Origin of the sequence: uncultured Phascolarctobacterium sp., from assembly GCF_937920985.1 — a bacterium.
Lineage (GTDB): Bacteria > Bacillota > Negativicutes > Acidaminococcales > Acidaminococcaceae > Phascolarctobacterium_A.
Window position 1 is genome coordinate 1 of record NZ_CALDXR010000030.1, and the last position, 57,671, is coordinate 57,671.

51 protein-coding genes, 1 tRNA gene and 1 pseudogene (1 of these 53 running past the window's edge) are annotated in these 57,671 nt (G+C 49.2%); 37 read left to right on the forward strand and 16 right to left on the reverse strand.

The window, feature by feature from the left end; all coding sequences use genetic code 11:
- Window positions 1-154: 154 nt before the first annotated feature.
- Window positions 155-230, reverse strand: a tRNA-Asn gene (locus Q0612_RS05180).
- A 341-nt stretch (window positions 231-571) separates the two neighbouring features.
- Here Q0612_RS05180 and Q0612_RS05185 point away from each other — a divergent pair.
- From Q0612_RS05185 to Q0612_RS05305, 25 genes are all read left to right on the forward strand, one after another.
- On the forward strand, window positions 572-1,348 hold the full coding sequence (locus tag Q0612_RS05185; RefSeq protein WP_298881649.1) for an enoyl-CoA hydratase/isomerase family protein: 777 nt from the start codon (window positions 572-574) through the stop codon (window positions 1,346-1,348).
- 137 nt (window positions 1,349-1,485) lie between these two features.
- The gene (locus Q0612_RS05190) at window positions 1,486-2,106 is read left to right on the forward strand and encodes a site-2 protease family protein (RefSeq protein ID WP_293812356.1); all 621 of its coding nucleotides are present in this window, start codon (window positions 1,486-1,488) and stop codon (window positions 2,104-2,106) included.
- 3 nt (window positions 2,107-2,109) lie between these two features.
- Complete coding sequence (locus Q0612_RS05195) at window positions 2,110-2,841, forward strand: ScpA family protein (RefSeq protein ID WP_298881658.1); 732 nt, start codon at window positions 2,110-2,112, stop codon at window positions 2,839-2,841.
- Window positions 2,831-3,409 carry an SMC-Scp complex subunit ScpB gene (gene scpB / locus Q0612_RS05200; protein WP_298881661.1) on the forward strand — a complete coding sequence of 193 codons (579 nt, stop codon included), beginning with the start codon at window positions 2,831-2,833 and terminating at the stop codon, window positions 3,407-3,409. The genes Q0612_RS05195 and scpB overlap by 11 nt, the downstream gene beginning before the upstream one ends.
- Before the next feature lie 5 nt (window positions 3,410-3,414).
- Window positions 3,415-4,140: a pseudouridine synthase gene (locus Q0612_RS05205; RefSeq protein WP_298881664.1), complete on the forward strand. Its 726-nt coding sequence runs from the start codon at window positions 3,415-3,417 to the stop codon at window positions 4,138-4,140.
- A complete protein-coding gene (locus Q0612_RS05210) occupies window positions 4,137-5,375 on the forward strand; it encodes an NAD(P)/FAD-dependent oxidoreductase (protein ID WP_298881667.1) in 1,239 nt (412 codons plus the stop codon). Before Q0612_RS05205 ends, Q0612_RS05210 begins: the two co-directional genes overlap by 4 nt.
- Before the next feature lie 93 nt (window positions 5,376-5,468).
- Window positions 5,469-6,137, forward strand: coding sequence for a (d)CMP kinase (gene cmk / locus Q0612_RS05215; protein ID WP_298881669.1), 669 nt, complete (start codon window positions 5,469-5,471; stop codon window positions 6,135-6,137).
- Entirely contained in the window at window positions 6,134-6,730 is a 597-nt protein-coding gene (locus Q0612_RS05220; protein WP_298881672.1) for a 1-acyl-sn-glycerol-3-phosphate acyltransferase, read from the forward strand. The genes cmk and Q0612_RS05220 overlap by 4 nt, the downstream gene beginning before the upstream one ends.
- Window positions 6,730-8,799: a 4-hydroxy-3-methylbut-2-enyl diphosphate reductase gene (ispH, locus tag Q0612_RS05225; RefSeq protein ID WP_298881675.1), complete on the forward strand. Its 2,070-nt coding sequence runs from the start codon at window positions 6,730-6,732 to the stop codon at window positions 8,797-8,799. The genes Q0612_RS05220 and ispH overlap by 1 nt, the downstream gene beginning before the upstream one ends.
- A gap of 12 nt (window positions 8,800-8,811) precedes the next feature.
- Window positions 8,812-9,876: a type 2 isopentenyl-diphosphate Delta-isomerase gene (gene fni, locus Q0612_RS05230; protein ID WP_298881678.1), complete on the forward strand. Its 1,065-nt coding sequence runs from the start codon at window positions 8,812-8,814 to the stop codon at window positions 9,874-9,876.
- Between the two features lie 358 nt (window positions 9,877-10,234).
- On the forward strand, window positions 10,235-11,455 hold the full coding sequence (locus tag Q0612_RS05235; RefSeq protein WP_298881680.1) for an ATP-binding protein: 1,221 nt from the start codon (window positions 10,235-10,237) through the stop codon (window positions 11,453-11,455).
- A 205-nt stretch (window positions 11,456-11,660) separates the two neighbouring features.
- Complete coding sequence (locus tag Q0612_RS05240; protein WP_298881683.1) at window positions 11,661-12,944, forward strand: DUF512 domain-containing protein; 1,284 nt, start codon at window positions 11,661-11,663, stop codon at window positions 12,942-12,944.
- A 9-nt stretch (window positions 12,945-12,953) separates the two neighbouring features.
- Complete coding sequence (locus Q0612_RS05245; protein ID WP_293692197.1) at window positions 12,954-13,463, forward strand: cob(I)yrinic acid a,c-diamide adenosyltransferase; 510 nt, start codon at window positions 12,954-12,956, stop codon at window positions 13,461-13,463.
- 558 nt (window positions 13,464-14,021) lie between these two features.
- Window positions 14,022-15,350 carry a ribosome biogenesis GTPase Der gene (gene der / locus Q0612_RS05250; protein WP_298881686.1) on the forward strand — a complete coding sequence of 443 codons (1,329 nt, stop codon included), beginning with the start codon at window positions 14,022-14,024 and terminating at the stop codon, window positions 15,348-15,350.
- 21 nt (window positions 15,351-15,371) lie between these two features.
- Window positions 15,372-16,001 (forward strand): glycerol-3-phosphate 1-O-acyltransferase PlsY, encoded by a 630-nt coding sequence (plsY, locus tag Q0612_RS05255; protein WP_210684437.1) that lies wholly within the window; start codon window positions 15,372-15,374, stop codon window positions 15,999-16,001.
- Window positions 16,002-16,153: 152 nt separating this feature from the next.
- The gene (locus Q0612_RS05260) at window positions 16,154-17,446 is read left to right on the forward strand and encodes an SH3 domain-containing protein (RefSeq protein ID WP_298881691.1); all 1,293 of its coding nucleotides are present in this window, start codon (window positions 16,154-16,156) and stop codon (window positions 17,444-17,446) included.
- Between the two features lie 18 nt (window positions 17,447-17,464).
- Window positions 17,465-18,949, forward strand: a complete 1,485-nt coding sequence (locus Q0612_RS05265) for a leucyl aminopeptidase (protein WP_298881694.1) — start codon at window positions 17,465-17,467, stop codon at window positions 18,947-18,949.
- Window positions 18,949-19,773: a PHP domain-containing protein gene (locus tag Q0612_RS05270; protein ID WP_298881697.1), complete on the forward strand. Its 825-nt coding sequence runs from the start codon at window positions 18,949-18,951 to the stop codon at window positions 19,771-19,773. The genes Q0612_RS05265 and Q0612_RS05270 overlap by 1 nt, the downstream gene beginning before the upstream one ends.
- On the forward strand, window positions 19,764-20,588 hold the full coding sequence (locus Q0612_RS05275; RefSeq protein ID WP_298881699.1) for an Asp23/Gls24 family envelope stress response protein: 825 nt from the start codon (window positions 19,764-19,766) through the stop codon (window positions 20,586-20,588). Before Q0612_RS05270 ends, Q0612_RS05275 begins: the two co-directional genes overlap by 10 nt.
- A 303-nt stretch (window positions 20,589-20,891) precedes the next feature.
- Window positions 20,892-21,719: an Rpn family recombination-promoting nuclease/putative transposase gene (locus Q0612_RS05280; RefSeq protein WP_298881702.1), complete on the forward strand. Its 828-nt coding sequence runs from the start codon at window positions 20,892-20,894 to the stop codon at window positions 21,717-21,719.
- Window positions 21,720-21,923: 204 nt separating this feature from the next.
- Window positions 21,924-22,883, forward strand: a complete 960-nt coding sequence (locus Q0612_RS05285; RefSeq protein WP_298881705.1) for a ketopantoate reductase family protein — start codon at window positions 21,924-21,926, stop codon at window positions 22,881-22,883.
- A gap of 26 nt (window positions 22,884-22,909) precedes the next feature.
- On the forward strand, window positions 22,910-23,713 hold the full coding sequence (gene thiD / locus Q0612_RS05290) for a bifunctional hydroxymethylpyrimidine kinase/phosphomethylpyrimidine kinase (RefSeq protein ID WP_298881708.1): 804 nt from the start codon (window positions 22,910-22,912) through the stop codon (window positions 23,711-23,713).
- A complete protein-coding gene (gene thiM / locus Q0612_RS05295; protein WP_210684429.1) occupies window positions 23,713-24,540 on the forward strand; it encodes a hydroxyethylthiazole kinase in 828 nt (275 codons plus the stop codon). The genes thiD and thiM overlap by 1 nt, the downstream gene beginning before the upstream one ends.
- On the forward strand, window positions 24,540-25,229 hold the full coding sequence (gene thiE / locus Q0612_RS05300) for a thiamine phosphate synthase (RefSeq protein WP_298881715.1): 690 nt from the start codon (window positions 24,540-24,542) through the stop codon (window positions 25,227-25,229). Before thiM ends, thiE begins: the two co-directional genes overlap by 1 nt.
- A gap of 231 nt (window positions 25,230-25,460) precedes the next feature.
- A complete protein-coding gene (locus Q0612_RS05305; RefSeq protein ID WP_298881718.1) occupies window positions 25,461-29,237 on the forward strand; it encodes a phosphoribosylformylglycinamidine synthase in 3,777 nt (1,258 codons plus the stop codon).
- Between the two features lie 181 nt (window positions 29,238-29,418).
- Here the strand turns inward: Q0612_RS05305 and Q0612_RS05310 are convergent, their stop codons facing one another.
- On the reverse strand, window positions 29,419-29,805 hold the full coding sequence (locus Q0612_RS05310) for a type II toxin-antitoxin system HicB family antitoxin (protein ID WP_298881721.1): 387 nt from the start codon (window positions 29,803-29,805) through the stop codon (window positions 29,419-29,421).
- Window positions 29,806-29,821: 16 nt separating this feature from the next.
- Entirely contained in the window at window positions 29,822-30,010 is a 189-nt protein-coding gene (locus Q0612_RS05315; protein ID WP_293829280.1) for a type II toxin-antitoxin system HicA family toxin, read from the reverse strand.
- A gap of 287 nt (window positions 30,011-30,297) precedes the next feature.
- Between Q0612_RS05315 and Q0612_RS05320 the strand changes: the two genes are divergently transcribed.
- Together Q0612_RS05320 and Q0612_RS05325 are read left to right on the forward strand one after the other, a co-directional pair.
- Window positions 30,298-31,677, forward strand: a complete 1,380-nt coding sequence (locus tag Q0612_RS05320) for a hypothetical protein (protein WP_298881726.1) — start codon at window positions 30,298-30,300, stop codon at window positions 31,675-31,677.
- An 83-nt stretch (window positions 31,678-31,760) separates the two neighbouring features.
- Window positions 31,761-32,783, forward strand: coding sequence for a hypothetical protein (locus Q0612_RS05325; RefSeq protein WP_298881729.1), 1,023 nt, complete (start codon window positions 31,761-31,763; stop codon window positions 32,781-32,783).
- 196 nt (window positions 32,784-32,979) lie between these two features.
- Here Q0612_RS05325 and Q0612_RS05330 read toward each other — a convergent pair whose 3' ends face one another.
- On the reverse strand, window positions 32,980-34,275 hold the full coding sequence (locus Q0612_RS05330; protein WP_298881732.1) for an ATP-binding protein: 1,296 nt from the start codon (window positions 34,273-34,275) through the stop codon (window positions 32,980-32,982).
- Between the two features lie 263 nt (window positions 34,276-34,538).
- Between Q0612_RS05330 and Q0612_RS05335 the strand changes: the two genes are divergently transcribed.
- Window positions 34,539-35,216 carry a DUF3990 domain-containing protein gene (locus Q0612_RS05335; RefSeq protein WP_298881734.1) on the forward strand — a complete coding sequence of 226 codons (678 nt, stop codon included), beginning with the start codon at window positions 34,539-34,541 and terminating at the stop codon, window positions 35,214-35,216.
- Complete coding sequence (locus Q0612_RS05340; protein WP_298881736.1) at window positions 35,197-35,838, forward strand: helix-turn-helix domain-containing protein; 642 nt, start codon at window positions 35,197-35,199, stop codon at window positions 35,836-35,838. The genes Q0612_RS05335 and Q0612_RS05340 overlap by 20 nt, the downstream gene beginning before the upstream one ends.
- A gap of 103 nt (window positions 35,839-35,941) precedes the next feature.
- Here Q0612_RS05340 and Q0612_RS05345 read toward each other — a convergent pair whose 3' ends face one another.
- The 3 genes from Q0612_RS05345 to Q0612_RS05355 form a co-directional block, all read right to left on the reverse strand.
- On the reverse strand, window positions 35,942-36,211 hold the full coding sequence (locus Q0612_RS05345) for a DUF1294 domain-containing protein (protein WP_298881738.1): 270 nt from the start codon (window positions 36,209-36,211) through the stop codon (window positions 35,942-35,944).
- 34 nt (window positions 36,212-36,245) lie between these two features.
- Window positions 36,246-37,472: a [FeFe] hydrogenase H-cluster maturation GTPase HydF gene (hydF, locus tag Q0612_RS05350; RefSeq protein WP_298881740.1), complete on the reverse strand. Its 1,227-nt coding sequence runs from the start codon at window positions 37,470-37,472 to the stop codon at window positions 36,246-36,248.
- Window positions 37,473-37,853: 381 nt separating this feature from the next.
- Window positions 37,854-38,906, reverse strand: a complete 1,053-nt coding sequence (locus tag Q0612_RS05355) for a nicotinate phosphoribosyltransferase (RefSeq protein ID WP_298881742.1) — start codon at window positions 38,904-38,906, stop codon at window positions 37,854-37,856.
- A gap of 166 nt (window positions 38,907-39,072) precedes the next feature.
- Between Q0612_RS05355 and Q0612_RS05360 the strand changes: the two genes are divergently transcribed.
- From Q0612_RS05360 to Q0612_RS05390, 7 genes are all read left to right on the forward strand, one after another.
- Window positions 39,073-40,173 carry an MGDG synthase family glycosyltransferase gene (locus Q0612_RS05360; RefSeq protein WP_298881744.1) on the forward strand — a complete coding sequence of 367 codons (1,101 nt, stop codon included), beginning with the start codon at window positions 39,073-39,075 and terminating at the stop codon, window positions 40,171-40,173.
- A gap of 249 nt (window positions 40,174-40,422) precedes the next feature.
- Window positions 40,423-41,547, forward strand: a complete 1,125-nt coding sequence (gene dprA / locus Q0612_RS05365) for a DNA-processing protein DprA (protein ID WP_298881745.1) — start codon at window positions 40,423-40,425, stop codon at window positions 41,545-41,547.
- A gap of 11 nt (window positions 41,548-41,558) precedes the next feature.
- On the forward strand, window positions 41,559-43,877 hold the full coding sequence (topA, locus tag Q0612_RS05370; protein WP_298881750.1) for a type I DNA topoisomerase: 2,319 nt from the start codon (window positions 41,559-41,561) through the stop codon (window positions 43,875-43,877).
- The gene (gene trmFO, locus Q0612_RS05375; RefSeq protein WP_298881752.1) at window positions 43,878-45,206 is read left to right on the forward strand and encodes a methylenetetrahydrofolate--tRNA-(uracil(54)-C(5))-methyltransferase (FADH(2)-oxidizing) TrmFO; all 1,329 of its coding nucleotides are present in this window, start codon (window positions 43,878-43,880) and stop codon (window positions 45,204-45,206) included. It abuts the gene before it with no gap.
- Between the two features lie 203 nt (window positions 45,207-45,409).
- Window positions 45,410-46,381 carry a YafY family protein gene (locus tag Q0612_RS05380; protein WP_293829299.1) on the forward strand — a complete coding sequence of 324 codons (972 nt, stop codon included), beginning with the start codon at window positions 45,410-45,412 and terminating at the stop codon, window positions 46,379-46,381.
- 303 nt (window positions 46,382-46,684) lie between these two features.
- Window positions 46,685-46,900, forward strand: a complete 216-nt coding sequence (locus tag Q0612_RS05385; RefSeq protein ID WP_298881753.1) for a helix-turn-helix domain-containing protein — start codon at window positions 46,685-46,687, stop codon at window positions 46,898-46,900.
- Window positions 46,901-47,012: 112 nt separating this feature from the next.
- Window positions 47,013-48,008 carry a bile acid:sodium symporter family protein gene (locus tag Q0612_RS05390; RefSeq protein WP_298881754.1) on the forward strand — a complete coding sequence of 332 codons (996 nt, stop codon included), beginning with the start codon at window positions 47,013-47,015 and terminating at the stop codon, window positions 48,006-48,008.
- Window positions 48,009-48,087: 79 nt separating this feature from the next.
- On the opposite strand, the gene Q0612_RS05395 is transcribed toward Q0612_RS05390, so the two are convergent.
- Complete coding sequence (locus Q0612_RS05395) at window positions 48,088-48,351, reverse strand: Arc family DNA-binding protein (RefSeq protein ID WP_293829302.1); 264 nt, start codon at window positions 48,349-48,351, stop codon at window positions 48,088-48,090.
- Between the two features lie 173 nt (window positions 48,352-48,524).
- On the opposite strand from Q0612_RS05395, the gene Q0612_RS05400 reads away from it, so the two are divergent.
- Window positions 48,525-51,446 carry an insulinase family protein gene (locus tag Q0612_RS05400; protein WP_298881758.1) on the forward strand — a complete coding sequence of 974 codons (2,922 nt, stop codon included), beginning with the start codon at window positions 48,525-48,527 and terminating at the stop codon, window positions 51,444-51,446.
- A 94-nt stretch (window positions 51,447-51,540) separates the two neighbouring features.
- Here the strand turns inward: Q0612_RS05400 and Q0612_RS11920 are convergent, their stop codons facing one another.
- From Q0612_RS11920 to Q0612_RS05435, 8 genes and pseudogenes are all read right to left on the reverse strand, one after another.
- Complete coding sequence (locus Q0612_RS11920) at window positions 51,541-52,110, reverse strand: O-acetyl-ADP-ribose deacetylase (protein ID WP_367181695.1); 570 nt, start codon at window positions 52,108-52,110, stop codon at window positions 51,541-51,543.
- 3 nt (window positions 52,111-52,113) lie between these two features.
- Window positions 52,114-52,512: pseudogene (locus Q0612_RS11925) on the reverse strand (SseB family protein); the annotation flags it as partial.
- 102 nt (window positions 52,513-52,614) lie between these two features.
- On the reverse strand, window positions 52,615-53,280 hold the full coding sequence (lexA, locus tag Q0612_RS05410) for a transcriptional repressor LexA (protein ID WP_366517751.1): 666 nt from the start codon (window positions 53,278-53,280) through the stop codon (window positions 52,615-52,617).
- 90 nt (window positions 53,281-53,370) lie between these two features.
- Complete coding sequence (locus tag Q0612_RS05415; protein WP_298881763.1) at window positions 53,371-53,496, reverse strand: hypothetical protein; 126 nt, start codon at window positions 53,494-53,496, stop codon at window positions 53,371-53,373.
- A 125-nt stretch (window positions 53,497-53,621) separates the two neighbouring features.
- Complete coding sequence (locus tag Q0612_RS05420) at window positions 53,622-55,124, reverse strand: hypothetical protein (protein WP_298881767.1); 1,503 nt, start codon at window positions 55,122-55,124, stop codon at window positions 53,622-53,624.
- Window positions 55,125-55,157: 33 nt separating this feature from the next.
- The gene (gene pduL / locus Q0612_RS05425; RefSeq protein ID WP_277248473.1) at window positions 55,158-55,730 is read right to left on the reverse strand and encodes a phosphate propanoyltransferase; all 573 of its coding nucleotides are present in this window, start codon (window positions 55,728-55,730) and stop codon (window positions 55,158-55,160) included.
- A 194-nt stretch (window positions 55,731-55,924) separates the two neighbouring features.
- Window positions 55,925-57,595, reverse strand: a complete 1,671-nt coding sequence (locus Q0612_RS05430; protein ID WP_298881784.1) for a ShlB/FhaC/HecB family hemolysin secretion/activation protein — start codon at window positions 57,593-57,595, stop codon at window positions 55,925-55,927.
- A gap of 45 nt (window positions 57,596-57,640) precedes the next feature.
- Window positions 57,641-57,671, reverse strand: partial view of a YbjN domain-containing protein gene (locus Q0612_RS05435; RefSeq protein WP_021720812.1) — the 3' portion only. The gene runs 407 nt beyond the window's last position; 31 of the gene's 438 nt are visible here — the last part of the coding sequence; the start codon falls outside the window, past its right edge — the gene reads right to left on this strand; it ends in the stop codon at window positions 57,641-57,643.

Genomic DNA, 57,671 nt, shown 5'->3' on the forward strand with positions numbered 1-57,671 from the left:
CGCCAAAAATCAATCTACGACAATGTACGCAGCTAAAGATGTTGTTTCACACTATGTACCTCGTTGGTTATAGTGGTATATTTATTATATCATAAATCAATTTCGGGAAAAACAAAAAGCTCCGAACTCCTAAAAGTTCGAAGCTTTAACTTCTTGGCTCCCCGAGTAGGACTCGAACCTACGACGCCCTGATTAACAGTCAGGTGTTCTACCGGCTGAACTATCGGGGAATTAAGGTTGGTAAGTCAACCAACGAATATCATTATACTCGCATGGCAATTATTTGTCAACAGTTTTTTTAGAAAAATTTATAAGTATTTTGGGAAGGCGATAAATGCGCGGAATTTAGGAGATGAAATGCCTATATAGAATTAAGGCAAGTGATATGAAAGGCGAGGGAAAGAAGGTCTTGATGTGTTGCCTTAAAGGCACCGCTCTTCATCTTTACTTAATGCAGAAAGTGAAGAAACCAGTAAAAGATAAAATCTTTAGATAAATAGTAGGGGCATTTAAGGTTTTATGCTATAATATCCTTAATGATATAAACTACATGTGTAAAGGAGTGTTCCCCATGGAAGAAGCTGTATTATACGCTGTGGAAAACAATATTGCGACGATTACTATGAACCGTCCGAAGAGCCTGAATTCAATGAATGATGCGCTGATTGACGGTTTGCATGCTGCCATTACCAAGGCTGCTGCTGACGCTGAGGTGCGTGCTATCGTACTTACCGGCAACGGCAAAGCATTTTGTGCCGGAGGCGACCTGAGCTATCTGAACGGCTTGGAGGACGTTGCTGCCAAGAAGGACTTTATCGCTAAGGTTGGCGACGTTGCCAAACGCCTGACTACAATTCCTAAACCTGTTATTGCTTATATCAACGGCGTTACTGCCGGTGCAGGCGTTAACCTGATGCTGGCCTGCGATCTGGTGTATGCATCTGCCAAGGCACGCTTTGGCGAGAGCTTTGCCAAGGTTGGCCTGATTCCCGACTGCGGCGGCTTGTACTTCCTGCCGAAGGCTATCGGTGTGCTGAAGGCTAAAGAGCTGATGTTTACCGGTGACCTGATTGACGCTGCAACTGCCAAGGAGCTTGGCATGCTGAACGATGTATATGAGGACGAAGAGCTGAAGGACAAGGTTTACGCTATGGCTGCACGTCTGGCAGCAAGCGCTCCGCTGTCTATCAGCCTGACAAAAAAATATCTCAATGACCACGACCTGACTCTGGACGAGGTGCTGGCAATCGAAGAAACTACCCAGGCGCTGCTGATGGGTACCGACGACTGCAAGGAAGGCATTGCTGCTTTCTATGAAAAACGCGCACCGCAATTTACAGGCAAATAAGAAAAAAATTAGCAGAAAAAAGCAAATGTTTACGGAACTGTCACACAAATTATACTGATGGTTCCGTTTTCTTTTTGACGTAGGAATATAAGATGTTGTATAATAAATCTATTGATAAATTTTTCTCGGAGGAAAGTATGCTCGATTTCAGTACGATGATCTATCGCATTCCTGCACTGCTGTTTGCGATTACGATACACGAATATGCCCATGCGCAATGTGCGGACAGCATGGGTGACCCGACTGCGCGCTACATGGGACGCATGACCTTCAACCCGATGGCGCATCTGGACCCGTTGGGCGCAATTCTGCTGGTGGTAGCAGGCTTCGGCTGGGCAAGACCTGTAGAAATTAACCCCAGCAATTTCCGCAACCGCCGCGAAGGTATTCTGAAGGTTTCCTTTGCCGGCCCCGCAGCCAATCTGTTTTTGTGCTTTCTCGCAGCATTTTTCATGACTTTTTTAAATCGCTTCGGTCTTTTGAGTGATGGCGTTTACCGCTTTTTGCTGTGGATGCAGTTATATAATGTATGGTTTGCTTTCTTCAACCTGATTCCGGTTCCGCCGCTGGACGGCTCCAAGATTCTTTCGGAGCTGCTGCCGCCGTCTATGGCCTGGAAGTTTGACAATCTTGTTGGACGCTACGGCTTTTATATTCTGATTGCTTTGGTGTTCACCGGTATTACAGGTGCGATTATCAGACCGCTTGCCGCCGGCTACATGCTGCTGGTAAACGGTATCTTGGGTTTAGTGTTCTAGGCCATGGCTGATTTATCGTTGAAGCTGACTGCGTTCGAGGGTCCGCTGGATTTGCTTTTGCATCTCATCGAACGTGATAAAGTTGATATTTATGATATTCCCATCGCTGCGGTTACGGAGCAGTATATGAGCTATCTGCGCAGCATGAGTGAATTTGATATGGAGGTTGCCAGTGATTTTCTGGTGATGGCCGCAACGCTGTTGCAGATTAAATCGCGCATGCTGCTGCCCAAGCAGTCCGTTGAGGGCGAGGAGGAGGAAGCAGACCCGCGCCAGCAGCTGGTGGAGATGCTGGTGGAATACCGCCGCATTAAGCGTGCCGCTGCTGCCTTGGCTGATATGAAGCAGAGCGCTGACCTGTACTGGCAGCGTGAGCCGATGTTCGGCAATCTGGTGGAGCGCACTGTTGCTCCCTGTACGGTGCAGCAGTTATTGAAGGCATTGGCAGGCATGACAACTGCGCCCGATGGCAAGCCGGCAGCCTTTATTGAGCCGCAGGCCTACAGTGTGCAGGATAAAATGGCAGATATTCTGCAAAGACTGCAGCGTCAGCCGCAGGGCTTTATACTGAATGAGATTTTTACCGCAGGCAGCCCTGCCGAGAAGGTGGCCTGCTTTTTGGGTGTACTGGAGCTGCTGAAGCTGGGGTTGATTACTATCAGCCAGGCACAGCGCTTTGCACCGATTTATATCTTCGGCAAGCAGGGACAGGAGGAAGCAAACGATGTATATTGATAAAATGACAGGAGCACTGGAAGCGGTGCTGTTTGCTGCAGGTGAGCCTGTTTCTGTGGCGGAGCTTGCGGACCTTCTGCAGCTGGAAAAGCCGCAGGTGTGGGAGCTTGTTTCGGAGCTGAAGCATTCCTACGAGGCGGAAAGCAGGGGATTGATGCTGCGTGAAACAGCAGGCTGCTTTCAGCTGGTGACCAAGCCTGTTTACTACAATGTACTGCTGGGCTTGGGACGCAAAAAGGAAGTAAAGCTGACGAATGCGTCCTTGGAAACCTTGGCGATTGTCGCTTTTAAACAGCCGGTGACGCGCGCAGAGATGGAAGCCATCCGCGGCGTGAAGGTTGACGGCGTACTCAATACACTGCTGGACCTTGGCCTGGTAGTGGAGGCAGGACGCAAGAAGGCCTTGGGCAACCCGATTTTATATGCAACGACAGAAAAATTTCTGACGGTGTTCGGCCTGAACTCATTGGAGGAGCTGCCGCCGCTGGAAACGAAGCCTGAGGATGAGGCAGAGGCTGCGCAGCAGGTGCTGCAGCTTGATAATACATTAGAAGCAAAGGAAAACTGAGATAGATGGAAGAACGTTTACAAAAAATCCTGGCGGCAGCAGGCGTTGCCTCCCGCCGCGAAGCAGAAAAAATTATTACGGCAGGTCGCGTCCGCGTGAACGGTAAAGTTGTTACCGAGCTGGGCTGCAAGTTTGATGCGTCAAAGGTACGCATCAGCGTTGACGGCAAACCGATTGCCCAAGAGGCCAAGGCATATTACATATTCTATAAGCCGAGGGGAGTAGTAACCACGATGTCCGACCCGCAGAACCGCCGCAGCATTGCCGATTTCGTGCAGAACCTGCCGGAACGAGTTTTTCCGGTTGGCCGCCTGGACTTCAATACCGAAGGACTGCTGCTGCTGACGAATGACGGGGCGCTGGCACAGGCGCTGATGCATCCGAGCCATGAAGTTAACAAGACCTACCTCGTTAAGGTTCCGGGTATTGTGCCGCAGGAAAAGCTGGACCAGCTGCGTTTGGGCGTAAAGCTGGAGGACGGCCCGACCGCTCCGGCGATTGTCAACCTGCGTGATTATGATCATGAGCGTGGCTTTACGCTTTTTGATATCACCATACATGAAGGACGTAACCGCCAGATTCGCCGCATGTGTGACGCAATCGGCTTCCCCGTGCGCGACTTGAAGCGCATCAAGCTGGGACCGCTGCAGCTGAGCAATCTGGGACGCGGCAAGTTCCGCAGCCTGAGCGAGCAGGAATTATCTCAGCTCAGAAAGGCGGCTAAGCTATGACGCGAGTTGCGATTGTCGGCGGCGGCGCGGCAGGCCTGTTGGCAGGTATTGCTGCAGTCTGGGGCGGAGCGCAGGTAACGATTTATGAAAAAATGCGTGTGCCGGGAAAGAAAATGCTCATTACCGGCAAGGGACGCTGCAACATTACCAACGCTTGTGAAATCCCCGATTTCATAAAAAATCTGCCCGGAAACGGAAGATTTTTAAATAGTGCTTTACATAGGTTCACAAATGATGATATAGTATTGCTATTGGAGAGTAACGGATTGCCGACGAAGGTTGAACGCGGCGGCCGTATTTTTCCGGTAAGCGACAAGGCGAAGGATGTAGTTGATACGCTGGTAAGGATTTATACCGAGGCCGGCGGCAAGCTGCAGACCGACACCAAGGTTATTGATATCATGGTCAAAGAAGGCCATGTGTACGGCGTGCGCACGGTCAACGGCGTGTACGAGGCAGACAGAGTTATTCTGGCTGCAGGCGGTGCCTCCTATCCGGGCACAGGCAGCGACGGCGGCGGCGCTAAGCTGGCGAAGAAGCTGGGGCACACGATTGTGCCGCTGAAGCCTTCTCTGATTCCGCTGGAAAGCGATTATCCTTATGTTGACGATCTGCATGGCTTATCTTTGCGCAACGTGCAGGCAACACTTTTGGCCGACGGCGTAAAGCTGGGCAGTGAATTCGGCGAGATGCTGTTTACGCATTTCGGTGTTTCCGGTCCCATTGTGCTTTCGCTGAGCAATCTTGCTGCAGACGCTTTGGCTGCAGGCAAGGATGTTGAGCTGGAGGTTGACCTGAAGCCTGCATTGAGCGAAGAAAAGCTTGATGCACGTATCCAACGCGATTTTCTGCAGTACAGCCGTAAGCAGGTGCTAAACGGCATGAAGGATTTGCTGCCGCAGCGACTGATTCCCGTTGTGTTGGATATGTCCTATGTTGATGAAAACAAATTCATCAACCAGGTTTCGCGCGAGGAGCGTCACAGACTGCTGCAGACGTTGAAGCATTTTGTCATCACCATTTCCGCAACACGCCCGATTGCCGAGGCCATTGTTACCGCAGGCGGCGTAAGCGTGAAGGAGATTGACCCCAAGACCATGGAATCCAAGCGCATCAAGGGCCTGTACTTTGCAGGCGAGGTTATGGATGTCGACGGTTATACCGGCGGTTATAATCTGCAGGCGGCCTTCAGCAGCGGTCATGCTGCAGGCGAAGCGGCGGCTGCGGAAGAATAATTCATAAATTTGACTTATTTTAGGCTATCCATATACATGTAAAACATGGTATTATATAGATAGCTAATACATTATAAAGTGTGGTTATGTAGAATGAAGAAAATTGTTGTGGCAATTGATGGTCCCGCAGGTGCAGGCAAAAGCACTATTGCGAAGCTGGCTGCCGAAAAATTAGGCTATGCTTATATTGATACCGGTGCCATGTACAGAAGCGTAGCCTGGAAGTTTTTGCAGACAGGCAAAGCTTTTGACGAGGACTTTATCAGCGGCTTATCCAAGACTATGCTGATTGACTTCAAGCCGGAGGCAAAAATCAACCGTGTTTTTGTGGACGGTACCGAGGTTACCGATGCTATCCGTACTCCCGAAGTGACGGCGATTGTGTCGCGTGTTGCTGCTATCGGAGCAGTGCGTGAGGCGATGGTAGACCAACAGCGCCGTATGGGCGAGGCTGGTGGTGTCCTGATGGACGGTCGTGATATCGGTACGGTGGTATTTCCAAACGCACAGCTGAAAATTTTTCTTACTGCTTCGGTTGAGGAAAGAGCGCGCCGCCGCTATGCGGAAATGGTGGCCAAAGGTCAGCAGGTTGATCTGCAGCAGCTGCAGGCGGATATTGCCGAGCGCGACAAGCAGGACAGCGAGCGTGCTATCAGTCCGCTGCGTCAGGCAGAGGATGCCTTGCTTCTGGATACATCCGATATGGGCATCAGCGAGGTTACCGAGAGAATTTTACAGCTGGTGCAGGAGCGCGCACAATGATTTATACCTTAGTGAAGAATCTCTTTAAAATTCTTTTTACCATCTTTTTGCGATTGAAGGTAGAAGGAACAGAAAATATTCCCAAGGATGGTCCGCTGGTTATAGCGAGCAACCATCTGAGTCTGCTTGATCCGCCTGTACTTGGTACGGCAGCAACCCGTAAGGTCCACTTTATGGCCAAGGAAGAGCTGTTTGTGCCGGTTCTGGGCACTATCTATAAAATTCTGGGTGCTTTCCCGGTGCGCCGCGGTGGTGCGGACCGTGCTGCAATCAAGCATGGTATTGATATCCTGGAAAGCGGTCAGGTGCTGGCGATTTTCCCCGAGGGAACACGCAGCAAGACCGGTGAGCTTGGCAAGGCTCAGCCCGGAGCGCTGATGATGGCGAGCAAGGCGAAGGCAACTATCGTGCCGGCCTGCATCATCGGTACCGATTACAAGCGTCATGGCCGTATCTGGCCGAAGGTTACGGTGCGCTTTGGCAAACCGATGCCTTTTCCTGAGGACGCTGTGGTCAACAAAGAATTTTTGCATGCAATGACTGAAGAGCTTATGCAGCACATTGCAAGGCTGCAGGCAGGTGAAGATGTATAATGGAAATTAAGGTAGCAGAGCACTGTGGTTTTTGCTATGGTGTGAAGCGCGCGGTGGCGTTGGCCCAAAAGGCTGCGACCGACCGTGTGCAGGGTGCAACGCTGGGACCTTTGATACACAATCCCCAGCTGATTGCCGAGCTTGCATCTAATGGCATTGCCTGTAAGGACAGCCTGGAGCAGTTTGCTCCCGGTGAAACGGTTATCTTCCGTTCACACGGCGAGGGGCCTGAAACCTATGCGCAGGCAGAAAAACAAGGGCTGACAATTTTGGACGCAACCTGTCCGAATGTACGCCTGGCACAGCAAAAGGCTGCTCAGGCAGCAGCTGATGGCTATTTTCCTGTAATAGTCGGAGAAAAAAATCATCCGGAAGTAAAAAGTATTTTAAAATGGGCAGGAAAAAACGCTATCTGTGTAGAATGTATAAAAGATATCTCTTATGTACCGCGCCAGGAGCGTTATGGAGTAATCATCCAGACGACTTTTGAGCTGCAGAAATTTAATGATATATTGCAGGCACTGCAGGAGCAGCGCCCGGGAGAATACCGTGTGGAGCGCACCATCTGTCTGGCGACAGCGCAAAGACAGCAAGCCGCTGTAAAGCTGGCTGCTGAGTCTGATGCCGTTATCGTCATCGGCGGACGCAACAGCGCCAACACAAGGCATCTTTTCGAGCTGGTGCAAAAGCATTGCAGGCAAGCATATCATATAGAGACTGCCAGCGAACTGAGCAGCGATATGCTAAGGGGTTGCAATAAAATAGGAATCACGGCAGGAGCATCGACTCCGGACCGTTTAATTAAGGAGGCTATTTTAGTAATGGAAAACATGGATTTTGAAAGAATGCTCAACGAAAGTATGGAGGTAGAGGTATATCCTGGCAAAGTTGTCAATGGTACCGTTATTCAATTGGATAAAGACGGCGTATATGTATCTTTCGGATATAGACATGATGGTCTGATTCCTTATTCCGAATGGTCCCAGACCGAAACTGCTGAAGAATTGCAAAACACTATCAAAGTTGGCGATGAAGTAGAAGCTAAGGTTGTTCCTGGCAGCACCAAGAGCGATTTCGTTCGTCTGTCCAAAATCAAAGCTGAGCGCGACGCAGCATGGAAAAATGTTGCTGAGCTGCCCGAAGGCGAAAAACGCCCGGCAACCGTTAAAGTTCTGCGCATCATCAAAAACAAAGCTAAAAACATCGTTGGTCTGGGTGTTGCAGTTGAAGGTGTTGAAGGCTTCATGCCCGCATCTCATGTTGAACTGCGCCGTGTAGAAGACTTCACCGGTTATATCGGCAAAGAGCTGGAAGCTGAAATCATCGAAGTTGACCTGGAGAAAAAACGCATCGTTGTTTCCCGCCGCGACCTGCTGAGAGCTGAAGCTGACGCTAAACGCAAAGCTTACAAGGAAGCTAAAGAAGCTCGCATTGCTGCTGCTAAAGAAGCACGCGCTGCTGCTGAAGAAGCTGCTTACAACTCTGTTGAAGAAGGCAAAGTATACACCGGTAAGGTTGTAAAAGTTGCTGAATTCGGTCTGTTCGTTGAAATCGGCGAAGGCCTGGTTGGCTTGGTTCACAACACCGAGCTGTCTTGGGACCGTAGCGTAAAAGCTGCTGACGTTGCTAAAGAAGGCGACGAAGTAACCGTTCTGGTTAAGAGCATCGACCGCGAAAACAAACGCGTTGCTCTGAGCATCAAAGCTACTCTGGAAGATCCCTGGAAGGTAGAAGCTTCTCAATTCCACATCGGCGATATCCTGGACGTAGAAGTTGTTCGTCTGCTGGCTTTCGGCGCTATCGTTAGACTGAGCGACAAGGTTGAAGGTCTGGTTCACATTTCCGAAATTGCTCCTGAGCGCATCGAAGCTCCGAGCGACGTTCTGGAAGTTGGCCAAGTTGTTAAAGCAGAAATCATTAAAATGGATCTGGACAGCAAAAAAATTGGCCTGAGCATTTCCAAAGTTAAACGTGACGCTGAAAAGAACGAGTTCCGTTCCTACATGGGCAGCAAAAAATCTCACCTGAGCCAAAACCTGTCCGAGCAGCTGGAAAGCCTCGAAAAATAATTGGAGAAGGATATGCAACGTGCAAAGCGTAAGCTAGAACATATTCAATATGCACTGGAGCTGGGCGACGGCCCGGCGGCAACGCACCTTGCTGATCTCCGCTTCTTACACAACTGTCTGCCGGAGATTAATCCGGCAGACTTTGTTTTATCTGTAGAAATTTTAGGCAAACGTCTGCGTTTGCCTTTTTTCATTGATGCTATTACCGGCAGTACAGATGCGGTGACGGAGATTAACAGAAAGCTGGCGCAGGTGGCGGCAAAAACCGGTATCGGTATGGCTGTCGGCTCGCAGTTCGGCGCTGTGCGTGACGGCAGCGGTATCGCGAGCTATACTGTGGTGCGCGAGGAGCTTGCCGAAGGTCTTGTTATCGGTAACATCAGCGCACTGGCTACGCCCGCGCAGGCGCAGGCTGCCGTTGACATGCTGCAGGCTGACGCGCTGGAGGTTCACCTGAACGCTGCGCAGGAGCTGTGGATGGCCGAAGGCGACAAGGATACCTGCGGACTTTTGGCAAACCTGGTGCAGATCCGTGATGCTGTGAGCGTACCTGTTATCGTCAAGGAAACAGGCTGCGGTATTGCGGCAGAGCAGTACGAGCTTTTGCTGGAGCAGGGCTTTATCGCTTTTGACTGTGCCGGCGCAGGGGGGACGAACTTCCCGGCGATTGAAGCAAAGCGTCAGGGCGTGGAGCTGACGGAGGAGTTTGCTGCCTGGGGCGTGCCTACGTGCTGGAGCTTGCTTGACGCGCAGCAGACACTGCCGGAAAACGCACTGCTTTTGGCGAGCGGCGGCATCCGTACTGCAGGTGACGCAGCGCGTGCTTTTGCTCTGGGTGCGGACGCGGTGGGAATTACCGCACCGCTTTTGCGTCTGGTTATGGAGCAGGGAGTTGACGCTGCCGCAAACTATGTGGAAACACTGGCGGACGGACTGCAGAAGTATATGCTGCTTTTGGGCTGCCTGACGCCGAAGGAGTTGCGTGACGTTCCGCTGATTGTGACGGGAGAAACGCGTGACTTTATTGCCAGCCGCGGCTACGATTTGGCGAAGCTGTGCAGATGGCGCAGAGGATAGAAGAAGAGGATAGAAAAACCGTTCTAAGTTACTTATGACTTTTACTTCATCGTATTTTTTATCTAAATGAAAGTTGTGTAATGAGGATTAGTCGTTGGAGAGGTTGAGCAGAGTAGAGGTTATTTATTAACAAATTTCATAGCATACTATCTGAGAGGGCATGAAAGCTTGCGCAGATTTTTTCTCGCCGACTACAAAATAGACTTCGTGATAGTTGGTGAAGCTTATGGATATTGGTAATTAAAGCTTCTAAAATAAGAAGACAAAATAAAATACTTAAAAGTAAATTCCGAAATGGGAATATAGTTTGATTTTCAAAACATAATGTGCTATACTCGGAGAAAGGAGGGATGGAACTATGGTTGAAAGAAAAGAATACCTCGCAAAGCTTTGGGAGTGGAAAGACGAGCACATCATTAAAGTTGTGACGGGAATTAGACGTTGTGGTAAATCGGTGCTTCTGGAACAGTTTAAGGACAGACTTCATTTAGCTGGCGTGGAAGCAGAACAGATTATATCAATCAACTTTGAAGACCTAGAGTTTGAAGAGCTTTTGGATTATAAGGCACTTTATCGTTATATAAAAGAACGTCTGTGCAGCGATAAAATGACATATATATTTTTGGACGAAATTCAGAACGTGCCTGATTTCCCCAAAGTAGTAGATAGTCTATATGTAAAGAACAACACGGATGTATATATTACGGGTTCAAATTCGTATTTGCTTTCAAGTGAACTAGCAACCCTTTTGTCTGGAAGGTATGTGGAAATATCAATGCTTCCCCTTTCTTTCCGTGAGTATGTCACTGTGACGGGGAGACCGCAAGAAGATGCTTTTTCAGAATATATGCAAACGGGAGGACTTCCGTATGTTGCGGTGATGAACCGTACGGATGAAAAAGTAAATCAATATCTGGAGGGAATCTATAACACCGTTATTGTTAAAGATATTGAGGAACGCCAGGCAAGAAAAGAAAAAGATGCAGGTAAACGTAAAATCACAGATATTGCACTACTGAAGACCATTGCACGCTATTTGGCAAGTGTAATCGGCAGTCCGATTTCTATGAAAAGCGTAACCGATTACTTAATCTCTTCTGGCAGAAAGATTTCTCCGAATACGGTTAGTGATTATGTAGAGGCTTTGACTGAATCATTTGTCTTTTACCCAGCTGAAAGATTTGATATTGTTGGAAAACAGCTTTTGAAAGCCAATAAAAAGCTGTATATGGTTGATCTGGGACTTCGCAATCATATTCTTCCAAGAAAACGCTATGATTTGGGCTTTTCCATTGAGAATATTGTATATTTCGAGCTTTTACGGCGAGGCTATAAGGTCAATATTGGAAAGTTTGGCTCAACTGAAGTGGACTTTGTCGCTCAGAAGCAAGGAATATTAACTTATTATCAGGTTACAGCTAATATGACTGCTGAGGAAACATTTGAACGAGAGATGCGTCCACTACGGGGAATACAAGACAATTATGAGAAAATCGTCTTGACGCTTGATCGCTTCTCCCTCGGAAATTATGAAGGCATAAAAGTCATGAATGTCATTGACTGGCTTCTAGGGATATAGAAGAGTATTGAGTGGCATTTATAATAATTTTTCATCTAAGTACTAATTTACACAATAAAAGCTTCCAGACCTGCTTTCATGGCTCGTCCGGAAGCTTTTAGCGTATATAGCGTCCCCTTTTTGCATTCTTTAAGCTAATATGATATAATAATTTGACGACTAATCTTTTCACGGTTGATTATCTGCATTTTTTTAAGGAGTTGTAATGGTAGGACTTATTAGTGGTGTACGCAAGAACAGCTTGGCAGCGGACGCAGGCATCAAGGCCGGCGAAAAGCTGTGCAGCGTAGACGGCGTACAGGTTAAGGATATAATTGAATTGAGCTTCTATACCTCCGATTACGAGGTTAATCTGGAGATAGAGGCCACCGATGGCACACGCCGTCAGGTACATATAGAAAAATATCCGGATGAGGATCTTGGTCTGGAGTTTGATTCCGCAGTTTTCGACAGAGTTGCGACCTGCTACAATAACTGTGTTTTCTGCTTTGTGGACCAGATGATTCCCGGTATGCGTCCGGGTCTGTATGTGCGTGATGACGATTACCGTCTGTCCTTCTTATATGGTAACTTCATTACGCTCACCAATATGAAGGATGAAGATTTTGAACGTATTATCCGCACGCATCTTACGCCGCTGTATGTTTCGGTACACGCTACCGACCCGCAGGTGCGCTGCCAGATGATGCATAACCGTTTCGCCGGTCAGCTGATGGAGCGCCTGCAGCTTTTGTTCGATGCGGGCATTCAGGTGCATACGCAGATTGTCTGCTGTCCCGGTTATAATGACGGCGAGATTCTTGCCAAGAGCTTCCACGATTTGTACGCGCAGTATCCCAATGTACTGACGATGGCGGTTGTTCCCGTAGGTACTACTAAGCACCGCGAGCACCTGACGCAGCTTGCTACCTTTACGAAGGAGCAGGCCGCAGAGGTTGTGGAGCAGGTGACCGCATGGCAGGAGCGCTGCCGTAAGGAAACAGGCAAAACGTTTATCTACTTGGGCGATGAATTTTATCTGCTGGCGGAAAAGCCTTTTCCTCCTACCGAATGGTACGACGGCTTCCCGCAGCTGGAAAATGGCATCGGCCTTACTGCCAACTTTATGCTGGAGTGGGACGAGGCGTTGGCGCAGATGCAGAGCTTTCATCCTGCAGAGCCTGCGGTGATTCCCGTGGGTGAGGGCGCTTACCGTGTGCTGGAGCCTTTGATGGCCAAGCTCAATAAGCAGTTCGGTTCGGAGCACCGCTTTGTACCTGTGCCCAACAGCTTTTTCGGCGGCAAGGTCAACGTCACTGGTCTTTTGACGGGCAGCGATATCCTTGCAAACGTACAGGGTAAGCAGATTATTCTTCCGGATGTTGTTTTGAACAGCGATGAGCTGTTTTTGGATGATATGTCGTTGGCTCAGTTCAAGGAGCGTTACCCCGGCAAGGTGGAGATTGCCAAGGGTGCTAAGGAGCTGCTGCATTTATTATTGGAAAGATAGGTGAAGCGTATGCTGCAGGTTTATACAGGTACAGGCAAGGGTAAGACTACTGCCGCTTTGGGCGTGGCGCTGCGTGCCTCCGGTTATGGCATGAAGACGCTGATGCTTTCATTTTTGAAGGATGATCCAGAGTATGGCGAGGCGCGGGCTGCAAAGAATCTGCCCTGGTTTACGCTGCGGCAGGTGGGACGCGACGCCTTTGTTAATTTCCATAATCCCGATCCTGTTGATTTGAAGATGTGCCGTGACGGCTGGGAAGAGGCGAAAGAAGCTATCAGCTCACACGCTGCGGACATTATTATCCTCGATGAGCTGAATATTGTGCTTGCTACTCAGATGCTGCCGACGCAGGAGGTTGTCGATTTTTTGCGTGAGCATAAAAATAACGTTGAGGTTATTACTACTGGTAGAGGTGCACCGGAAGAGCTTATTAAAATTGCCGACCTTGTTACTGATATGAGCGAGGTTAAGCATTACTTCCATAAGGGAGTTAGTTCCAGGAATGGAATTGATCACTAGAGGCGCGCTTGCGTAGAGAGATGAGAAAAGAGTTGCTTGTACGTCGCAATTAAATATCGTTCCAGTCAGTAGCAAATTTCCCGTGCCTTAGGGCACAACGCAAATTTCGTGTTGAACCAGGACGAAGCTTCGGTAAAATTTGCCAGACGGTAATAGAAAGTTACGTACCCTTGCTTCTATGGTTCCAGACACTCATTTGCTAAAATTGCTATTCCCTACACGATATGTTAATTGCTCGTGTTGGCGTTTTGCTATCCTTCTTGCCTGCCCCTTGGGGAAGGTGTCAGTGAGCGCAGCGAACTGACGGAAGGGGGATTTTGATGCGACAAGTTGCCTAAGCCGCCCCCCTTTAGTCGCCTGCGGCAACAGTTCCCCCAAGGGGGAACCAAGAATGTACTAATGAAGGCTAAAGGAACGCTATTAGACTTGCCTGCCCCTCGGGGAAGGTGCCGAGCGCAGCGAGGCGGAAGGGGGTAATCCCCATAAATATGCAAAAAATTTTACATTTCTATGATAGACACATACTAAAAAATTTATTATGATGAAGGAGATTTGATTATGGCTAAACCGATAGTTGCTATAGTTGGACGTCCGAACGTAGGCAAATCTACTCTTTTTAATATTTTTGCCAACAGCAGGATTTCCATTGTTGAGGATACACCGGGCGTTACCCGCGACCGTCTGTATGCTACCGCCGAATGGCTGGACCACGAGTTTATGATGGTTGATACCGGCGGTATCGAAATCATGAATGCTGATGCTATTGCTGTTTCTATCCGTCAGCAGGCACAGATTGCGATTAAGGAGGCGGACGTTATTCTGTTCGTCTGCGATGCACGCGCAGGCATTACTACCGAGGATGCTGACGTTGCCCGTCTGTTGCGTCAGTCAAAGAAGCCGATTGTTCTGGCTGTCAATAAGGCGGATTCTCCGAAGCAGGAGATGAATACCTTTGAATTCTATAATCTGGGTATCGGTGATCCGATTGCTGTTTCCGCGTCCAACCATTTGGGCCTGGGCGATTTGCTGGATGCCGTTGTTGCCAAGTTCCCGTCCGATAAGATGGCAGGTGACCTGGAGGAAGAGGACGAAATAAAGGTTGCTCTGATCGGCCGTCCTAACGTAGGCAAGTCCTCTATTTTCAACGCACTGGTAGGCGAGGAGCGTTCTATCGTAAGTGATGTTGCAGGCACTACCCGTGATGCGATTGATACTCCGGTAGTACGCAACGGTCAGAAGTACCTGTTCATTGATACCGCAGGCATGCGCCGCAAGGCTAAGGTTGACGAACCGATTGAAAAATACAGCGTTATGCGTTCTCTGCGTGCGGTTGACCGCAGTGACGTTGTGCTGATGGTTTTTGATGCTGTCGAGGGTGTTACCGAGCAGGATAAACGTATCGTCGGCTATGCACATGAGGCAGGCAAGGCTGTTATTCTGGTTGTCAACAAATGGGATTTGTACGAGAAGGACAATTCCTCCACTCTGCGTTATACCGAAACTTTGCGCAAGGAGCTTGTTTTCCTGCAGTATGCGCCGGTAGTTTTTGTTTCTGCCGTTACCAAGCAGCGTATTCACCGTCTGCCGGAGCTTATCTCCTATGTTGCCGAGCAGAACGCTATGCGTATCGCTACCAGTATTCTCAACCAGGTTATCGAGGACGCTGTGGCTATCAATCCGCCGCCGACCGAAAAAGGCAAGCGTCTTAAGATTCTTTATGTTACTCAGGTCAAAATCAAACCGCCAACCTTTGTTATCTTTGTCAACGAACCGGAAATCATGCATTTCTCCTATCAGCGTTATTTGGAGAACAAGCTGCGTGAGGCCTTTGGCTTTGAAGGCACACCGATTCAGATGATTATCCGTGGCAAGAACGAGGATGAATAAATAAAAGTCAGGTGATTTGTTATGTTCAATGAGGTGGGTATATTACATTTTCTGCTGGGCTTTGTGCTCGGTCATGTGTGCGGTTCTGTTCCCAGCGGCTTATGGCTGGTACAGGCATTTCATGGTATTGATATCCGTAACTACGGCAGCAAAAATATCGGCACGACGAACGTTTTCCGTACCGTTGGTCCCAAGACTGCGGTGCTGGTGCTGATTGCCGATGCCTTCAAGGGTATTCTCGCGGTTGGTATTATGAGTTATTTTTTCCACAATCCGCTGCTGGATGTGGTTACGGCTTTGGGTGCGCTTTTGGGACACAATTATTCGCTCTTTTTGGGCTTTAAGGGTGGCAAGGGCGTTGCGACCGCATTGGGCCTGTTGATCTTTATGATGCCTAAGGTTGCGGTGGCAAGCTTCGGTATCTGGTTGGTGTGCGTGCTGCTGACGCGCTATGTATCGCTTGGCTCCATTATGGCTGCCATCTTTACGCCGCCGCTGGCATGGTATCTGGGTTATCCCTCTGCCTATGTGATTTTCTCGGTGGTTGCTGCTTTCTTTGTAGTTTTGCGCCACAAGGAAAATATTCACCGCCTGCTTACAGGCACCGAAAGCAAAATCAAACCGGGCAATGCCAAGGATCTGCAGAAATAAATATCGCTTCTACGCTGATGTAGGCCAATGCTTACATCAGCTTTTTTCATATATTAAAGCAGGATTTTTGTCCTGCCTAAAGAATATAATAATATTACAAGTATTTTAGGTGACTTGCAGTAAGCAAAATACTGCAGGATGGAGGAACGAAATTGCGATTAGCAAAGCTTTTATATACAGCTGTTGTTGTTTGCGGACTGTTGCTGCCTTTGGGTGCTTCGGCCGCAGGCATTACCAATTATCCGCCGCTGGTGAACCCGTCGCACTGGACGGAGCAGAACAAGAGCGGGGATACGGTTATTCTGGATGCGAAGGGTGTGGCAGCCTTCAACGCCAAGGTACGCGCTGCTTCCCGCAGTATGCCTGACCTAGCCAATTATCCTGCGACGATGAGCGGTGATGCGCTCAAAACGAGGATTATGGATTATTCCATCCTTGACGATGACCTGTATCTGCATGGCAACAAGGTGAGCGAAAACTATAAGAATATCCTGCGCAAACAGAGTAATATCAGCGCTATTCCCAAAAGCGTGGGCGTGCAATACGCCGTGACGGTGCGCCGTACTGCGGTGCGCGCGCTGCCTACGGGCGAGGGCCTGTATTATTACGCGGGCGACAGGGATTTTGATGCGCTGCAGGAAACTATGCTGGACCCCGGCGAGCCTGTGGCTGTGCTGCACACCAGTGCCAATGGTTATTTTTACTATGTGCAGGCAGTAAATTACAGCGGTTGGGTGAGCAAGTATAATGTAGCCATGACCGATAAGAATACCTGGAGCAGCTTTGTAAAGCCGCAGAAGTTTCTGGTTGTTACCGATGCGGAATATAACCTGAAAACGGACGGCGAGCAGGTGCTTTATCAGCAGGGTGCGCGCCTGCCGGTTGACAGTGTGCAGAGCGATACCTATACGGTGCTTGCACCGGTGCGTACCAAAGCAGGCCAGCTGCAGAAGCAGAAGCTGCTGGTGCCGAAGGCTGCCTCTGCCGTGCATTATGGTTATTTGCCTTATACCAGCAATAATCTGCTGAGCTCCGCTTTCAAATTTTACGGCAAGCCCTATGGCTGGGGCGGTTTGAAGAACAGCGTGGACTGCTCGAGCCTGGTGTTCAATGCTTACCGCACTGTGGGCATCGTGCTGCCGCGTAATGCCGACCAGCAGGAGCTGACTGCAGGCACGAAGAAAAAGCTGAGCGGCAGTGCGCAGGAACGCGCCGCTGTTATCAGCAGGCTGATGCCGGGTGCAGCGCTTTATATGGATGGCCACTGCCTAATGTATATCGGCAACATTAACCAGACACCGTACACGATTCATGCGCTGGGCTCTTATTTTTCCAAGGGCCGGAGAATCCGCGAGATGAAGGTGCTGGTGAGCGATTTGACGCTGCAGCGTTCCAGCGGTAATATGATGCTTAACGAATTGCAGACAGCAATAGAATATAAATAATGTTAGGAGATTTTAGGAATGTTAAACCAATTTCAATGTACCGCAGCGGAGTTCAACGCTGCAGCCTATAATGATGCGGACAGTATAGTCCTCTTTCTGTGCAAGGAATGTGCGGCGGCTATCGACAAGCTGGAGCTGCCGGAGGCTGCAGCCAAGGCAGCAATGGCGTATGCCGCGCAGCACGACGATATTTATGATGCAGGCAGCGTAGCTATACTGGTGCTGCCACAGGATGAAAAGCTGCTGACGCTTCTTATTGCAGGCTGCGGCGAGGGCAAGGACTGCAAGCCGAACAATTTCCGTAAGGCTGCCGGCGCTACTGCCCGCGCTTTGCACAAGGCTAAGGCGCAAAAGGCCGTACTGGCTGCACCTATCCTGCTGAACGCCGAACACAGCAAAAACCTGCAGGCGCTCGTCGAAGGCCTCTACCTCGGCGCGTACACCTTCAACCGCTTCAAGAGCGAAGCAAAGCAGGCACCGCTGTGCGAGGCTACCGTGCTGAGTGCTGTGCCAGAGGCGGCGGAAATCATTAACGCTGCGGAAATCTCTGCGGAAGGAGTGTGCTTTGCGCGCGATTTAGTGAATAACCCAGGTAATGTGGTAACACCGCAGACCATGGAAGCAGATGCGCTGAAGCTGGGACAGGAGCTGCCGCTGGAAATTACCATTCTGGACGAGGCAGCCATGCAGGACAGAGGCATGAACGCACTGCTGGCAGTAGGTCAGGGCAGTGTTAATCCATCGCGTTTGATTGCCCTGCGCTATAATGGCAACGGTGACGCTCCCTATACAGCCTTTGTAGGTAAGGGCATTACCTTTGACAGCGGCGGCATTTCCATTAAGCCTGATGACAACATGGGTGAGATGAAAGACGACATGACGGGTGCAGGTGCTGTGCTGGGAGCAATGCGTGCCATCGCGCGTTTAGGCTTAAAGTGCAATGTTATCGGCGTACTTGCCTGCGCAGAAAATATGCCTGATGGCAAGGCGCAGCGCCCTGGTGACATCGTGCGTGCAGCCAACGGTAAGACCATCGAGGTTGTTTCCACCGATGCGGAAGGACGCATGGTGCTGGCGGACGCAGTCTGGTATGCCTGCCAAATGGGTGCCAAGAAGGTTATTGATATAGCAACGCTCACCGGTGCGGTAATCATCGCGTTGGGCAACGAAACCAGCGGTATTGTGGGGAATAATGACGAGCTGGTGGAGCAGATTAAGCTGGCAGGTCGCATGGCCGGTGAAAACTACTGGCAGCTGCCTTCCCTGCCTGAATGCAAGGAAGCTATCAAGAGCGACGTTGCGGACCTGCTCAACAGCGCAGGACGTGCCGGAGGCTGCATCACCGGCGGTCTGTTCATCGGTGAGTTCGTTGATAAAGATATCCCGTGGGCGCATCTTGATATCGGCGGCACCTCCACCGCAACTAAGACCGATGGCTTCAAGGTTAAAGGCGGTACTGCCTTCGGCACTATGACGCTTATCAAGCTGGCAGGTATGCTGTAATGGCAGCGCAGCTTGTAGATTTACATTTGCACAGCACCTTCAGCGACGGACGCTACACGCCAACGATGCTGGTGGACGAGGCTGTAGCTAAAGGCATTGGCGTAATCGCCATCACCGACCATGATTCGTGGAATGGTATGGCAGAGGCGTTCGAGGCGGCGAAGCGCCACGGCGGACGCATCCGCGTCCTCACCGGCGTGGAGCTGGGAACGCAGTACGAGGATGATGCCGTGCATATTTTAGGCTACCACGTTTCCATGGACTGTGAAGCGCTGCATAAGAAGATGGATGAAATGCGTCATGCGCGCGAGCATCGTTTATATGCCATGCTCGAAAAGCTGGAAAAATTAGGCTACCATGTGGAGGTAGAGGCCTGCGACCCCAAGAACAGGGCAGTGGGCCGTCCGCATGTGGCCAAGGCACTGGTTGCCAAGGGCTATTTTGCTACCGTGCAGGAGGTTTTCGACGCACTGCTGCACCGCGGCGGACCGGCGTATGTGCCGCAGCCCAAGCTTTCCCCGCATGATGCAGTGACGCTGATTCACGAGGCAGGCGGCATCGCTGTGCTGGCGCATCCCTCGGAGCTGGTGGATAAAACGCTGCCCGAACGCTTGCTTGCCGCAGAACCGTTTGACGGCATCGAGGTGTGGCACCCCAGCGCGGATGCACAGGCGCAAGCCCATTGGCTGGCGCTGGCCAAGCAGCGTGGACTGCTGGTGAGCGGCGGCAGTGACTTTCACGGAATCCCTGACCGTTTCCCCACAAAGCTGGGAATCTGGCAGGTGCAATATGATGATGTTAAGGGTGTAATAGAATGGAAGTAGTTGCTTTTGTAGGACCTAGCGGTACAGGCAAGAGCCACCATGCCATCGGCGTGGCCTTTGATAACCGCTGCGATGCTATTATTGACGACGGCCTGCTGATTAAGGGTACCAAAATCCTTGCAGGCACGTCCGCCAAGAACGAAGACAACAGAATACAGGCCGTTAAGCGTGCCATCTTCACAGATGAAGGGCACGCGCAGGCGGTGCGTGAGGCGCTGGCCACTAACAACATTCATCGTCTGCTGATTATTGCTACCTCCGACAATATGATTAACAAGATTATCGGCAGGCTGCAGCTGGATAAGCCGGTCAAGACGGTGTATATCAACCAGATTGCCAGCAAGGCCGAAATTAAAAAGGCACGTCATGCACGTCTGCAGGAGGGCAAGCATATCGTACCGGTGCCGACGGTGGAGCTGAAGCCGCATTTTACAGGCTATTTTGCTGATCTGCCCTACAACCTTTTTTCCAGCAAGCGCAAGCAGGAGAAGGATGCGGACCGTTCAATTGTACGTCCGTCGTTCAGCTTTTACGGCAAGCTGCTGATTTCCGACAGTGCGCTGGAGGATATCATCAACATTATCGGGCGTAAGCTGGAGGGAATTGAGCGGGTGACATCGATTAAGGTGCGCCGCCGCAGTGACAACAGCAAGGGCATTGTCATCAGCGTGGAGGTTGTGTTGTATTACGGCGTTAAGCTCTTTGCCGTTACCAAGCAGTTCCAGGCGAAGATTAAGGAAAAGATTGAGTATATGACAGCCATGAAGGTGAAGAACGTGAATGTTTCCATCCGCAGCCTGGCTGTGAAGAAGTGAATAGAGCAGCTGTATGTTTTACCCTCGCAGGGTTTCCTGCGGGGGATTTTGTTTTTTTTGATACTTTGGGTTAATTCAACTTCGTTCGGGGACGAAAGAAGTAAATATAGATCTTGAAGGCTGATCTTAGGGATTAGAGAATCTTCTAATTATTCTTGACATTTTTTGCAATTATCTGATAATATAAAACCATAAGATTTTGCACACCTGCCTGGAGCAAGGTCACTGCAGCGTCATTTAGAACGCCTTATGTATTATTAAGTAGTACATAAGGCGTTTTTTGTTAAGAAGGGAGTTGAACTAATGCAAACAAAAGAAGCAAGTCAAGAAAGTGAAATCAAGCAGGTCATACGCAGCCTTTGCATGATGAATAACAGGTTTATGAACTTCATGCTTGATGACAACACGAAAGCAGCGCAGGTTTTCTTGCGCATTATTCTGGAAGATGATAAAATTAAGGTGAAGAATGTCAGGATTCAGAGCTTTATCCAAAATATCTACGGACATTCTTCTCAGCTGGATATTTTAGCGCAGGATAGTAAAGGACGTTATTTTAACGTAGAGGTGCAGAGAAGCGATGAAGGCGCTCCGGCAAGACGTGCCAGATTTTACAGCAGTATCCTTGATACGCATTTTCTGCAGCCAAGTAAGCTCTATGAAGAGCTGCCGGATACCTACGTGATTTTTGTCACCGAGAATGATGTCTTGCGCGATAATTTGCCGTTATATGATATAAGACGAACAATTAAGCAAAGTGCTAGGGATTTTGAAGATGGTTCGCATATTATTTATGTCAATAGTCAGCGCCGTGATGATACAGCGCTGGGCAAGCTCATGCAGGACTTATACTGCACAGAGCCTAAAAATTTACATTACCAAGAATTTGCCGAGCGCATGGAATTTTTGAAATACAGCAAGGAGGGCGAAGAAAAAATGACTGACGTAATTGAAGAATATGCTGCAAAAAAGGCTGAAGCAGTGGCAAAAGAAGCTGAGAAAAAAGAGCAGGCAAACAAAATCGAGCTTGCCAAAGGCCTTTTGGCTGACGGTATGAGCATAGAATTCACCGTGCGCCACTCCAAGCTTTCGGACGCAGAGGTGCGTGAGCTTGCCTCCAAGCTGACCGCATAAAAACTTCTTCCATAATATTATAAATTTCACCCGTTCTTCACAGCAGCTTGTGCCTTGCACTTCGCTGCTGTTTTTTTATGCGCCCCGATATGCTATAATATATAGTGTATAATTAGCTTTACTGCAATGAGCGTTACAGCCTGCGCGGAATAACTTTCACCCCGGCCTGGTGCGCTTATTTGCAAGCAACAAGGAGTGATAAGCATGGAGATAAAATCTGTCGCACTTTTGGGAGCAGGAGCCGTCGGCTCTTATATAATCTGGGGACTGAGCAAGCTCCCCGATATCAGATTCGGCATTATCGCCGAAGGCAGCCGTGCTGCGCGTTTGCGTGACGATGGCTGCACCATCAACAACGTTACCTACCATCCGCAGGTGTGGAGCCCGCAGGAGGCCAAGGGCGTAGACCTGTTGATTGTCGCCTTGAAATACGGCGCTCTGCCCGGCGCACTGGCAAGCATTCGCGAGGCAGTAGACCCCAATACTACTGTCATGAGTCTGATGAACGGTGTGGATAGCGAGGAGATTATTGCCGGTGCTATCGACAGCAAGCAGATTCTGCCTGCTCTGATTAAGATTGCGTCGCGTCACGAGGGCAACGGCGTGCGTTTCAACCCGGAAAAGACTATCGGTATTGTTTTCGGCGAAGCGCAGGCACCGTTTGAGAGTGAGCGTGTGCTGGCGATTGAAGCGCTTATGCGCAGTGCCGATATCCATATCCGTCATACGGATTGCATTAATGAAGAAATCTGGTGCAAGTTCCGCCTGAACGTCTGCAACAATCTGCCGCAGGCTGTGATTGGCGCAGGTCTTGGCTGCTATCAGGACAGCGAGCATATGCGTGCTATTAAGGAAGGTCTGCGCCGTGAGCTGGAGGCCATCGCCGCCGCCAAAGGCATTGATATGAGCAAATGTCCCGCAAGCTCCGGCCGTGGCAGTGCAGTTCCGCCATCTGTACGCTATTCCACGCTGCAGGATCTGGACGCAGGCAGACACACCGAGATTGATATGTTCTCCGGTGCTCTGATGGCGATGGGCAAGGAGCTGGGGATTCCCACTCCCTACAACGAATATACCTATCATATTATCAAAGCGTTGGAGGAAAAGAACGACGGTCTGTTCGATTACACCGGCCAGAACAAAGAAATTACCTTCTCAAACTAAGTGCGCATAAAAGGAGGCTTTTGCAGATGAAAAATTTGCTGACGATTGCCGGTAGTGATTCCAGCGGCGGCGCCGGAATTCAGGCCGATTTAAAGACCTTTGCCGCTCATGGTACCTTCGGCATGAGCGTCATTACCGCCGTTACGGCACAAAACACCTGTGGTGTTACCGCAGTACAAAATATTGACTGTGATATCGTTGAAGCGCAGATTTCTGCCGTTTTTGACGATATCCGTGTGGACGCAGTGAAAATAGGCATGGTATCGCAGCCGGAGATTATCCGTACGATTGCCGCCTGCCTGCGCCGTTATCAGCCGCGCATTATCGTGGTGGACCCGGTGATGATTTCCAAAAGCGGTTATCCGCTGCTGGCACCGGAGGCCTGCGAAACGTTGATTAAGGAGCTGCTGCCGTTGGCTACACTGGTTACGCCCAACCTGCCGGAAGCAGAGGCGATTACCGGTATGCAGGTTACGGAAAAGGCGCAGATGCGTGCTGTAGCGGAAAAAATTATTGCTCTGGGTGCGAAGGCTGTGCTCGTGAAGGGCGGTCATTTGAGCGACACGGCGGATGATTTACTCTTTGACGGCAGCACGGAAACATGGTTCCCCGGCAAGCGCATCCCTACGAAGAATACGCATGGCACAGGCTGCACGCTCTCGAGCAGTCTGGCGGCGAACCTGGCCAAGGGGCTGGAGCTGACGGAGGCAGTACGCGCCTCCAAGACCTACGTTACCGAAGCCATCGAGCATGGCATCGAACTAGGCAGCGGCTGCGGACCGACGCATCATTTTGTTGATTTATACAGAAAGGCTGGTATCTTAGACTAATGGATTTAAAAAATACTTTTGGCGAGCTGGTTGACAAGCTGCGTAAGGCAAGACCTGTCATCCACGAAATTACTAATTACGTTACAGCGGAAAGCTGTGCAGATGCTGCGCTGGCAGCAGGCGCTTCTCCGGTGATGGCCGATGAGCCGGAGGAGGTTATCGAAATTACCGCCGGTGCCGATGCACTGGTGCTGAATCTCGGTACACTGAGCTTCAATAAGCAGATTGCTATGGAGCGTGCGGCGCAGGCGGCCAAAACCAAGGGCATCCCCGTAGTGCTGGACCCCGTTGGCGTAATGGCTTCTACCGTACGTCTGAACTTCGCGCTGAAGCTGCTGAACGCAGGCTATATTGACATCGTGCGTGGCAACCACAGCGAATGCCAGGCGCTGCTGCTGGGGGCAACCGGAGGCCGTGGTGTGGACAATATGGAGCAGGGTACTGAAGAAGGCGAAGCACTGCGCACCGCTAAGGATGCTGCTGCCAAATTCGGCTGCGTATTTGCTGTCACCGGCCCGATTGACAACATCAGCAACGGCAAGCAGGCTGTTGTGCTGAACAACGGTCACCCGCTGCTGCAGGATATCACCGGCAGCGGCTGCATGACTACTACCTTAGTTGCCTGCTGCGCCGCTATTACCAAGGATATGCTCGTTGCGGCAGCACTGGGCGTAGTAATCATGGGCCAGAGCGCTGAGCTGGCAGCCAACTTTCTCGAGAAGAAGGACGGCCCCGGCATGTTCAAGGTGCGCCTGATTGACGCCATTTATCATGTAACTACGAAGTGGAATCTGGTGAACCTGAAACCTGAGGAAAAGGTGTCCTGATGAAAGCACAGCCTGATTACAGTATTTATCTGGTTACAGACGATGGCTGCCTGCAGGGCAGGGCGCTTATAGACTGCGTGCGTGAGGCGCTCGAGGGCGGCGTGACGCTGGTGCAGTACCGCGCCAAGACAGCTTCCAGCGCGGAAATGTATGATGAAGCGCTGCAGCTGAAGGCACTGTGCGACAGCTTTAACGTGCCGCTGATTATCAACGACCGTCTGGATATCGCCATGGCGGTGGGCGCAGCAGGCGTACATTTGGGGCAGGACGACCTTCCCTGCGCTGCGGCGCGCAAGATTTTGGGCGAGGATTACATCATCGGCGTTTCGGCGCACAATCCGGCGGAGGCTAGAGCGGCGCTGCTATGCGGTGCGGATTACCTTGGCTGCGGCGCTGTCTTTGGCACTGCTACGAAGACAGACGTCAAAAAGCTGGGGACAGACGGACTGGCAGCTATCTGCAAGGCGAAGGAACGGCCTTCTTACTTCGGACCGAATCTTTTGGCAGCTATCTGCTGGAAGAAGGGACTGCCTGTTGTCGGCATCGGCGGCGTAACTGCGGACAATTACCGCGAGGTGCGCGCGGCAGGCGCTGACGGCGCAGCCATAGTCAGCGGCATACTGGCGCAGCCAGATATCCGCGCTACGGTAGAAGCGATTGCCAGAATAAGCAGCGAGTTTGCCAAATAACAAACGTTATCACAAACTTTCCTTTTTCAATAAAATTATGGTCATCTTTCATGGTGACCATTTTTGCATTATGGCCGATTTTCCGAATTATTTTTAGCTAAAGCTGAAAAATGTTCACTAATTTGCCTATATTTATCGCTATCCATATTGGATAAAACGCCGAAGTGTGTTAAAATAGATACATAAATAGCAAGTATTCACCTCGAAAAAATTACATTGGAGGCCGTGTATATGAGTAAAATTAGAAGACTTTTTGTAGAAAAGAAGGATGCCTTTGCTGTTGAAGCACATGGCTTGCTGGCAGACCTGCGCAACAACCTCGGTATGAGCAATCTTACCGGTATGCGTATTGTCAACCGCTATGACGTGATGGGCCTGAGCGATGAGGAATTCGCTATGGCTAAACAGCTTGTGCTGTCCGAGCCGCCTGTCGACAATGTCGTAGAGGAGGAGCTGCCGCTGGCTGCAGGCGAGGCTGCCTTTGCCGTAGAGTTGCTGCCCGGTCAGTATGACCAGCGCGAGGATTTTGCCGAACAATGTATCCAGCTGATTACCCAGAAGGAGCGCCCGATGGTTGCTGCCGCTAAGGTATATGTGCTGGAAGGCGAGCTGACTGCGGAAGAAGTTGAAAAAATCAAGGCTTACTGCATCAATCCGATTGAAGCACGTGAGGCTGAGCAGGCTAAGCCTGAAACCCTCATCAGCACCTGCGAGGAGCCGGAAAAGGTTAAATCCGTTACCGGTTTCCTGACCATGTCCAAGGAAGAAGCAGAAGCACTGCGCCAATCCATGGGCTTGGCTATGAGCCTGGACGATCTGCTGTGGTGCCAGAAATACTTCAATGAAGAGCACCGCGAACCGACTATTACTGAAATCCGTGTGCTGGATACTTACTGGTCCGACCACTGCCGTCATACCACCTTCATGACACAGATTGAGGATGTAGATATCGTTCCCGGCACCTTTACCCAGCCTGTACAAGAGGCTTATGACAAATACATGGCTGCCCGCGACGAGGTTTACGGTGAAGACACCGAGCGTCCGGTAACATTGATGGACATTGCCGTAATCGGCATGAAGAAGCTGCGCAAGGAAGGCAAGCTGGCTGACCTTGACCAGTCCGAAGAAATCAATGCATGCTCTATCGTTGTGCCTATCGAAATCGACGGCAAAACCGAAGAGTGGCTGGTAATGTTCAAAAACGAAACCCATAACCATCCGACCGAAATCGAACCGTTCGGCGGCGCTGCAACCTGCCTCGGCGGTGCCATCCGCGATCCGCTGTCCGGCCGTTCCTATGTATATCAGGCAATGCGTGTAACCGGCAGTGCCGACCCGCGCACCCCAATCAGCGAAACCCTGCCCGGCAAGCTGCCTCAGCGCAAGATTACCATCGGTGCAGCTGCAGGCTATAGCTCCTACGGCAACCAAATCGGTCTGGCAACCGGCCATGTACAGGAATACTATCACGATAAATTTGTTGCGAAGCGTATGGAAATCGGCGGCGTAATCGGCGCTGCTCCCCGTAGTGCAGTTCGCCGTGAGCGTCCCGCTGCCGGCGATATCGTAGTGCTGCTGGGCGGCAAAACCGGTCGTGACGGCTGCGGCGGTGCAACCGGTTCCTCCAAGGAGCATACCGTTGACTCCCTCATGAGCTGCGGCGCAGAGGTACAGAAGGGCAATCCTCCGACCGAACGCAAAATCCAACGCCTGTTCCGCAACCCTGCCGTAACCTCAATGATCAAACGATGCAACGACTTCGGTGCAGGCGGTGTATCCGTTGCTATCGGCGAGCTGACCGACGGTCTTATTATTGACCTCGACAAGGTTCCCAAAAAATACGAAGGCCTGGACGGCACCGAGCTGGCTATCTCCGAATCTCAGGAGCGTATGGCTGTTGTTATCGCTGCCGCTGACCGCGATGCCTTCATCAAATATGCTGACGAAGAAAACCTGGAAGCAACTGTTGTTGCCGACGTTACCGAAGAACCGCGCCTGGTTATGTTCTGGCGTGGCGATAAAATTGTTGACCTGTCCCGCGCTTTCCTCGATACCAACGGCGTTGCACAGCACACCAATATTGTAGTAAGCGAAGAAAAAGAGGACAACGTATTCGAGCAGGTTCCTGCTGAAGTAACCTCCGCTGCTGACCTTGAAGCTGCATGGTTGGCTAACCTCGGCCGTCTGAATGTCTGCAGCGAAAAGGGCCTGTCCGAGCGTTTTGACAGCACCATCGGTCGTGGCACCGTAATGATGCCGTTCGGCGGCAAAACCCAGCTCACCCCGAGCGAGGGCATGGTAGGCCGCATCCCTGTACTGCATGGCAACACCACCGCAGCAAGCGTAATGGCCTGCGGCTACAACCCGAACGTTGCCTGCTGGAGCCCGTTCCACGGCGCTATGTACGCTGTAACCGAATCCGTAGTTCGTGCCGTAGCTCTGGGTGCTGACCCCGCTAAGCTGCGCCTGACTCTGCAGGAGTACTTCCCGAAACTGCATGACGCCAACAGCTGGGGCCAGCCGTTCAGCGCACTGCTGGGTGCCTTCACCGCACTTGATGCTCTGGACCTGCCGGCAATCGGCGGCAAGGACAGCATGAGCGGTACTTTCATGGATAAAACCGTTCCGCCGACACTCGTTTCCTTCGCTGTGGGCGTAATCGACGGCAACAAGGCTGTATCTGCCGACTTCAAGGCAGCATGCGACAAGGTAATCTTCCTGTCCTGCCCGCGTAGCACTGCCGAAGTACTAGACTTTGCAGCCCTGAAGGAAAACCTGACCGCTGTACACAAGGCTATGGAAGCAGGCAAGATTGCTGCTGCTGCCGCTGTTAAAGAGGGTGGCGTAGCTGCACTGGTAACCACCATGAGCCTGGGCAACGAGCTTGGCTTTGAATTCATCAAACCGTTCCACGATACCGACAGTCTCTTCACTCTGCAGCCTGGTGGCATGGTTATCGAGCTGGCAGCAGGCGTAGAACCGGAAGAGCTGTTCGAAGGCCTGGATTACATGCTGCTCGGCCACACTACTGCCGAAGCAGGCATCACCATCAACGACACCAAGATTGACGCTGCGAAAGCCTTTGCCGCATACCGCGAGCCGCTACTGGGCATCTTCCCGGACGGCACTCCGAAGGCAGAGGAGCCTGCTGACATCGCTATGCCGCTGTACAAGAGCGAGCTGACTCTCACCGCTCCGGTAAATATTGCCAAACCGCGCGTATTCATCCCCGTATTCCCTGGCAACAACTGCGAATACGACAGCGCCCGCGCTTTTGAAGCTGCAGGTGCCGAAGCAAACACCTTCATCGTGCGCAACCTTACCGCTGCTGCTATCGAAGAATCCGTAGAAGCAATGGTTAAATATATCAACAACTCCCAGATTGTGATGATCCCCGGTGGCTTCAGCGCCGGTGACGAGCCTGACGGCAGCGGCAAGTTCATCGCTACCATGTTCCGCAACCCGCGCATCAAGGAAGCAATCAGCGACCTGCTCGAAAACCGCGATGGCCTGATGCTGGGTATCTGCAACGGCTTCCAGGCATTGATTAAGCTCGGACTTGTTCCGTACGGCGATATCCGCGATATGATCAGCGATGCACCGACACTGACCTTCAACAACATCGGCCGCCATATTTCCCAGATTGTTACCACCAGAGTTGTTTCCAACAAATCTCCGTGGTTCAGCCTGTGCGAGCCCGGCGAAGAGCATGCAGTTGCCGTATCTCACGGCGAAGGCCGCTTCTACGCTCCGGAAAGCACTATCAAAGAGCTGTTCGCTAACGGCCAGGTTGCTACCCAGTATGTAAATGCTCAGGGCGTACCGACCATGAACACTCCTTTCAACCCGAACGGCAGCCTGTATGCTATCGAAGGCATTACCAGCCCCGACGGACGTATCCTCGGCAAGATGGGCCACAGCGAGCGTTTTGCTCCGGGCCTGTTCCGCAACATTGCGGGCGACAAGGATCAGAAGATTTTCCTGTCCGGCGTAAGCTACTTCAAATAAGCTGAGGCTTAATAACGACACAATAAAACGCTCTGCTGACCGCAAGGTTGGCTGAGCGTTTCTTTAGCTTTATATGCGTATATTTTGGCTATCCTCAAAAACCGTACAAAACTGTACAAACCGTACAAACGCAGGCGTGGCAAGGCTTTGCGCATGTACGGTTTTTGTTATGGTGTACGGTTTAAACGATTTTCAGCTCCTTGACAAGAGCGTCCTGCAGCAGGCTGCTGAAATTAATATTGGCATCCAGAGCGCGCTTATTGAGCCACGCAGGAATAGTCAGCGTCTTTTTAACAGAACGTGTATTCTTCGCCAGGTCCACTTTCGACTGAATCAGGGAAGTATAGGTATTGGGTTCGGTCAATTTGATGTTTTGGGGAGCAGAAGCTTGCGGCAGCTTTTCGCCGTCCTCCAGCAGTCCCAGCAAAAAGCATTCCATAGCTTCCGCCGCGTTGGCCAGCAGCTCCTCCTGCGTATCGCCTTGTGTAAAGCAGCCAGGAAGATCGGGGAATTCTGCCCACAAGCCATCGTCATCTACATGAATAATTGCGGGATATATAACGAGCATGATATAGCGCCTCCTTTTATAATTTAATGCCTGTTCTTTTAAGGATAGCCATAAGTAAGCCTATTTTCATATCCTTACCATGAACAGGAATAACCTCAACCTGATTGCCTTTCTTTAAACGATGGTGACTTCCTTTTACGTTAGTCAGTTCCCAACCGTTTTTCAGTAGCAGGTTGAGCAGGGCCTTGTCTTTCATTGTAACCATAGAGAACCTCCCTGTAATTCAATTATAGCACGTGTACACGTGTCTAACAAGTCGCCTATAAACAAAAAAGACCTCTCGTACTACAACGAAAGGTCTTACCTTAGGCGACAACAATATTTAATTCGTATACAGTTTAGAATGGTAAGGAAAACAAGTCAAGAGATAAAGAAGGTGAAAGAATGATGCGGTATATGCAGGGAAATTTATATTCATGGCGAATAATTAAAATGTAAAGCTTATACAATAATTATAAGTGAAAAAAAGAAATATAGAGAGGAAAGTATAAGATGAAAAAGATTTTAGCTTTAGGATTAGGATTTTCTTTAATTATGTCCCTAGGCACTGCTAATGCTTCAGATGTTGCACAAAAGGGTGATACGGATATTTTCTTTAATCATGGAAATATTCGTCGCAACGGCAGACAGTTTTTCGAGTACCAGCGTGTAGTAAACTATAAGGATAAGGATATCAGCCTGTTGCATATGCGCGTTAAGGGTGATGATTATGTATCAGCTAAGCTAGTGCATAATCTGACAGGTATTGAAATACCGTTAGAACAATTGGATATAAAAACTGATTACGTGTTGCCGGAGGACAGAATTGACAAATGGTTTAAATATGATCCAGTAGCTTGGAAGAAGCTGGCAGATTATATTGGCGGCAAGAATGAACAGGATCTCCGCAGTAATACTACTGAGTTAAATTGTGTGCTCAGCCTGCCTAACGGCAAAACACGTGACGTAGACTTTCGCATTGCGCCAAAGGATATTTACCTGACATCGCTCGCTTCGCATCAAGAGCTGCAGAAATCAGCCAAAGCCAAGGCAGACGCAGTCAAAAAGACTGATATTATTGGTAACCATTACAATTTTAATGATTACTATCAGCCTGATCTGCAAGTATTCTTTCCTAACAAAACCTTCAAAGAGGTCAAGGAGCTGTTGCGTTATAACTTAAACCCGCACGGAAAAGATGGACGGGTAACCAATTATTTTACAGAAAATACCTTTGATGATGACATGAGGGTATTGGTACCGGTATGGCATTCAACGTATTCGACTTTTATCTGGTTTAATGAAAAACCGGAAGGAACATGGCTGAATTTCAATAAATGTATTCTCTATAATGATAAATTACACTGCTACCTCGATTATGAGAAATTCAACCAAGATGTGCTTGAAGCTATTGAAAAGACCTATACGGATTTTTATGGCAAACGTAATTATGGCTTTGAAACAAAAAAATATAAATATTGTGATAAAGATAAGATTAAAATTAGCAGCATCGGTTCCAACCCCGAACTGAAACCATTAGCGGATGCGTTAGCCAATAAAGAGCTGGTGCGCGTTATCGGTGTTAATGGTAGAAGGTTTAATATTTCAGGATTGTTATATGATGTTTATACCAAATACCAGCCTGGCGACAAACCTGTTACATTTACCTTTATCATTAATAAGACGAAGCAGGAATTTAACGTAACAATTACACCAGAAATTATTCCGCCTGAACCGCCTGCGTTTGATTACGAAGAAATTAATAATAAGTATGCGAACAAAACTTCAGCTACGCTTAAACCGTGTGAATTGGCTGCCTACTCAGGCGAACCGTTCATTGATATCCTTGATCCCTTTACAAGCCGTAATGAGCCTGTAAAGTACCAATTCTAAGTAGCTTCATAAAAAATGTGAAAGAGAAAATGCCACACATTCTTAATACTTTGTGGAGTATGGTATTTTAAAAGGACATGCACATGGAAAAATGGCAGATATATTTATATCTTTTCTTTGTAGTCACAATATTGCACGCATTTTACGATAAACGTACCAAGCTAGCAGTAGGGGCATGTGTCTTCTTCGCTATTGTTGCAGGTGCAATTAAATATGCAACATATGGTTTATATTCAGGATTACTAGCTTTTGTTTTGCTGCTTGCTCCTGCTGCCGTTGGTGCATCTATGCAAAAATCCGGGGTACTAAAGAAAGTATTAGATGAAAGTGATGATAAGACTGAGGATGCTCCACCTGTCCCTCTTGCTTCAGCGGATGAAGATTTCCCGAATACTGCACAGGAAAGCGTTAATCCGGAAAGCATGGTCAATTACCTGGATGATAATGGCCAACAGGTTGCAAATACATATCAACAATGCGAGCCAGAGGAAAAAACAGACGATGAAGCGGAAACTGGCAAGAAAATAATAATCTGTATAGTTATGTTTTTTCTGCTTGTCCTGCAAGATGTAAGGTTGTACGCGATTTTTGTAGCATACTTTCTGTTGATTTTTAAACGCAGAAATTACTTTATGGATAAAAGGATATTATGGCCCCAAAGTCTGCATCTGGTAAAGAAATTTTATTACAATATACTGCTGATATTCAGAATCTGGTTTTACAGCATGATGCTTTTGATTGCATCTATACTAGTAACAAATAAGCTTTGGTGGCAACCTGATTATACTTTTGCTTTTTATGCTTTCGCAATTGCTTTTCCGTTCTTTTTCGGGTTCTTGATTGTTGATATCTGCGATTTACATGATCTGTGGGCAGTCCGTTATCGGGCAAACACTATAAACGATAGAACTGATAAGCAGAGAAGCAACATAGATTATTACAGAAATCATTCAGATTTTAAAAATTATCTGGCGCCTGCAGGATTGATTCTTCTTTTATTTTTGCTTGATAGTCCGTATTTAGCTTTAGCTATGGTATTAGTTGGTATACTTATCTTAGTGCAATATACTTTATGGACATCTTCAAAGCAGGCGAGGGAAGAATAAAATATATAACACGTTATACTGACACAATAAAACGCTCTGCTGACCGCAAGGTTGGCAGAGCGTTTCTTTAGCTTTATATGCGTATGTTTTGGCTATCATCAAAAACCGTACAAAACTGTACAAATCGTACAAACGCAGGCAGGGCAAGCCTTTGCGCGTGTACGGTTTTTGTGTTGGTGTACGCTATTTTATGACTTCAGATACAGAATGCCGCATATAAAGGAATAATAAGCTTATTATCCTCCTGAGCAAAATTTTTGGTAGAAAGCTTGATAGCATATGCAGGCTCAAATCTGTCCATATACAGCTTCAAGCTTTTGGCTCTGGTGTTATCGGCAGCTTTTACTTCAATAGGAATGAGCTTGCCTTCGCGCTGAATAATAAAATCAATTTCAGCGCCACGGTCCGATTCCCAATAGTAGGTCGTATAATCATTGATTTTCAGATGATTATGCACATAGTTTTCCGTCATACCACCCTTAAAATCATTAAGTTCATCTACCATATAAAGAATATCGTTGGCAATGATGTCTTTCTTGGCGCATAATAAGCCTACATCTGACAAATAAATCTTAAAGGCATCAATATCACGGTAGTTAGCCAAAGGCTTTTTTATTTGCTCAACCTTATAAACCTGGTCAACAATACCGGAAAGAATAAGCCATTCTATCGCATTTTCAAACTCCGCTGCCCGCGCACCGCTTTTTATCAGCTTATATTGAAAGCGTGTATTCTTCTTGGAAAGCTGCACTGTTATATTATCATACGTAAGTCTGGTTTTTTTGATTTCATTTTCAGTATTGTACTTGCTCATATCATTAAGATAGCTTGCCAAGATAGTATCCTGAATATGGCGAACAAAGACATAATCCTTCGTCTTGCTGAAGATCATCACTGCCTCCGGCATACCGCCTACAACAAGATATTGGCGATATAGCTCTAAGGCAGATTGGTGTAGGGCTGCAGGCATAGCAGTTTTATCTATAAAGCAGGCTTTGATTTTCTCCAACAGGTAGTTTTCCTCCAGCGCCAACAGGAATTCTTCCATATCCATCGGATACATGGTAAGCATATCCACCTTACCGACGGGGAAGGAGTAGGTTTTGCGGTTAACTGCGACACCTAAAAGGCTTCCAAGAGCGATGATATGATATTCCGGTGCCTGCTCGCAAAAGTATTTTAACGAGGTGAGAGCGCGTTCGCAAAGCTGTACTTCATCGAAGATGATGAGTGTTTTTTCCTTGATGATACTGGTACCTGCTATATGTGATAAAATAGGCAGCAAATATCCCGGCTCTATATTTTCCTCAAAGGTTGCGTTTAATTGTGTGTTAGTTTCAAAGTTAAAATATGCTACATTTTCATAGTTGTTACGTCCAAATTCCAAAACAGAGAAGGTTTTGCCTACCTGTCTGGCACCTTGCAATAAAAGTGGTTTGCGGAAGGGACTTTCTTTCCATGCCAGTAATTTCTGTGATATTTTTCTATACATATTTATCACCTCCGATGTTTCTATCTATATTATAAATTTCTTTCGTGTCAAAAACAACACATTTTCCCAAAATATTCATGTAAAAATACGCGAAAAAATGCGCTTTTTTTACACTAAACTACACGAATAACAAAAATGCTTTTAAAACGCAGAAATAAGAAGCGTTTTGTGATGCAGAAGAATTATTGCATATACTCAGAGCATTTGCCAAAACCACTCCCACAGGAGTATAATATACTTAAAAGACGAAAGAGGTGAGCCTTATGCTGCGCAAGCTATATCATGGTTCCAAAGGTATTATCCAAAAGCCTGTCTATGGCTACGGGAAAAAATATAACGATTACGGCCTCGGATTTTACTGCACCGAGGTTATCAATATGGCGAAGGAATGGGCAGCAACAGCCAACCAGAACGGCTACGCCAACTGCTATGAGCTGGACTGCAGCGATTTGAAGATTCTGGATCTGAACGCAGAGCAGTTCTGCATCCTGCACTGGCTGACGATTTTGCTGCAGAACAGGGAATTCGATACGCCCTCAGGACTTGCGTATGAAGCGAAGCTTTATCTTCTGGAAAACTTTAAGGTCGATTACTCTGCCTATGACGCTATAATCGGTTATCGTGCGGATGACAGCTATTTTTCCTTTGCGCAGGATTTTATCAACGGCACAATTTCCTACCGCCAACTGAACAATGCCATGCATCTGGGCAAGCTGGGGCAGCAATTCGTGCTGAAGAGCCGCAAAGCCTTTTCCCTGATTAAGTTTACAGGCTACGAGCTGGCAGAGCACACCGAATGGTTCGACAAGAAGAATAAGCGTGATAAGAGCGCCCGCCTTGAATATTTCAGCACGGAACGCAACAAGCGCCAACGCGGTGATATCTATATTACGCAGATTATGGACGAGGAGATGAAAAGCGATGATGCACGCCTACGATAAGCTATATCTTGATAAAGCGCGTACAGCTCTTGCCCGTATGCTGGATTTCGCTGTCTACGATTTGCATTATGATATCAGCGAATTCTTTGAGCTTTTTCTTGCTTCCGGTATCGCCAGACGCTTTGAGCAGGGTGATTTCACTATTATTGCCGGTATGTCGGGCGTAGAGCTTGCCTACACTGTTTTAGAGAACGTGGGACTGGCGCAGGAGCGCATTAAGCCTGATTATCCGGTCAACCGCAGTGAGGAATATTGGACAGGCTGGGCGTTGGCCTATTACCAGTGGCAGACAGCGCTGAGCTTTGCGGAAATTAACCGTTATGTTCCTATCAAAACTGTGCAGAGTATGTATAATCCTTATCACGAGATGGATATCCGTCATTTTACAGAGAAGATGACGGAGCTTTATAAAGAGGCGAAGAAGGATACGAACCTGAAGCTGTTGCGTGTAAAGGCCGAGCTGACGCAAAGGGAGCTGGCAGAGCAGGCGGATGTACCATTGCGTACTATCCAGCAGTATGAGCAGCGACAGAAGAATATCAACCGCGCGCAGGCAGAAACACTTGCCAGAATAGCTAAACAGCTTTATTGCAATATCGAGGATTTACTGGAGAAGGTCTAAGCAACTAAATACCGTACACCTGCGAAAAAACCGTACAGCCCCAAAGCCTTATGCAGCAAGGGTTTGTACGGTTTGTACGGTTTGTACGGTTTTTAGGGAGCACTCAGCCCTTATAGAAAAAATAGCTGATGACTGCTACCTGCAGGAAGAAGATGAGCGGTACGCCGAAGATGAACTTGAAGTGCAGCGTTTTGTGGCGGAAAAGCTGCATGGCGATAAATGCGCCTGCGCTGCCGCCAAGCACTGCCAAAAGCAGCAGTACGATTTCCGGCACACGCCAGCTATGCAGCCTGGCGAAGACCTTATCTGCGCCATAGACAGCAAAGGTAACGCAGTTGATGAAAATCAGGTAATAATATAAAAAGCTGTGCATGGTTCATACCCTCACTTTCTCCTGTTCAGCTGCTTTACTCCAGCAGCTTGGCGATATCCGGCAGGGGAGCGACGCTGCGCTTTAAAATGCCGTGCATATAGGCAATGGCGATGCCGTAGTTGGTCATGGGCACGCTCTGCGCCGCCGCGCGTTCGCTGCGGCTTTGCATTTCACGTTCGTTGAGCATACAGCCACCACAATGCACTACGAGCTTATATTGTGACAAGTCCTCGGGGAACTCCGTACCGCTGCTGAAGCAGAATTCAGGCTCCGCTTTGGTGAAGCTGCGAATCCAGCCGGGAAGCTTTACTGTGCCGATGTCCTGACATTGGCGGTGGTGCGTGCAGCCTTCGCTGATGAGGACCTTGTCGCCATCCTTGAGCGTATCGAGCACGCGCACAGCCTTTACGGCTGTGCTGAGCGTTCCCTTGTAGCGCGCCATGAGGATGGAGAAGGAGGTGAGCGGAACGGTGGGCGGCACAATTTTGCTGACTGCGCCGAAGGCCTGACTGTCGGTTACGACGAGCTTGGGCGGGAAGGCGAGGCGGGCCAGTGCTTCCGCTAGCTCGCTTTCCTGTACGGTTACAGCAATGCCCTTGTTATCGAGCACGTTGCGCAGTACCTGCTGCTGCGGCAGAATGAGCCTGCCCTTGGGGGCGGCGCTGTCAATCGGCGTTACGAGCACTACGATGTCGCAAGGCTTGATCAGATCGCCAAGCAGCTGGCGTTCTACCTCACGTGGGCGCAGGGCGGCGATGGCCTCCTTCAGCTCGTTGATGTTACGGTTGGCAAGGGCGCTGACGAGGAAGCACTGCTTGGTAAGCTTCATGGCCTCCATGGTGAGCAGTGCCTGGCGCATTTCGTCCAGCAGCTCCACTTTGTTCAATACAAGGATGGATGGGAGCTTTTTCGCCTGCAGCTGCTGCCACAGCGCTTTATCCGCTTCGCTGAGTCCTACGCTGGCATCTACTACGAGCAGAGCGATGTCGCACTTGTTGAGCACCTGCTGAGCCTTGGCAATGCGCTGCGCGCCCAGCTCGCCTTCATCGTCAAGGCCGGGGGTGTCGATAATCATTACGGGGCCGAGGGGCAGAAGCTCCATAGCCTTATATACAGGGTCGGTAGTGGTGCCCTTTTGTTCGCTGACAATGGCAAGCTCCTGACTGGTGATGGCGTTGATCAGGCTGGATTTGCCGGCGTTACGCTTACCGAAGATGCCGATGTGGATACGCTCGGCAGCGGGAGTTGTATTCAATGACATGGTGATCTCTCCTTTACATATATAAGAAAAAATATACCATAATGAGGACTATATTTCGGAGAATACAGTGTCCTTACGGTCAGTAAAAATTACGGTCACTCATTTCGTGTGGAACCAAGACGAAGCGGCGCAAAACTCGCGCTATGCTAATAAATACTACTATACAAATCAGGCGTAGCGCTCAGACATTGCGCCCCTTCTGTGGTTCCAAACACTTACTCGCTGTAATTTTTATTCCCTTCACGACACTATATTCTCCTGTTTTTACGTTGTAGTTCTGGCTAGATTTTTAAATAACTTTTGGTTCAACATGGTATATGCTTGGCTTCGGGTAGCAAAAAAGGCTGCAGCACTTTCGCACTGCAACCTCATTGTTGCAAATTATTTCACAAGCTCCATTTTGGGGTTAGGATTGTATTTACGGCCAGCCTTAGCGCAGTCCTTGCCATCAACCTTAACGATATCCGCAGTGTAGTTGATATTGCCGTCGAAGAAGGAAGAGCCTACCGCATAGGTATCAACAGGCACGCCCATTTCCTCAAAGGCTGCTACACGCTCAGCGTCAAAGCCGCCGGAAGCGATAATCTTAACGTGGTTGAAGCCTTCAGCATCCAGCGCACGGCGAACATTGCAAACAAGCTCTTTGCACACACCAGTCGGTTTAAAGGTACCGATCTGAGTCCACAGGCTCTTATCAACCATGCTGCCGGAGGTATCCAGACGCACACCTGCGAGCTTTTTACCCAGCTTGCGGGCCACAGCCAAAGAAGTATTTACGCAGTCATTGTCAAAGTCAACCAAGGCGATACGTGCAATAGACGGGTCAACATATTTATCGAATGCTTCGGTAGCAGCAACAGTGTCACCCTTATAGGAAGCAATCAAAGCATGGGGGATAGTGCCCAAGCCCTTGCCGCCTGCTGCCAGAGCATTAGCATCGGTAGAGAAGCCGTGGATACCGCCAACCAAAGCTGCATAGCCGTCGGATTCCTGAGTCTGGTAAATATCATAACGTGCAGGGAAGAAAAGCACCGGCTTGCCGTTGGCAGCCTTCACTACGCGGCGAACATTGGTAGCAATGCGGCTCTGGCGTGCCAAAATACCGAGATAGATGGTTTCCAGATGCGCAAAGTCAGCATAATCGCCTTCGATAGTCATAACGGTTTCCCACTCGTCAACCTCTTCACCGTCACGCAGGGAATGAATCTCGATAGTTTCCGGATGGAAAGCGCATTGACGAATCAGAGCAATAACCTCGTCAGTACCGCAAACAACAACATGGTCACGGGCGAACACCTGCATCAGCACGCGCGGATGATAATTATCACCATTTAAGATTTCTTCGGAACGCATAAAATATGCGTCAGTATAATAACCTTGTTTAATTTTTTCTACAGGAAAGCTAAAGCTTTCAACAGGTCTTCTTGTAGTCATTTGATGAGCCTCCCAAAAATTTCTCACGAATTTTACGCTTTGCGAGAACATTAACTATTGATTGTAGTTAAAAATATGATACAATATAAAGGCTATGATAGCAAGTCTTTTCGCAAAAAAAATTCCGTTGAGCTATATTTCAGACACAATATAGATGGTGATACATATGCATGAAACACGAAAAAAATATACCGTGCTCCTGCTTTCAGCACCCATAGGCTCGGGACACAGGCTGGCAGCCGAAGCGCTGGAGCAGGCTTTCGCCGACCGACCGGAGGTTGAGGTCATCCACGGCAACATCTTTGACTTCTTCCCGCAGTTTCTAGGCAAGGCCTTTTTAGGCAGCTACCTGTGGATTTTAAAATGCTGCCCCTGGCTTTATAAGCTGGCCTACACCTGGGGCAACAAGCAGGGTGGCTCCTTATGGCTGCGTGAGCTCTTAAACCGCCTCCTGGCACGCTTAGGCGGCAGCTACCTGCGCAGTGTGCAGCCTGACGCCGTAATCGCCACGCACGCTACGCCTGCAGGCATTATCGGCTATTACAAAAAGCAGCATCCCAAGCTCTGGCTTGGCGCCGTAGTGACCGACTTTACGATTCACCGCTGGTGGGTTTGCGATGGCGTAGATACCTATTTTATCGCCGACGAGCTGCTACGCGACAAGCTCACTACAACTGCCGATATCCAGGCTACGGGCATTCCCGTGCGCCAGCAGTTTATGATTAAGCACGATAAGCAGAAATGCCGCGAATTCTTCGGCTGGGACGAAAACGAACGCGTCTGCCTGCTGATGGGCGGGGGCGAAGGCCTCTTGCCGATGGGCGAGATTATCGCGGCGCTGCAGCGCGCCGCTCTGAAAAACCTGCGCGTTGTTGCCGTCACCGGCCACAATGAGGCGCTGGCAGCACAGCTGCAGGCCAAATACGGTGCTACTGCCGAAATCTACGGCTTCCGTGAGGACGTACCGCAGCTCATGGCAGGCGCTGATATGATTATCACCAAGGCCGGCGGCTTAACCTCTTCCGAGGTGCTGGCGAGCGGGCTGGACCTTTTAATCTACAAGCCGCTGCCGGGGCAGGAGGAGGGCAACGCCGCCTTCCTGCAGCAGTATTGCGGCGCTCTGGTGGCACATTCTACCGACGAGCTGGTGCAGCATATCAAAAGCAGCACGATAAGCTCGCGTGAGGCTGCAGCGTGCAGCGAGCATGCACATCCTTTGGCAGCACAGCAGATTGTAGACTACGTAATGCAAAGACTGCAAAAATAAAAATTAATCAATAGCGGACTCCTTCCCCCGAGGGAGTCCTTTTTGCTGCGTGGCGCGGTTTTGCGCACTTCGGGCAGTGTCTTTGGCAATAGTTTTGCTTGATAATTTCTTCTATTGTATAATTAATTTACTTGACCAATACGAATTTCATCATTATAATGTAAGAAAATCGCATATTATGAAGGCTGTGGCATGAAGTTCCGCTCTGACTGCATAATCATGTAGAGAAAACAGGAGGAGTGTGACCTTATGGATACCTTATATCTTGCTGCAATCTGCGCTGCTGTCCCCGGGTTGGGACGCAGCAGAATCCCTGAATTAATCAAAGCTTTAGGCAGTGCCCACGCTGTTTTTGAGGCTGATGCTGCCACGCTTACAGCGACAGGACTTTGCACGCTGAAGGCGGTTCACAATTTTCTTGGCAACCGCGATGCACGCATGCCGCAGAAAATTGATTACTTCTGCCGTCATCATGGCGTGGAGTTACTTGCGTATACGGACGCCAGCTATCCGCAGAGCCTGCAGAACCTGAGCGACAAGCCTTTGGTGCTTTACATCAAAGGAAGGCTGCCCGAGGCGCCTTACGCCTTGGCGATAGTCGGTTCACGTCGCTGTACGGAATACGGTGTGCGTGCTGCCGCCTACTTTGCCAAGGCGATGACGCGCGAGGGCATACCAATCATCAGCGGTGGTGCCAAGGGCATTGACACAGCGGCGCACGAGGCCTGCCTGCAGGCCGGAGGGACGACGGTGGCAGTGCTTGGCTGTGGACTGGATATTGCCTATCCGCCGGAAAACGCCAGACTGTTCGCCCGCATTGCCGAACGCGGCGCGCTCGTGTCGGAATACCCGCCGGGAGTACCGCCCATAGCGGCCAACTTTCCTGCGCGCAACCGCATCATCGTCGGTCTGTCGCAGGCTGTACTGGTAGCAGAAGCAGGCAAGCGCAGCGGCGCTGTCATTACGGCCAACATTGCTGCCGATGAGGGACGCGAGGTATATTGCGTACCGGGGAATATTTTCGATGGCAGCAGCATTGGCTGTCATGAGCTTATCCGCACCGGTGCCAAGCTGGTGGATATGCCACAGGATATTTTAGACGATAAAAAGAGCTGGCAGCAGGCGATGAACCGCCGCATAACCCAGCCAAGTATTTTTGACTGTGCACCGCAGGAGCCAAAGCCTGCACCCGCACCGGTCACAACCGAATTAGGAGCGAAGCTGCTGGCACTTTTGCAGGCAGGAGCGCTTTCTTTAGAAAAGCTGACGGAGCAGAGCGGTGTCGCTTTTGCTGCCGTGAGCATGGAGCTGCTTGACCTGCAGGCCGCCGGACTGGTGGCTACAGACCAGGCGCAGCGTTACTACCGTAAGTAGGAGGAACACAAATGGCAAAGACTCTGGTTATCGTGGAATCACCTACGAAATCCAAGACTATCGAAAAATTTTTAGGTAAAAACTATACAGTAAAGGCTTCTATGGGACACTTGCGCGACCTGCCGAAAAGCACCCTGGGTGTGACCTTTCTGCCGGACGAGGAGCATGCAGACGAATTTGAGCCGAAATATATCAATATCCGCGGCAAAGGCGATTTAATCAAATCCCTGAAGGCTGAAGCCAAAAAAGCCGATAAAGTCTTACTGGCAACTGACCCTGACCGTGAGGGTGAAGCCATCAGCTGGCATCTGGCATTTATTCTGGGCATTGACCCGACATCTGCCTGCCGCATTGAATTCCATGAGATTACCGCAACTGCTGTCAAGGACGCTATTAAGCATCCGCGCTGCATTGACATGGATATGGTTGATGCACAGCAGGCACGCCGCATTCTGGACCGCATCGTAGGCTATCAGCTGAGCCCGCTGCTGTGGCGCAAAATCCGCAAGGGCCTGAGCGCCGGCCGCGTACAGTCCGTTGCAACCAAAATTGTTGCTGATCGCGACCGTGAAATTGAAGACTTCGTGCCGGTAGAATACTGGACACTGCGCGCCAAGCTGCGTGAAAACAGCAAAGCACCGCTGTTTGAGGCGGAAGCAGTAAAATACAAGGGCAAAAAGCTGGAGCTGCACAATGAGCAGGAGGCAAGAGCAGCGGAGGAAGCACTGTCCAAGGCTGATTACATTGTGAGCGACGCAGTGAAGAAGGAACGCAAGCGTCACCCCGTACCGCCGTTTACCACCTCCAGCATGCAGCAGGAGGCCAACAAAAAGCTCAACTTCAGCGCAAAAAAGACTATGATGCTTGCACAGCAGCTTTATGAAGGCGTATCCTTAGGCAAAACCTCCGTCGGTCTGATTACCTATATGAGAACCGACTCCGTGCGTCTGGCAGATGTTGCTGTTGCCGAAATCCGCGACTATATCAAGCAAAACTTCGGCAGCGAATTCTGTCCGGCGAAGGAAAACCATTACAGCACCAAAAAGAACGCGCAGGACGCGCATGAGGCGATTCGTCCGACCAGCGTCATGCGTACCCCGGCCGAAATGCAGGAGTACCTTACAGGCGACCAGCTGAAGCTGTATACCCTCATCTGGAACCGCGTTGTTGCCAGCCAGATGACGGACGCTGTTTATGACGTTACCACATTGACGATTGATGCTGCTGACTACCAGCTGCGCGCAACAGGCTCCGTACTGAAATTCCCGGGCTTCTTGCAGCTGCACAGCAAATATGATGATAAAGAAAAGGACGCTAAGGTTCCTTACATTGAGCCTGGCAGCAAGCTGCTGCTTTACAAGCTCATGCCGGCAGAGCAGCACTTCACCGAGCCACCCGCGCACTTCACCGAAGCAACGCTCATCAAGGAGCTGGAGGAGAAGGGCATCGGCCGCCCCAGCACCTTTGCCCCGACCATCGTTACCCTGCTTACCCGCGGTTACGTGGTAAAAGAGGCCAAAAAGCTGCTCGTTACCGAGCTTGGCATTATGACCGTGGATATGCTCACCGAATACTTCAAGGGACTCATCAACATCGGCTTCACCGCCCAGATGGAGGAAAAGCTGGATGAGGTTGCCGAAAAGAAGCACACCAAGGACGAGGTCCTCAGCGAATTCTACGGTCCCTTCAAAAAGGATCTGGACCACGCAGGCGTGGCCATTCCTATCGTCGAAATCCCGCTGGAGGTTTCCGACGTACCCTGCGACAAATGCAACGACGGTACGATGATGGTTATTCGCGAGGGACGCTTCGGCAAGTTCCTGGCTTGCCCCAACTTCCCCAAATGCCGCAATACCAAGCCTATCCTGCACCCGATTGGTGTAAAATGTCCCAAGTGCGGTGCCGATATTCTTGAACGCAAGAGCAAAACCGGCAAGTTATTCTATGGCTGCGAAAAGTATCCTGAGTGCGATTACACCACCTGGGACAAGCCGCTTAACGAAACCTGCCCGGACTGCGGCGCTATGATGGTAGAGCACGTGGAACGCAACGGCAGCAAGCGCAAGTTCTGCAGCAACCCGGAATGCTCCAAGGCAAGGCCGGTATATGCCTCTAAAAACGCAGCAGCAAAGACTACGGAAGCTAAAACAACCGCAGCCAAGAAAACTACGGCGGCTAAAAAGACTACCGCTAAGAAAACTGCAACTACCAAAACTGCTGCAAAGAAAACTCCCACAGCAAAGAAAGCTACCGCTACTAAAGCAACTACTGCTAAAAAAGCTACTACTGCAAAGAAAACTACTACAACTAAGAAAGGCAGCAAGGAATAAATGACTATCTCTCCTGTACACGTAATCGGTGCGGGCCTGGCAGGCTGCGAAGCCGTTACCCAGCTGACGCGCCACGGTATCCCTGTAATCCTGCACGAAATGCGTCCTGTAAAAAGTGACGAAGCACATAAAACTGCATATTTTGCTGAGCTTGTCTGCAGCAATTCCCTGCGCGCAGGCAACATTGAAAACGCTGTCGGCCTGCTCAAGGAGGAAATGCGCCGTTTAGGATCCCTCATCATGCAAAAGGCTGACGAGCATCAGGTGCCTGCCGGTGGTGCTCTGGCTGTTGACCGCGACGGCTTTGCCGCTGCCGTAACCGAGGCAGTGAAGGCTAATCCGCTCGTTACCGTCATCCACGAAGAGGTGACCGACCTGGAAAGCCTGGAAGGCACTGTTATCGTAGCCAGCGGTCCGCTGACCAGCGCTGCGCTTTTTGACGATATCAAAAAGCTGCTGCAGGCTGAATACCTGCACTTCTTTGACGCAGCAGCACCGATTGTTACCGCTGATTCCCTGGACTATGACAAGGTTTACCGCGCGTCCCGCTATGACAAGGGCGGCGCCGACTACCTCAACTGCCCCTTCTACACGAAGGAAGAATACGTTGCCTTCTGGGAAGCTCTCTGCAATGCGGAAAGCGCTCCCGTAAAGGATTTTGAGCATGATGTATTTGAAGCCTGCATGCCTATCGAGGAAATGGCTGCCAGAGGCGAGGACACCATGCGCTTCGGCCCGCTGAAGCCTGTAGGCCTCATTGACCCGCGTAACGGCAAGGAGGCGTATGCAGTGGTGCAGCTGCGCCAGGATAACGCTGCAGCGTCTCTCTACAACCTGGTAGGCTTCCAGACACATCTCAAATGGCCGGAGCAAAGACGTGTTTTCGGCATGATTCCCGGTCTGGAGAACGCAGAGTTCGTCCGTTTCGGCGTAATGCACAAAAACACCTATCTGAATTCGCCGCAGCTGCTGGATAAGCACTTCAACCTGCGCAGCAACAAGCGTTTCTACTTTGCCGGACAGATGACAGGCGTAGAAGGCTACGTCGAGTCAGCAGCCTCCGGCCTGATGGCCGGTTTAGCTGCTGCGAGAGCGCTGCTGGGCCTGCCTGAGGTAGAATTCCCCGAGGTAACTGCGCACGGAGCGCTGGCCAACTACATCAGCAATCCGACGATTGAAAACTTCCAGCCGATGAACATCAACTTCGGCCTCATTCCGCCGCTGACTGTACGCATCCGCAAGAAGAGAGAAAAGAACGCACAGATTGCAGCACGCGCTTTGGAAGCACTGGATGGCTTTCTGCCTGCGCTTAAAACTGAACAGGCGTAAATTTTGGCCTATTATCTCTAAAATAAATAAAAAAGCCAAAAATATTTTTCAACAAAGACAATATGTGTCCTCCTGCTATGATAAAATCTGCTTATAGCCAGTGGCAAAACGTTTGCTTAAGAGAATAAACGTGCTATAATAAGCTTAAAGAGATTTTCTTACAGCAACCGCTTTGCAAAGTTCATGGCAGGGAGGAACTAATCATGACAGATTTACGTATCGCTAAGGATCGTTTGCTCTATATGTATTCGCGCCTGGTAGACGGCAAAATGCTCTACAAGAAGGAGGAGGCCCAACGCTTTGGCTGCTCCTTACGCTCAATTCAGCGCGACATAGAAGACCTACGGTCCTTTTTGCATGAACAGAATGAAGCTACAGGCCTGGTGCAGGACCTGGTATATAACCAAAAGCTGGGCGCTTACCAATTGGTACCGCCTTCACGCAATCTGCTGTCTAACGAAGAGGTTTTCGCCACGCTCAAAATACTGCTGGAAAGCAGGGCGTTTACCAAAAAGGAGCTTTACCCGATTATCGATAAGCTTATTGACTGCTGTATCCCCAAAACGGAGCAGCAGCGTGTGAGCGAGCTGATTGGCAACGAAAAGCTGCTGTACGTAGAGCCACAGCATCAGGACAAGTTCCTCAAGAAGATGTGGGAGCTGAGCGGCGCTGTACGCGAGCAGCAGGAGGTAACGATTGCCTACCGCCGTACTGATGGCGTGCAGGTGCAGCGCACTGTGCAGCCTGTAGGCATCATGTTCTCCGAATTCTATTTTTATCTGATCGCCTTCATTGCCCCCAAGGACAAGAAAAAGGTGAAGTTTGAGATTGAAAACGATCCCTTCCCGACAATTTACCGCATCGACAGAATCAAAGGCTTTACGATTACGGACAAGCATTTTGCTGTACCGTATGCCCAACGCTTTGAAGAGGGCGAGTTCCGTAAGCGCATCCAGTTTATGTATGGTGGTCATCTGCAGCGACTGCGCTTTTACTTCAAAGGTAGCTGCTATGAGTACATTTTAGACCGACTGCCAACCGCTAAGGTTGTGCAGGAGGACGAAAAGGGTACGCTGATTGAAGCAGAGGTTTTCGGCAAGGGCATTGATATCTGGCTCAAAAGCCAGGGTGAGCTGATTGAGGTTGTGTCCCGACAGGAGCTGGCAGTAAATTAAGCTGAAAAAAATCCCATAAAGCACCAAAAAATTTCTTATTTCATCTAGAAAACTTTTCAGGATAGTCAATCTTTGGCTATCCTGTTTTTTATAATTAGCTTATGGTAAGCAAGTAAAAAAACACTGAGGCAGCAACACGTTTCAGGCATCGGTTGCAGTAGCAATCCAGGCATTACCAATCCCTTACTATGGTAATGCCAGCGAAATTAGGTGCAAGAAGCAGAACCCGCACCTTTTTTTCCATGAAGAACTGCCTTGAATAATGTAAGCTATAATCAGTAAGATGAAGAGGAGTGGTGATATATGTATTGTGAAAAATATGTTGAAATGGGCAAAAAAATTCGTTATTACAGAACCATGCAGGAGCTGGGGCAGGGGACGCTCGCAGAACAGATTGGCATTACTCCGCAGTATTTAAGCAAAATTGAGCATGGCAGTGCTCGCCCCAGCATGGACCTGGTATTCCGCATCGCCGATAAGCTGCAGGTAAAGGTGTCGCACCTGCTGGAGGCCTGCTAAAGCTTTATTTTTCCTCCTTTTTGTGGTACAATACCCATGTAATTGCTTCTGCTCGAGGCAATTAACAGCGTGACTGCCGCAAGGCAGCATACATGTAAGGAGGCAATTTAATATGAACGAGCAAAACAGCGTTTTAAACATCATTGGCAAGGTAAGCGGATTGTTATCCAAGTACATCGCCGTCGTGATTTTAATCACCTCTGCGGTAGCCTTTACACATCCGCAGAAATTCATGTGGATTCCGCAGTACACGGCCCTCTTCCTGGGTACAGCAATGTTTGGCATGGGCCTGACAATCAAGCGTGAGGACTTTCAAATCGTCTTTTCCCGACCTAAGGAGGTTATTTCTGGCTGTATCCTGCAATACACTATTATGCCCCTGGCAGCCTATCTGTTGGCTGTAGTGATGAATCTTGATACTGATATCGCTCTGGGCGTTATCCTCGTAGGCTGCTGCCCCGGCGGTACTGCCAGCAACGTTATTGCTTACATCGCTAAGGGTGACGTTCCCTTATCCGTGGGCATGACCATCGCTTCGACCTTGATTGCACCGCTGGTAACACCTGTGCTGGTGTACCTGCTGGCAGGCTCCTGGGTAGAGGTAAGCTTTATGGCTATGGTGCTTTCCGTAGTGAAGATTGTGCTGCTGCCTGTGCTTGCAGGTATCATCTTGAACAGTCTTTTCCACGAAACCATCGTCAAGCTGGGCGGTATTCTGCCGCTGGTTTCTGTTGTAGCGATTGTAACCATTATCGATGGTATCGTTGCTGTCAACGCTGCTAAGCTGATGAGCTGCGGTCTGATCGTAATGCTGGCAGTTGTCCTGCACAACGGCATCGGTATGGCACTGGGCCTGGGCATGGCGCGTCTGATGAAGGTATCCTACGCTAAGGAAACATCTATCGCTATTGAAGTTGCAATGCAGAACAGTGGTCTGGCGCTTGCACTGGCAACTGCAAACTTCGCCGCTAACCCGCTGGCTACGCTTCCGGGAGCAATTTTCAGCGTATGGCATAACGTTTCCGGTTCTATTTTCGCCAGCTGCCGCATCAAAGAAGTAGAGGAGAAGCAAAAGCTGGACATTAAGGAACATGCAATAGCAAAATAAGCATAAACACTAAAGGCACTACTGCAGCGCAGTAGTGCCTCTTAATTTTTGCCGTAGAGCAGGGGAGAAAGCCTGCTCCTTATTTTTTATTCTTCTCATCTAAACCGAAGAGCATTGCCATAGGCTGCTCCGGCGCTTCCTTAACCGGCGCGCCTGTGCTAAAGCCCGGCATTTCCGCCTTGGTCAGCTCAATTTTGCCGTATTGGCGCTCATAATCATCAATAACCCATTTCAAAATCTGTTCGATTTCCTTATTGACCGAACGACCATTTATCTTTGCTAAATGCTTCATCTTATTCATGATAATAGGATGAATGCGCAATGTAAAGCGTGCCTCTTCCATGAATACTCCCTCCGTATACTGATAATTCTACTAATTATTATAGGCAAGAAATGCATATTTGGCAAGGAGATAATCTTTTTTAGCAACAGCTAACTCTTTTTACAAGATTTTCAGACAATAGCTTTGCAAATATGCTATAATGAATACCATAGTGTAAATTTTAGGAGGCAACAATGACTTTAGCAATAAATGCCGTATACCACGGCTTTAAGGTTTTACAAGCACAATTTGTAGATGAAATCAGCTCCCAGGCATATATCATGGAGCATATCAAGAGCGGCGCACGCCTTTTGTACCTTGCTAACGATGACGATAACAAGGTTTTTTCTATTTCCTTCAGAACTCCGCCTGCAGATGATACAGGTGTAGCACATATCCTGGAGCATTCCTCTCTCTGCGGCTCCCGCAAATATCCCTTAAAGGAGCCTTTCGTAGACCTCGTCAAGGGCTCTCTGAACACCTTTTTGAACGCGATGACCTTCCCGGATAAGACCATGTATCCCGTTGCCAGCCGCAACGATAAGGATTTCCATAACCTGATGGACGTATATCTGGACGCTGTGTTCTATCCTTCCTTCTACCAGAACAAATACACCCTGCGTCAGGAGGGCTGGCATTATAATCTGGACAGCCTCGACGGCGAGCTGAGCTATAACGGCGTTGTTTATAACGAAATGAAGGGTGTTTATTCTTCTCCGGACGCTTATCTGGAAAACGAAGCAATGAAGGCCTTGTTCCCTGATAACTGCTACCGCTTTGAATCCGGCGGCTATCCGGACGCTATTCCGCAGCTGACTCAGGAAAAATTCGAGCAGTTCCACAAAACCTATTACAGCCCGGAAAACAGCTATATCTATTTATACGGCGACATGGATATCGACGCTACTTTGGAATATCTCGACAGCGAATATCTGAGCAGCTTTGAAAAGACGGGCACTGTTGATTCTGCCATCGCAGAGCAGCAGCCACTGATGCGTACTGCGGATATCGAAGCCTTTTATCCGGTTGGAGCAGAGGAGGATTGCACTGCCAAAACATATCACGAGCTTTCTATCGTAACAGGCAAGGCAACCGACCTGCAGACCAGCATGGCGCTGAGCCTGCTGAAGAGCACCTTGTTGGACAGCGAATCCTCCGCACTGCGCCGCGCGCTGATGGACGCAGGCATAGGCCAGATTATCAACGGCAGCTATACCTCCAGCATGTATCAGCCGGTATTTTCTATCCGTGCCAGCGGCAGTGAGAAGGAGCTGCGCGATAAATTTATCAGCGTTATCTATAAAACACTGCAGGAAATCACCATCAACGGCGTTGACAAAAAGCTGCTGGAGGCCAACATCAACTCCATGGAATTCAAGCTGCGCGAGGCAGATTTCGGCGGCTATCCCAAAGGACTGATTCTGGGCATCGGCGTTATGGACAACTGGCTGTATGACGGCAATCCGATTGAAGGCCTGTGCTATAACAAATATATCGCAGCACTGCGCGAGGGCCTGAAGACCAATTATTATGAAAGCATTATTGAAAACTATCTGCTGGACAACACCCATAAGGTGCTGGTAACCCTGCTGCCGCAGCCCGGCAAGGAGGAGGCAGACCAGGAGGCCGCTGCTGCCAAGATGAGCGCTATCAAAGCCAAGATGAGCCAGGAGGAGCTGCAGCAGCATATCGACGAATGCGCCGAGCTGCACCGCCTGCAGGCTACTCCCGACAGCGAGGAAGCACGCGCAACCATCCCTGTACTAAAGCGCAGTGATATCAGGCAGGAGGTAGAGCAGATTGAAACGCAGGAAGAAACACTGGGCGCAAGCCGTCTGCTGTATCTGCCGCGCAACACCAATAAAATCGCTTATACCGGCTTCTATTTTGATATTACCGACATGGAGGCAGAAAAGCTGCCTCTGTGCTATCTGCTTACTGATATCATGGGCAAGTTCAACACTGAACGCTACAGCTATCAGGAGTTGGCAACCAACGCTATCATGTACACCGGTGGCATTGCGTTCGCTGTACGCGCCTTTACCGAGGCTGAAGCCACGGACGATTACAAGATTTACTTCTCCACCAAAGGCAAATGCCTCACAGAAAACCTGCCGAAAATGCTGGATATCCTGCAGGCGATTGCATTGGAAAGCAAGCTGGACGATCTGGACCGCTTCCGCGAGCTGGTATCCGAGCTGAAAACCGATTGGGACGACAACTTCTTCAACCGCGGTCAAACGGTTGCTATCTCCAGACTGTACTCCTATTGCTCTGCCGGCGCACGCGTCAACGAGCAGGATGAGTTCAGCTATTACCAGTTCCTCAAAAAGCTGACCGATAACTTCGACGAGCTGGCACCACAGGTGCTGGAGCAACTTAGCCTGTTAATCAAACGCTTCTTCCAGAAGAGCCGCTTCCTGCTTAGCTACAGCTGTGATATGAAGGAGCAGGCAACAGTAAAAGCGCAATGCCTGGAGTTCATCAGCAAGCTGTCTGAGGTAGAAACAGGGGAGAAGGCTGATGTTCTGCCTGTAGGCACCACTAACGAGGCTATTGCAACTGCCGGTAAGGTGCAATACGTCGCTGCAGGCGGCAACTTTGCTAAGCATGGTCACAAATATGTGGGCGCTATGGCTGTACTGGAAACTATTCTGAGCTACGAATACCTTTGGACCAAGATCCGTATCCAGGGCGGCGCTTACGGCGTTACTGCACGCTTTGAGCTGAACGGTGTAGGCGTATTTGCCTCCTACCGCGACCCGCAGCTGCCAAAAACACTGGAGGCCTATAAAGGTCTGGCAGAATGGCTGAGGAACGAAGAGTTCCCCGAACGCGAGCTGAACAAGTATGTTATCGGTACCATCAGCACGATGGATAAGCCTCTGACCAACAGCATGCGTCTTGACAAGGCTACAGCACAATACCTGAAGCACGTTCCAGTTGAGCTGCGCCAGCGCATCCGCAACGAGGTTCTGCAGGTAACTAGCGCCGACCTGCAGGCACTGGCTAAGGTAGTAGAGGACATGCTCAGCGACGGCCTGATTTGCGTAGTCGGCGGCAAGCAGCCTATTGAAGCTAATAAATCTTTGTTCAACAATATCATCAATGCGTAAATCTGTACGCTATTAAATTTACGCTAAGGCTAATAAAAACCCGTGACGTCCGAAGGGAGTCACGGGTTTTGTTATACGGAAAAACGATATTTACTTAGTCCAGCTCACCGTTTTGCGCCTTTTTAACAAGCTCCTGATAAGCGTTATAAACGCCGCTGTTGAAACAGGTAAGCACAACGCTCATGCCATAGTTGGCGTTGGCATTAATCCATTCGGTGCAGGTCAAAAGAGCGATACGGGCAGCCTCGTCCACAGGATAAGCATAAACACCGGTAGAAATCGCCGGGAAAGCGATGCTGTGCAGATGATGCTTGCGTGCCAGGTCCAGACTGTTCTTGTAGCAGTCGGCCAGCTCCAGCCTTTGCTCAACCTTGCCATTATAAATCGGGCCTACAGTATGAATAATGTAGCTTGCAGGCAGGTTATAGCCATAGGTAATCTTGGCAGCACCAGTCGGGCAGCCGCCTAAGGTTTTGCATTCCTCCAGAAGCTGCGGTCCTGCAGCGCGGTGGATAGCACCATCAACGCCGCCGCCACCTAAAAGCGTACTGTTAGCAGCATTGACAATAGCGTCGCAGTCCAGCGTAGTTATATCACCACGCCAAACAGAAATAGCGTTCTGCTGCTTGTTCTTCTTGGCATCGGCCAGCAGCTCCTTCAGCATCTGATTTTGGATATTGAAGGGAGCGGGGGAAGCAGGGTTAAAGATAATGCCGGCAATGCCGTCCATTTGCAGGATTGCTTCAAAGTAATTGACCAAAGGGCGGCTGATAACATTGCAAGGTGCGCCCTGCTCATAGGCTTCCTTACTGCTGAAGGCAGTCATATATTCCAGGCCGCTTTCCGTAGTCTGCGTCTGCAGCAGCAGCCGGTCCTCCGGCGCATCGGCAGCAGTAGGAATGAGCACCTCAGCACCTTCCTGCAGCATTACGCTGACTGCATGGAGCAGCTTGACCAGGTTGGCTTCACTCTGTTCAACAGCAAAAAATTGCTGGGCATTCATGATAATATCAGTAGATGGATGTAACATAAGCGTCATCTCCTTATAAAAATCGTTTACACACATTCATAACTATAATATATAACAAAAAAACAGCTCTGTAAAGAGCTGTTTTTCGTATATGACGCTAAAGTGACATCATTTTACATGCATTTTACAGTCAGGCTATTACAGCATGCGGAATACAGAAATAACCTTACCAAGCACCTTAATGTTGTCAGAACCGACAATCGGCTGATACTTATCGTTTTCCGGTTGCAGGCGCACACTGCGCAGCTCGCGGAAGTAACGCTTAACGGTAGTTTCCTCGCCATCAATCAAGGCAACAACAATATCACCGTTATTAGCAAAGTTCTGCTTACGAGCAATAATGTAGTCGTGATCCAGGATACCTGCGTTGATCATGCTGTCACCGCATACGGAAAGCATGAAGACATCATCGTCGCAGCCGATCAGGTCACGAGGAATAGGATAGGTCTCTTCAATATTCTCTACAGCGAGAATAGGAACACCTGCAGTAACCTTGCCAACCAGCGGTACCGGAACAAGCAGCTTATTTCTCCAGGCATCACTTTCGCTCATCAGCTCCAATGCACGCGGTTTAGCAGCATCACGCTGAATGAAGCCGTATTCCTGCAGCTTCTTCAGATGGTTATGCACGCTGGCACTGGAAGATAAGCCTACAGCTGCACCTATTTCACGTACAGCAGGCGGATAACCCTTATGATTAATAAAGGTACGGACGAATTTTAAAATATTACGTTGGCGTTCAGACAACATTTCTTCAGTATAGTTGCCATCAAAGTCTGGCGGGAGCGCTTTTCTTCTTCCCATTTTAGACCCTCCAATCATTTGTTTATAGATTACCTTATACAAATTATAGCAGATAAAAGTAATTTCGTCAAACAGCAGTGCGCATGGTGACTAATTAAAGAAAGCAAAACCACAAGCTCCAATAAAACCTAAAAGAAGCATAAGAGCATATACAATACCTACAATTAAAAGCAGTATTTTAAGTATTTTCCATAGTACAGAAATTGCTTTATCCATAGCTTTACCTTTCCGGTGTATTGACTGTAAAATAATATTTTACGTCCGATAATGTATATTATGTTAAATTTTTCTTTTCTCAGACGTGAGATTTTTATGCACTGCAACTCATTGCACCTGTGTAATTAAAAGTGCCATTCGTTTACTTGCTGTTCAAGGCTTTTTTCCGTTTCAACGTCGGTTTTTTTAATAAAAAGCATCGCTGTAGCAGCTTTTTGATTGCAGCTCAGTAAAATTTTATTATTATAAGCAAAATCCTTCAGCAATTGGGTATCAGCATTGATGCCTATAAGAGCTTTTTCCTGGGTGAAGTCAAAATTTGTCTTATAATCCTTCAAAGCAAAGTATTCGTTGCTGAAGCCCTTCAGTCGCTGCAGACCATCATTAATAAAGCTTTCTACAGCAAGCTTGTTGGCAACAGGCGTTGCTAAAAGCTCTTTAGCATCAGCGTCATTAATATTATCTACGCTGACGGTAACAAGCAGATGATTCCAATGCTCCAGAACATTACGCATGCCGCTGGTGTAAAGCTCCATGAACTTTTGCTGATATTCAGGATCAGACGCCGGAATAGCAAATACGGAATAGATATTGTCAAAATCAGTATTTGCGGCAACCTCCTGCATTTGCTTCATTGAAGAAGCCGTAGTCAGATAAAAGGTGCCTTTATCCTTATATCGCAGGTTCAGCTGGCCGTAGAACCAGTCATCCGGCAGCTGCACACTTTTGCCGACTGCAGTATCATTAAAGCTGATGGCCTTAGGCGTGCTTGTCGGGGCAAAAGCCTTAAAGCCCTTCAGCAGATTAGTGTGTGCTTTATCAAAGCGCTGCATTGTTGCTGCAGGAATGTCGCGCAAAGCAACATTTTCTACCTGCATGGCCTTTTCTACTGCTTCCTTTATAGAAGCTGCGTCCTGAGGCTTGGTTTTTGCTGCTTTATCCTCACTGCCTGCTTCGTCAGTATCGATATCTTCAATATCATCGATATCAACATCTGTATCAGCGTCAGCAGCTTTTTCGTCCTTCTTCGGAGCATATACATCCTGGTCACTGTTTACTGTCGACAGCAGATAAAGTCTGTCATTGGCAGAAACCATGCTGGTATCAATTTTAAACAGTACATCAGATTGCTTATAGATATAAGAAATGGTAATTGCCTTTTTGCCGGCAATCTTGCCTACCTTGATTACAGGAGTAAGCTGGTCCAGCTTCTCCTTGAGCACCTTGCTTTGGATAGTTACATTACCATTGCTGTCGTGCTCTGCATATTTTTCAAGCTCCAGTAACGGCGCAGGCACAGTTTTCGGATTAAGCTGGGAGCGCTCCAAAAGCGCCAGCTTCTCATATTCCGCATCAAAATAAGCAGTAGAGAATTTTTCGCCTAAAATCTGCTCCATATCCTCTGCTGTGTAATAGTTAACAATATTAACTGCGGTATTTTTTAAATCCTCTTCGTTCTGATAAGCCTTTTTGCTGCTGATATTGGTATACGCATAAACCTTCTTCGCTTCCAGCTTATAGTAAGGCTGTCCGTCCTTAACGCTGTAGCCTGCGTAGCTGTTTTCGTAGGCATAAGCACTACTGCTTGCAAGGATGAGCATTGCTGCTAAAATCGCACTTTTATTCATAAGCTTTCGCTCCTCTACTTTATTATAAGGAAGTTATTTGGTAACAACGTTCACCATCACGCCGCTGCCCAGGTTGCAGGCATTAGCTTCGTCGGTATCAATATGAACCTCGTCAGCATGCTTTACGCCCGCACGTACCAGAACATTATGCAGTGTTACGGAACGCTCGCCCTCTGTCTGGATATCAACGATATCGCCGTCCTTCAGGCCGTATTTCTCAGCGGTTTCCGGATACAGATGCACGTGGCGCGCAGCGATGATAATACCCTCCTTCAGCTCCAGCTCGCCCTTCGGACCGATGAGCTTAGCGCCAGCACTGCCTGCGATGTCGCCGCTGTTGCGGATAGGAGCATCAAGGCCAACCTTGCGTGCGTCAGTCAGAGAAAGCTCAATCTGAGTTTCCGGACGCAGAGGACCGATGATGCGCAGCTTCATGGAATCCTTGGGAGTTACCATGGTAATCTGTTCTTCAGAAGCAAACTGACCGGGCTGGCCAATCGGCTTTTTAACGTGCAGCTCGCTGCCTTCACCAAATAAAATATCCATATGCTCACGGCACAGATGTGCGTGACGTGCAGAAACACCTAAAACTATCGGAAATTGCATTGTATGTCACCTCATAAAATAATTTTTTGTTTATATACTTATTATAGCTTGAATTGTGGTAATTGTCATCAGTTATCGAAATTTTTTTCATATAATAGGAGATCAGCTACAGGCAAAGCTTCTTTTTCCTACATATATACAGGAAAAAAATAATAGGACCGGGTTTCCCTAGTCCTATTATACACAAGATTCTTTTAGAATTGACCGCTTACCATGAAATGGATGCGAGTTGAATCTACATCAGTATTATTGATTTCCTTAATCAAAGGCACGCCCAATGTTACCACAGCACCGATGTGCTTGGTGATGTTGCTGCGCACGCCCAGACCACAGCTTGTCAGTACATGGCTGTCAAAGGCACTGTCGCCAAAGACCTGACCATGATCCATAAAGACGAAAGCATTAGTCTTTTTGTCCTTAGTTACAGGCACGGAATATTCCAGGCCCACACTGTAGCCACTGTCGCCGCCAAGCAGGCTTTCTTTGTAGCCGCGTACGCTGTACATACCGCCAATGTAGAACTGACGGGCGGAAGGCAGATAGTTATTGAAGCCACGCTGTGCGTCAAGGCGCAGGCTCAAAAGCTGTCCATGCTGATACATTTTCTGGTACAGGCCGTTAAGCTGGTACAGGGAAAAATCCTTGTCCTTATCGGCAATATTGGTATGCGTACCGGCGTTAAAGCTGTGCTTTTGGTAAATAACAGAGCTTGCGCCGTAATTAGTTACGGAATAGCCTGCCGTAACGCCTTTAATGGTATCATCGAGCCAATGCTGGCCGCTGAAATCAGTCTTGGAATTTTGCTGACCGTAATCAAGAGTTGCCTCAGTACGAGTCTTTTCCGTCACTAACAACGGCTGGCTCAGGCCAACGTTCATGGCATAAGCATGACCGCGTACATTCAACGGCTCCAGCTGTCCGTCCGTAATGTGAACGCTGTTGGCGCTGTACTGCAGGTTCAGCTTGGTACCGCTATGGCCTAAGGGCCTGCTATAGCCAAGGCCGAAGGATTTGGTGCCATCGCTCAGCATTGTGTTCAGCGTCAGCGCGTCACGCACACCTGTCAGGCTTCTGTCCGTAAAGAACAGGCCGCCGCGGTATTCGCCGCTCGTATCACTGCCTGCGTTATCACTGTAAACAGTCCAGGTAATGTTTTGCGGTTCATAGGCGCTGATGACGTAATCCGTAGTTCCCGGCTCACTGCCGGCCTGCAGAGAAATGCGCAGCTGCACGTCATTGGCAGCGTTAAAGCGCAGTAAATCGTCATTCAGCTTATTGATGTTGGCAACCTCACCCTGCTTCAGGCTCATACGCTTGCTGATGTATTTGCTTTTGGTATACTTGTTGCCCTGCACCTCAACAGCATTCGTTTTGCCTTCGATAAGCTCAATTTTTACCGTACCGTTTTTGATTGTCTGCGCCGGCAAAATTGCACGACAGGTAAAGTAACCATTATCAAGATACAGCTTGTTGATTTTATTCACCAGCTCGTACAAATCCTTGACGCCAACCTCTTTACCGATATATTCGTCCGTCAGCTTCTGCAGCTCTGCCTGCTCCAGTACGGTAGATTCATCCAGCTCCAGCTTTTCCAGCTTAAAGGTTACTGCTGCCTGCTGCTCCGCATCAGGCTTTTGGCTCCCCTGCTCTATCTTGCTGCTTGCCTTGGCCTTGTCCTCGGCAATCTGCTTGGCAACACGCTGGCGCTCCATATACTCTATCGCTCTGTTGGCTGCCACACCGGCGTTGTTCAAACCGCTTTTATGGAATTCCGCTGCCTGCTCATCTGTAGGCCCTGCAAAAGCAACGGCACTGCATCCCAGCAAAAGCGTAACCAGAAGCAAGCTTGTTTTATTAGTAATCATCGTCAACACCCCTTTGATATACATAACTTTGCTGCATCCGGCAGACTAATTAGCCTGCCAGATGAGCTGCATTATT

Excerpts from the sequence above, each read along its gene's own strand:
- cmk (WP_298881669.1), top strand. The coding sequence starts at position 5,469 with ATGAAGAAAATTGTTGTGGCAATTGATGGTCCCGCAGGTGCAGGCAAA.
- Q0612_RS05345 (WP_298881738.1), bottom strand. The coding sequence starts at position 36,211 with ATGCACAGCTTTTTATATTATTACCTGATTTTCATCAACTGCGTTACC.
- Q0612_RS05245 (WP_293692197.1), top strand. The coding sequence starts at position 12,954 with ATGCTGCAGGTTTATACAGGTACAGGCAAGGGTAAGACTACTGCCGCT.
- Q0612_RS05330 (WP_298881732.1), bottom strand. The coding sequence starts at position 34,275 with ATGTATAGAAAAATATCACAGAAATTACTGGCATGGAAAGAAAGTCCC.
- Q0612_RS05235 (WP_298881680.1), top strand. The coding sequence starts at position 10,235 with ATGGTTGAAAGAAAAGAATACCTCGCAAAGCTTTGGGAGTGGAAAGAC.
- pduL (WP_277248473.1), bottom strand. The coding sequence starts at position 55,730 with ATGCAATTTCCGATAGTTTTAGGTGTTTCTGCACGTCACGCACATCTG.
- Q0612_RS05320 (WP_298881726.1), top strand. The coding sequence starts at position 30,298 with ATGAAAAAGATTTTAGCTTTAGGATTAGGATTTTCTTTAATTATGTCC.
- Q0612_RS05400 (WP_298881758.1), top strand. The coding sequence starts at position 48,525 with ATGACTTTAGCAATAAATGCCGTATACCACGGCTTTAAGGTTTTACAA.
- Q0612_RS05360 (WP_298881744.1), top strand. The coding sequence starts at position 39,073 with ATGCATGAAACACGAAAAAAATATACCGTGCTCCTGCTTTCAGCACCC.
- thiE (WP_298881715.1), top strand. The coding sequence starts at position 24,540 with ATGAAAGCACAGCCTGATTACAGTATTTATCTGGTTACAGACGATGGC.
- Q0612_RS05315 (WP_293829280.1), bottom strand. The coding sequence starts at position 30,010 with ATGGTTACAATGAAAGACAAGGCCCTGCTCAACCTGCTACTGAAAAAC.
- Q0612_RS05355 (WP_298881742.1), bottom strand. The coding sequence starts at position 38,906 with ATGACTACAAGAAGACCTGTTGAAAGCTTTAGCTTTCCTGTAGAAAAA.
- Q0612_RS05420 (WP_298881767.1), bottom strand. The coding sequence starts at position 55,124 with ATGAATAAAAGTGCGATTTTAGCAGCAATGCTCATCCTTGCAAGCAGT.
- plsY (WP_210684437.1), top strand. The coding sequence starts at position 15,372 with ATGTTCAATGAGGTGGGTATATTACATTTTCTGCTGGGCTTTGTGCTC.
- Q0612_RS05340 (WP_298881736.1), top strand. The coding sequence starts at position 35,197 with ATGATGCACGCCTACGATAAGCTATATCTTGATAAAGCGCGTACAGCT.
- Q0612_RS05265 (WP_298881694.1), top strand. The coding sequence starts at position 17,465 with ATGTTAAACCAATTTCAATGTACCGCAGCGGAGTTCAACGCTGCAGCC.
- fni (WP_298881678.1), top strand. The coding sequence starts at position 8,812 with ATGCAACGTGCAAAGCGTAAGCTAGAACATATTCAATATGCACTGGAG.
- thiD (WP_298881708.1), top strand. The coding sequence starts at position 22,910 with ATGAAAAATTTGCTGACGATTGCCGGTAGTGATTCCAGCGGCGGCGCC.
- topA (WP_298881750.1), top strand. The coding sequence starts at position 41,559 with ATGGCAAAGACTCTGGTTATCGTGGAATCACCTACGAAATCCAAGACT.
- Q0612_RS05335 (WP_298881734.1), top strand. The coding sequence starts at position 34,539 with ATGCTGCGCAAGCTATATCATGGTTCCAAAGGTATTATCCAAAAGCCT.
- Q0612_RS05325 (WP_298881729.1), top strand. The coding sequence starts at position 31,761 with ATGGAAAAATGGCAGATATATTTATATCTTTTCTTTGTAGTCACAATA.
- Q0612_RS05195 (WP_298881658.1), top strand. The coding sequence starts at position 2,110 with ATGGCTGATTTATCGTTGAAGCTGACTGCGTTCGAGGGTCCGCTGGAT.
- Q0612_RS05185 (WP_298881649.1), top strand. The coding sequence starts at position 572 with ATGGAAGAAGCTGTATTATACGCTGTGGAAAACAATATTGCGACGATT.
- Q0612_RS05395 (WP_293829302.1), bottom strand. The coding sequence starts at position 48,351 with ATGGAAGAGGCACGCTTTACATTGCGCATTCATCCTATTATCATGAAT.
- lexA (WP_366517751.1), bottom strand. The coding sequence starts at position 53,280 with ATGGGAAGAAGAAAAGCGCTCCCGCCAGACTTTGATGGCAACTATACT.
- Q0612_RS05385 (WP_298881753.1), top strand. The coding sequence starts at position 46,685 with ATGTATTGTGAAAAATATGTTGAAATGGGCAAAAAAATTCGTTATTAC.
- ispH (WP_298881675.1), top strand. The coding sequence starts at position 6,730 with ATGGAAATTAAGGTAGCAGAGCACTGTGGTTTTTGCTATGGTGTGAAG.
- Q0612_RS05310 (WP_298881721.1), bottom strand. The coding sequence starts at position 29,805 with ATGCTCGTTATATATCCCGCAATTATTCATGTAGATGACGATGGCTTG.
- Q0612_RS05190 (WP_293812356.1), top strand. The coding sequence starts at position 1,486 with ATGCTCGATTTCAGTACGATGATCTATCGCATTCCTGCACTGCTGTTT.
- dprA (WP_298881745.1), top strand. The coding sequence starts at position 40,423 with ATGGATACCTTATATCTTGCTGCAATCTGCGCTGCTGTCCCCGGGTTG.
- Q0612_RS05205 (WP_298881664.1), top strand. The coding sequence starts at position 3,415 with ATGGAAGAACGTTTACAAAAAATCCTGGCGGCAGCAGGCGTTGCCTCC.
- Q0612_RS05390 (WP_298881754.1), top strand. The coding sequence starts at position 47,013 with ATGAACGAGCAAAACAGCGTTTTAAACATCATTGGCAAGGTAAGCGGA.
- Q0612_RS05220 (WP_298881672.1), top strand. The coding sequence starts at position 6,134 with ATGATTTATACCTTAGTGAAGAATCTCTTTAAAATTCTTTTTACCATC.
- thiM (WP_210684429.1), top strand. The coding sequence starts at position 23,713 with ATGGATTTAAAAAATACTTTTGGCGAGCTGGTTGACAAGCTGCGTAAG.
- der (WP_298881686.1), top strand. The coding sequence starts at position 14,022 with ATGGCTAAACCGATAGTTGCTATAGTTGGACGTCCGAACGTAGGCAAA.
- Q0612_RS05380 (WP_293829299.1), top strand. The coding sequence starts at position 45,410 with ATGACAGATTTACGTATCGCTAAGGATCGTTTGCTCTATATGTATTCG.
- Q0612_RS05275 (WP_298881699.1), top strand. The coding sequence starts at position 19,764 with ATGGAAGTAGTTGCTTTTGTAGGACCTAGCGGTACAGGCAAGAGCCAC.
- Q0612_RS11920 (WP_367181695.1), bottom strand. The coding sequence starts at position 52,110 with ATGCTGAAGGAGCTGCTGGCCGATGCCAAGAAGAACAAGCAGCAGAAC.
- Q0612_RS05210 (WP_298881667.1), top strand. The coding sequence starts at position 4,137 with ATGACGCGAGTTGCGATTGTCGGCGGCGGCGCGGCAGGCCTGTTGGCA.
- Q0612_RS05430 (WP_298881784.1), bottom strand. The coding sequence starts at position 57,595 with ATGATTACTAATAAAACAAGCTTGCTTCTGGTTACGCTTTTGCTGGGA.
- trmFO (WP_298881752.1), top strand. The coding sequence starts at position 43,878 with ATGACTATCTCTCCTGTACACGTAATCGGTGCGGGCCTGGCAGGCTGC.
- Q0612_RS05280 (WP_298881702.1), top strand. The coding sequence starts at position 20,892 with ATGCAAACAAAAGAAGCAAGTCAAGAAAGTGAAATCAAGCAGGTCATA.
- Q0612_RS05270 (WP_298881697.1), top strand. The coding sequence starts at position 18,949 with ATGGCAGCGCAGCTTGTAGATTTACATTTGCACAGCACCTTCAGCGAC.
- Q0612_RS05240 (WP_298881683.1), top strand. The coding sequence starts at position 11,661 with ATGGTAGGACTTATTAGTGGTGTACGCAAGAACAGCTTGGCAGCGGAC.
- Q0612_RS05415 (WP_298881763.1), bottom strand. The coding sequence starts at position 53,496 with ATGGATAAAGCAATTTCTGTACTATGGAAAATACTTAAAATACTGCTT.
- hydF (WP_298881740.1), bottom strand. The coding sequence starts at position 37,472 with ATGTCATTGAATACAACTCCCGCTGCCGAGCGTATCCACATCGGCATC.
- Q0612_RS05285 (WP_298881705.1), top strand. The coding sequence starts at position 21,924 with ATGGAGATAAAATCTGTCGCACTTTTGGGAGCAGGAGCCGTCGGCTCT.
- Q0612_RS05305 (WP_298881718.1), top strand. The coding sequence starts at position 25,461 with ATGAGTAAAATTAGAAGACTTTTTGTAGAAAAGAAGGATGCCTTTGCT.
- scpB (WP_298881661.1), top strand. The coding sequence starts at position 2,831 with ATGTATATTGATAAAATGACAGGAGCACTGGAAGCGGTGCTGTTTGCT.